The 42,976-nt window shown below is 73.4% G+C and carries 36 protein-coding genes; 19 read left to right on the top strand and 17 right to left on the bottom strand.

The genetic code is table 11. The features are described 5' to 3' along the window. Positions 1-17 precede the first annotated feature (17 nt). Positions 18-407 (top strand): RNA-binding S4 domain-containing protein, encoded by a 390-nt coding sequence (locus MOPEL_RS06665; protein ID WP_040633326.1) that lies wholly within the window; start codon positions 18-20, stop codon positions 405-407. Between the two features lie 74 nt (positions 408-481). On the opposite strand, the gene MOPEL_RS06670 is transcribed toward MOPEL_RS06665, so the two are convergent. Continuing rightward, positions 482-2,104 (bottom strand): MFS transporter, encoded by a 1,623-nt coding sequence (locus tag MOPEL_RS06670; protein ID WP_009482107.1) that lies wholly within the window; start codon positions 2,102-2,104, stop codon positions 482-484. Between the two features lie 238 nt (positions 2,105-2,342). Between MOPEL_RS06670 and MOPEL_RS15865 the strand changes: the two genes are divergently transcribed. Continuing rightward, the gene (locus MOPEL_RS15865) at positions 2,343-3,083 is read left to right on the top strand and encodes a TetR/AcrR family transcriptional regulator (RefSeq protein WP_009482108.1); all 741 of its coding nucleotides are present in this window, start codon (positions 2,343-2,345) and stop codon (positions 3,081-3,083) included. Positions 3,084-3,194: 111 nt separating this feature from the next. On the opposite strand, the gene MOPEL_RS06680 is transcribed toward MOPEL_RS15865, so the two are convergent. The 3 genes from MOPEL_RS06680 to MOPEL_RS06695 form a co-directional block, all read right to left on the bottom strand. After that, the gene (locus MOPEL_RS06680) at positions 3,195-3,857 is read right to left on the bottom strand and encodes an HAD family hydrolase (protein WP_009482109.1); all 663 of its coding nucleotides are present in this window, start codon (positions 3,855-3,857) and stop codon (positions 3,195-3,197) included. Positions 3,858-3,934: 77 nt separating this feature from the next. Then, entirely contained in the window at positions 3,935-4,942 is a 1,008-nt protein-coding gene (locus MOPEL_RS06690; RefSeq protein WP_009482110.1) for a lactonase family protein, read from the bottom strand. 127 nt (positions 4,943-5,069) lie between these two features. After that, positions 5,070-5,597: a CGNR zinc finger domain-containing protein gene (locus MOPEL_RS06695; protein WP_009482111.1), complete on the bottom strand. Its 528-nt coding sequence runs from the start codon at positions 5,595-5,597 to the stop codon at positions 5,070-5,072. A gap of 104 nt (positions 5,598-5,701) precedes the next feature. Here MOPEL_RS06695 and MOPEL_RS06700 point away from each other — a divergent pair, with 104 nt between their 5' ends. Continuing rightward, on the top strand, positions 5,702-6,502 hold the full coding sequence (locus tag MOPEL_RS06700; RefSeq protein WP_009482112.1) for a phytanoyl-CoA dioxygenase family protein: 801 nt from the start codon (positions 5,702-5,704) through the stop codon (positions 6,500-6,502). 54 nt (positions 6,503-6,556) lie between these two features. Then, positions 6,557-7,708 carry a methyltransferase domain-containing protein gene (locus tag MOPEL_RS06705; protein ID WP_009482113.1) on the top strand — a complete coding sequence of 384 codons (1,152 nt, stop codon included), beginning with the start codon at positions 6,557-6,559 and terminating at the stop codon, positions 7,706-7,708. On the opposite strand, the gene MOPEL_RS18935 is transcribed toward MOPEL_RS06705, so the two are convergent. After that, the gene (locus tag MOPEL_RS18935; RefSeq protein ID WP_373279732.1) at positions 7,686-8,201 is read right to left on the bottom strand and encodes an oxidoreductase dimerization domain-containing protein; all 516 of its coding nucleotides are present in this window, start codon (positions 8,199-8,201) and stop codon (positions 7,686-7,688) included. The genes MOPEL_RS06705 and MOPEL_RS18935 overlap by 23 nt on opposite strands. Before the next feature lie 430 nt (positions 8,202-8,631). Here MOPEL_RS18935 and MOPEL_RS06715 point away from each other — a divergent pair, with 430 nt between their 5' ends. From MOPEL_RS06715 to MOPEL_RS06735, 6 genes are all read left to right on the top strand, one after another. After that, positions 8,632-9,429: an alpha/beta fold hydrolase gene (locus MOPEL_RS06715; protein WP_009482116.1), complete on the top strand. Its 798-nt coding sequence runs from the start codon at positions 8,632-8,634 to the stop codon at positions 9,427-9,429. Between the two features lie 82 nt (positions 9,430-9,511). Further along, positions 9,512-9,646: a DUF8730 family Cys-rich protein gene (locus tag MOPEL_RS18725; RefSeq protein WP_009482117.1), complete on the top strand. Its 135-nt coding sequence runs from the start codon at positions 9,512-9,514 to the stop codon at positions 9,644-9,646. Between the two features lie 90 nt (positions 9,647-9,736). Then, positions 9,737-9,997 (top strand): metal-sensitive transcriptional regulator, encoded by a 261-nt coding sequence (locus tag MOPEL_RS06720; RefSeq protein ID WP_009482118.1) that lies wholly within the window; start codon positions 9,737-9,739, stop codon positions 9,995-9,997. A gap of 271 nt (positions 9,998-10,268) precedes the next feature. Further along, positions 10,269-11,177, top strand: coding sequence for a peptidyl-tRNA hydrolase (locus tag MOPEL_RS06725; protein ID WP_141631226.1), 909 nt, complete (start codon positions 10,269-10,271; stop codon positions 11,175-11,177). Positions 11,178-11,540: 363 nt separating this feature from the next. Beyond that, the gene (locus tag MOPEL_RS06730) at positions 11,541-12,479 is read left to right on the top strand and encodes an endonuclease domain-containing protein (protein WP_009482121.1); all 939 of its coding nucleotides are present in this window, start codon (positions 11,541-11,543) and stop codon (positions 12,477-12,479) included. A 298-nt stretch (positions 12,480-12,777) separates the two neighbouring features. Beyond that, on the top strand, positions 12,778-14,268 hold the full coding sequence (locus MOPEL_RS06735) for a DUF1846 domain-containing protein (RefSeq protein WP_009482122.1): 1,491 nt from the start codon (positions 12,778-12,780) through the stop codon (positions 14,266-14,268). Here MOPEL_RS06735 and MOPEL_RS06740 read toward each other — a convergent pair. From MOPEL_RS06740 to MOPEL_RS06755, 4 genes are all read right to left on the bottom strand, one after another. Then, positions 14,253-15,848 (bottom strand): D-glucuronyl C5-epimerase family protein, encoded by a 1,596-nt coding sequence (locus MOPEL_RS06740; RefSeq protein ID WP_009482123.1) that lies wholly within the window; start codon positions 15,846-15,848, stop codon positions 14,253-14,255. The two genes, MOPEL_RS06735 and MOPEL_RS06740, sit on opposite strands and share 16 nt — an antisense overlap. 276 nt (positions 15,849-16,124) lie before the next feature. Further along, a complete protein-coding gene (locus MOPEL_RS18730; RefSeq protein WP_009482124.1) occupies positions 16,125-17,711 on the bottom strand; it encodes a methyl-accepting chemotaxis protein in 1,587 nt (528 codons plus the stop codon). A gap of 203 nt (positions 17,712-17,914) precedes the next feature. Next, positions 17,915-18,892 (bottom strand): isoaspartyl peptidase/L-asparaginase family protein, encoded by a 978-nt coding sequence (locus MOPEL_RS06750; RefSeq protein ID WP_009482125.1) that lies wholly within the window; start codon positions 18,890-18,892, stop codon positions 17,915-17,917. Then, complete coding sequence (locus MOPEL_RS06755) at positions 18,889-19,815, bottom strand: alpha/beta fold hydrolase (protein WP_009482126.1); 927 nt, start codon at positions 19,813-19,815, stop codon at positions 18,889-18,891. The genes MOPEL_RS06750 and MOPEL_RS06755 overlap by 4 nt, the downstream gene beginning before the upstream one ends. 272 nt (positions 19,816-20,087) lie before the next feature. On the opposite strand from MOPEL_RS06755, the gene MOPEL_RS17620 reads away from it, so the two are divergent. The 3 genes from MOPEL_RS17620 (at position 20,088) to MOPEL_RS06765 (ending at position 21,746) form a co-directional block, all read left to right on the top strand. Then, positions 20,088-20,237 carry a hypothetical protein gene (locus MOPEL_RS17620; protein ID WP_169316291.1) on the top strand — a complete coding sequence of 50 codons (150 nt, stop codon included), beginning with the start codon at positions 20,088-20,090 and terminating at the stop codon, positions 20,235-20,237. Positions 20,238-20,321: 84 nt separating this feature from the next. Further along, the gene (locus MOPEL_RS06760; RefSeq protein ID WP_009482127.1) at positions 20,322-20,786 is read left to right on the top strand and encodes an NUDIX domain-containing protein; all 465 of its coding nucleotides are present in this window, start codon (positions 20,322-20,324) and stop codon (positions 20,784-20,786) included. 84 nt (positions 20,787-20,870) lie between these two features. Next, positions 20,871-21,746 (top strand): alpha/beta fold hydrolase, encoded by an 876-nt coding sequence (locus MOPEL_RS06765; protein WP_009482128.1) that lies wholly within the window; start codon positions 20,871-20,873, stop codon positions 21,744-21,746. Between the two features lie 19 nt (positions 21,747-21,765). On the opposite strand, the gene MOPEL_RS06770 is transcribed toward MOPEL_RS06765, so the two are convergent. After that, complete coding sequence (locus MOPEL_RS06770; protein ID WP_040633265.1) at positions 21,766-22,326, bottom strand: NUDIX hydrolase; 561 nt, start codon at positions 22,324-22,326, stop codon at positions 21,766-21,768. Between the two features lie 329 nt (positions 22,327-22,655). Here MOPEL_RS06770 and MOPEL_RS06775 point away from each other — a divergent pair, with 329 nt between their 5' ends. The 3 genes from MOPEL_RS06775 to MOPEL_RS06785 all read left to right on the top strand — a co-directional run bounded on the left by MOPEL_RS06775 (position 22,656) and on the right by MOPEL_RS06785 (position 28,111). Continuing rightward, positions 22,656-25,160 (top strand): glycogen/starch/alpha-glucan phosphorylase, encoded by a 2,505-nt coding sequence (locus MOPEL_RS06775; protein WP_051992244.1) that lies wholly within the window; start codon positions 22,656-22,658, stop codon positions 25,158-25,160. Positions 25,161-25,422: 262 nt separating this feature from the next. Next, positions 25,423-26,847, top strand: coding sequence for an NAD(P)-binding protein (locus tag MOPEL_RS06780; protein WP_051992239.1), 1,425 nt, complete (start codon positions 25,423-25,425; stop codon positions 26,845-26,847). A gap of 211 nt (positions 26,848-27,058) precedes the next feature. Continuing rightward, entirely contained in the window at positions 27,059-28,111 is a 1,053-nt protein-coding gene (locus tag MOPEL_RS06785) for a DUF2332 domain-containing protein (protein ID WP_009482132.1), read from the top strand. Positions 28,112-28,193: 82 nt separating this feature from the next. Here MOPEL_RS06785 and MOPEL_RS06790 read toward each other — a convergent pair whose 3' ends face one another. Then, positions 28,194-28,913, bottom strand: coding sequence for a peptidylprolyl isomerase (locus tag MOPEL_RS06790; protein WP_009482133.1), 720 nt, complete (start codon positions 28,911-28,913; stop codon positions 28,194-28,196). Positions 28,914-29,096: 183 nt separating this feature from the next. Here MOPEL_RS06790 and MOPEL_RS06795 point away from each other — a divergent pair, with 183 nt between their 5' ends. Further along, positions 29,097-29,642, top strand: a complete 546-nt coding sequence (locus MOPEL_RS06795; RefSeq protein WP_009482134.1) for a YceI family protein — start codon at positions 29,097-29,099, stop codon at positions 29,640-29,642. A gap of 158 nt (positions 29,643-29,800) precedes the next feature. Here the strand turns inward: MOPEL_RS06795 and MOPEL_RS06800 are convergent, their stop codons facing one another. Further along, positions 29,801-30,781 (bottom strand): alpha/beta hydrolase, encoded by a 981-nt coding sequence (locus MOPEL_RS06800; protein ID WP_009482135.1) that lies wholly within the window; start codon positions 30,779-30,781, stop codon positions 29,801-29,803. 259 nt (positions 30,782-31,040) lie between these two features. Between MOPEL_RS06800 and MOPEL_RS06805 the strand changes: the two genes are divergently transcribed. Together MOPEL_RS06805 and MOPEL_RS06810 are read left to right on the top strand one after the other, a co-directional pair. Beyond that, entirely contained in the window at positions 31,041-33,593 is a 2,553-nt protein-coding gene (locus MOPEL_RS06805) for an AMP-binding protein (protein ID WP_040633266.1), read from the top strand. Next, positions 33,586-35,445 (top strand): sugar phosphate isomerase/epimerase and 4-hydroxyphenylpyruvate domain-containing protein, encoded by a 1,860-nt coding sequence (locus tag MOPEL_RS06810; RefSeq protein ID WP_009482137.1) that lies wholly within the window; start codon positions 33,586-33,588, stop codon positions 35,443-35,445. The genes MOPEL_RS06805 and MOPEL_RS06810 overlap by 8 nt, the downstream gene beginning before the upstream one ends. A 65-nt stretch (positions 35,446-35,510) precedes the next feature. Here the strand turns inward: MOPEL_RS06810 and MOPEL_RS06815 are convergent, their stop codons facing one another. The 5 genes from MOPEL_RS06815 to MOPEL_RS06830 all read right to left on the bottom strand — a co-directional run. Continuing rightward, positions 35,511-36,476: an alpha/beta hydrolase gene (locus MOPEL_RS06815; RefSeq protein WP_009482138.1), complete on the bottom strand. Its 966-nt coding sequence runs from the start codon at positions 36,474-36,476 to the stop codon at positions 35,511-35,513. A 31-nt stretch (positions 36,477-36,507) separates the two neighbouring features. Beyond that, positions 36,508-39,198: an AMP-binding protein gene (locus tag MOPEL_RS06820; RefSeq protein ID WP_009482139.1), complete on the bottom strand. Its 2,691-nt coding sequence runs from the start codon at positions 39,196-39,198 to the stop codon at positions 36,508-36,510. A 101-nt stretch (positions 39,199-39,299) separates the two neighbouring features. After that, positions 39,300-41,822, bottom strand: a complete 2,523-nt coding sequence (gene hrpB, locus MOPEL_RS06825; RefSeq protein ID WP_009482140.1) for an ATP-dependent helicase HrpB — start codon at positions 41,820-41,822, stop codon at positions 39,300-39,302. Positions 41,823-41,998: 176 nt separating this feature from the next. Continuing rightward, the gene (locus MOPEL_RS17625) at positions 41,999-42,175 is read right to left on the bottom strand and encodes a hypothetical protein (protein WP_009482141.1); all 177 of its coding nucleotides are present in this window, start codon (positions 42,173-42,175) and stop codon (positions 41,999-42,001) included. A gap of 162 nt (positions 42,176-42,337) precedes the next feature. Further along, positions 42,338-42,976 (bottom strand): DNA-3-methyladenine glycosylase I (locus MOPEL_RS06830; RefSeq protein ID WP_009482142.1); only part of this gene is annotated, 639 nt, incomplete at its 5' end.

A 42,976-nucleotide genomic window follows, 5' to 3' on the forward strand; every position in this document is an offset into this window, starting at 1 on the left:
ACGCCTACCCTGAGGGGATGAGCGAGACGGGCAGCGTGCGGGTGGACGTCTGGCTGTGGTCGGTGCGGATGTTCAAGAGCCGTTCCCTCGCCACGGCCGCGGTCAAGGCCGGGCACGTGCGCGTCGACGGGGCGCCGGTCAAGCCGTCGACGCCGGTGCGGGTCGGCAGTCGCGTCACCGTGACGGGCGGCCTGCGCCCGCGCCTCCTCGTCGTGCAGCAACTCCTCACCAAGCGGGTGGGCGCGCCCCTCGCCGTCCAGGCCTACCTCGACGAGTCGCCCCCGCTGCCCCCGAAGGAGGAACGCCCCGCCCCCGTCGCCGTCCGCGAACGCGGCGCCGGTCGTCCGACGAAGCGCGACCGCCGCCGCCTCGACGAACTCCGCGGCGAGCACGTCCCCGGTTTCTGATCCGCTTCCGTCCACCCCCACACACGACGACGGCCGCCCCCGGCGAGGGGAGCGACCGTCGTCGCGTGCCGAGGTCAGTGGGTGGAGGCGGCCTGCCGGTCGACGGTGCTCGCGACCGCGGCGACCCGCATCGCCGCGAGGAACCCGAGGACGAGGAACGCCGTCGACAGGGCGATGGCCCACGACGCGGCCGTCGAGAACGTCGCCGGGTCGGCGCCGAAGCCACGTTCGCCGAGACCGGCCGCAAGAGCCGTTCCCGCGAGGGCCGTACCGAGGGCCGAACCCACCTGACGCACCGTGCTCTGGACGGCCGAACCGGTGCCGGAGCGGCCCGTCGGCACGTCGAGGAGGACGGTCGAGGTGAGCTGCGCGGAGGCGAGACCGAGGCCGATGCCGTAGACGACGAGGCATGCGGCGACGAGCCACGGCGACGTCGTCGGGCTCAGCACGAACGCCGTCGCCGCGGCGCCGAGGACCTCGAGGCCGAGACCGAGGAGCACGACGCGCGGCGCCCCGAGGCGGGCGGCGATGTGACGGGCCTGCGCACCGGCGACGAACGCGCCGAGCGCCATCGCGGCGAGGACGACGCCCGAGGTCAGGGTCGTCTCGTGGAGCACCATGACGAGGTACATCGGGAGGACGAAGACGAGCGCGAACTCACCGACCGCAACGGCCGCCGCCGCGACGTTGCCCCACCGGAAGCTGCCGATGCCGAAGAGAGAGAAGTCCATGATCCCCGTGCGGCCCCGACGGGCACGGCACTGCTCGACGGCGTAGAACACGACGAGGAGGAGCGCACCGAGGGCGATCGCGACGGGCGCCGCGGAGACCGCCGCGTGCGCGGGCCACGTGAACCCCCCGAGGTGGAGCGCCTGCTTCGGCGTCCACCAGCCGAGGTCCTGCGCCTCGATGAGGCCGAACACGACGAGGCCGAACCCGGCCGCGCTCGTGAGCGCGCCCAGGACGTCGAGGCCGCCCGTGCCCCGCTCGCCGCGCGTCTCCGGGACGAACTTCAGGCCCGTCGCGACGATCGCGAGCCCGAAGGGGATGTTGACGAAGAAGATCCACCGCCACGAGGCGTACTGGGTGAGGACGCCGCCGAGGAGGGGTCCGACGGCCGCCATGCCCGACATCACCGCGCCCCACACGCCGAACGCCGCCGCACGCTCCTTGCCGCGGAAGATCGCGTTGACCGTGGAGAGGGTCGTCGGGAGGATCATCGCGCCGCCGATGCCCTGGAGGGCACGCGAGGCGATGAGGGCCCCGGCCGAGCCGGCGAACCCGGCGACGATGCTGCTCATCGTGAACACGGCGATGCCGCCGAGGAAGAGACGCCGACGCCCGAACCGGTCGCCGAGCCGCCCGAACGACAGCAGGGAGGCGGCGAACACGACGGCGTAGAGGCTGTTGACCCACTGCGCCTCGGTGAGGTCGAGACGCAGGTTCCCGATGATCTGCGGGAGGGCGACACCGACGATCGTGCCGTCGAGGACGATCATCGACAGGCCCGCGGCGAGGACCCCGAGTGCGGCCCACCGGTGATCCGGGGCGCCGCCTCCCGAGGCCGCCGCGCGGGCGCCGTGGACGTCGCCGCCGAGAGGGGCGGTCGCGGGCGTGGTCGTCGAGGCGACGTGATGCGCCGCGTCGGTGGGCGCGTCGCCGGGGGTCCCCCCGGCGCGGGAAGTGCGGTCTGACATCCCTGGATCTCCTGTGGGCACGGTGATGAGCACGACCCCGGTGCGCGGCGTGTCGGGTCGGCCCGCCGGTGTGCGGCCCGGGAACGTCACCTATTTTAGGGACAGGGTGTCGCTAACTCCACTCGGAGGCCTCCATCGAACGACCGATCGGCCGATGAGGAGGACGCGTCACCGCGAGGAACGACGCACGTCACGCCCCACGCCGACCCGGGCCGCGGCCGGAGAGGAGACCACAGCCATGCCACGGATCGCTGCCGCCACCGTGCGCGAGCACCGCGAGAACGTGCGCACCGCCCTCGTCGACGCCGCCGAGTCGATCGCCCGCTCCGAGGGCGTCGAGGGACTCACGGCGGGCGCCGTGACGAAGGCCGCGGGGATCGCCCGCAACAGCATCTACCGCTACGTCGATTCGGTCGACGACCTGCGAGGACTCGTCCTCGAACGTCACCTGCCGGGATGGACGAGCGCCGTCACCGAGGCCGTCGAGGACGCCGGCGACGACCCCGCCGCCCGGATCCTCGCCTGGGCGGACGCCAACCTCGTCCAGGCCGCCGACACCGGTCACGGCTGGCTCATGGATCTCGCCCGCGGCATCACGCTCGGCACCGGCACCCGCGACGCCGTCGACCACGCCCACCGCGACGCCGAGGACGTCATCCTCGTCGAATGGCGCCGTCTGCTCCGGCGGGCGCCCGCCCCGATGGCGGGTGCGCCGACGAACACCGCGACCGATACCGCGTCGCAAGCCCTTCCGGACGACGACACGGGCGCGGGCACAGGTGGCGAGGAGGACGTGGCGCTCGAACGACGTGCACGCATCGGGGCCGAGCTCACGCGCAGCCTCGTCAACGGCGGGTTCCGCCTTCTCGACCATGGCGACCGTCTCGCCGCCGTGGCCCCGGCCGTGCTCGGGGCGGTCGAGGCGATGCTCCCCACGACCTCCTCCGACCGGGCGCGGAGAAACACGTCCCGGGGCTGAACACCCCGCCGGGGGCGCTGCGTGGCACCCGACCCCGCCGCCTGACCCCACGCTCCCGGTCACCTCCGACACCGCCTCGTGAACGAGGGGCGGAGCGCGCGAAGCGGCCCGTCAGCCGCCGATGCGGCCGAGGAGGGAGTCGTCGAGGTGCTCGAGGAGGTCGGCGGGGTTCTTCCACACCTCCGCGGCACCGGCATCGCGGAGTGCGGCCTCGCCGACGCCACCGCCGAGGACCGCGACGCACGGGATGCCTGCCTTGGTCGCCGCCTGCACGTCCCACACGGTGTCGCCGAGGGCGACGGTGCGCTCGGGGTCGAGGTCGCCCGCCTTCATCGCGACCTCCATGAGGTCGGGGGCGGGCTTGGCCTCCTCGACGTCGCCGGAGGTGGCGGCCGCGGCGAGGACGGACTCGTCGACGCCGATGGCGGGGAGCATCCAGTCGAGGTCGCTCTTGCGACCGCTCGTCGCGATGACGACGGCGAGCCCTCGCCCGTCGCACTCCCGGAGGAGGTCGGCGGCGCGCGGGAAGGCGCGCACGTCGTCCTGGAACGTCTCGTACTCGTTGCCGTGGGTCTCACCGACGGCGTCGTCGGTGCCGCCGGTGACGTACTCGACGAGCCCGTCGCTCGCGATGCCGATGGCGGCGTGGATCGTCGTCATCTCGACGCCGTCGTAGCCGTGCTTGCGCAGGGCGCGGGCCCAGGCGACGACGTGGAGGTAGTTCGTGTCGAGCATCGTGCCGTCGAGGTCGACGATCACTCCGGGGCGGCTCATGAGGGGTCCTCTCGTCGGGGGCGCTGGCGTCGGGGTGGTGGGCGCGTCGGGGTGGTGACGCCGGGAATGTCGGGGTGTCAGACGAACGAGACCCAGCGGGCGGTCTCGCCGACGTCCGTGCGGTCGAGGAGCTCGGGGGTGCCGTCGGCGGTGAGGCGGTAGAGCGCGGCATGCGGGGACTTCTCCCCGACGACGACGACGTGCCGCCCGTCGGGGGCGATGCCGAACGCGCGCGGCTGGGTCTCGGTGTCGATCGTCGAGACGACCTCGCCGAGTCGGCCGTCCTCGCCGAGCGTGACGGTGGCGAGGGTGGAGGCGGTGCGTTCGGAGGCGAGGAGCACACCCCCGGTGCGGTGGACGTCGGCACCCCATCGCAGGTGCTCCTCCGCGGGATCGGCACCCATGACGCTGTGGCCGAGGCCCGCCTCCGGGTCGTCGATGCGCACGGACTCGTCGCGGACGAGCGTGCCGTGTTCGCCGACGACGAACCGGAACACCTCGGCCGAGTACTCGGTGACGAGGTAGGCGACGTCACCGTCGATCTCGAGGTGGCGCGGTCCGCACCCGTCGGGCAGGGCGACGGTGGGCGGGTCGAGCGGGGTGAGCGTGCCGGACTCGTCGACGCCGAACTGGGCGACGAGGTCGTCGCCGAGCGCGACGACGTAGGCGTGCTCACCGCTCGCGTCGGTGACGACGCAGTGACAGTTGGCGTACTCGGTGCGGGAGACCTCCGCGCCGACCTCCCCCTGATCGACGTGCCACGACGCGGCGAACCCTCCGTCGTAGGACGCCCCGAGGAGGGTGGCGCCGCCGGGAGCGAGGAAGACATAGGCGAGCGGGGCCTCGACCTCGCGGCGCGCGACCGGGGTGAGCTCGCCGGACTCCGCATCCAGGCGCAGCGTGACGATCGCGGGTTCCTTCGTCGCCGCGTACACGAGGCCCTGCACGTGGTCGACGGCGAGCGTGCCGCACCCTTCTCCGACCAGCGACGTCGAGAGGGTCGTGAGCGACCCCTTCTCGGGATCGAGACGGAGGGAGGTGATCGTGCCGTCTCCGGCGTTCGCGACGAGGACGAGAGTGGTCATGGGACGACCGTAGCGCCGTGCCCCGACGACCCTTCCCGCAACCCCACGTGTCCGCGCCGCGCACCTGCCTCACCACCGCGCGACGCCCCGCGCCCGAACCTCCTCGTCGAGGGCACCCTCGCGCGCCTCAGCGTCGGGCGCGCATGTCGCGGACGTTGACGAGGTTGCCGCACTGCGTCGAGCAGTAGCGGCGGGAGCGGTTGCGCGAGAGGTCGACGAGGACCCCGTCGCAGTCATCCCGTGCGCACGTGTGGAGGCGGTCGAGCTCCCCGGCGCGGACGACGTCGACCATCGCCATCGCGAACTCGATGGCCATGCGGGTGGCGAGCGGCTGTTCGGGGGAGGTGGCGTGGAGGTGGTAGTCCCACCAGCCCTCGTGACGGACGAGGCGCGGGAGGGCGCGACCCTGCTCGAGGAGGTCGTTGATCTCCTCGACGACGCCGTCCTCGTCCCGGCCCCACAGGCCCCGCAGCCGGACGGCGAGCCGCCGGACCTCGTGGAGCTCGGCGTCGTCGTGGGTGCGGGAACCGGTGAACTCCCACTTCGCGCAGAAGGAGTCGAGATCCTCGGGGGTCGTGAGCCGATCCGCGGCGACCCCATTGACGAGATCGACGGTCGTCTCGAGCGACACCCGAGTGTCATGGGCGAAATTCACCTTGACTCCTGACTCCGATGGTCCTTACCGTCATGATCGTAAGTCTGCTTCACCACTGACATCCGCACGGGCCGACCGGCCACCCGACTCGACGAGGAGTCCCCATGCACATCGACGGCGACCTGGCCCGCGACGGCGCCTGCTGCGTCCGCGGCGTCACCACACCCGAGTACGTCGAGCTGGCCCGCGCTGCCGTCGACGCCGTTCTCGCCGACCTCTCCCCCGGCGCCAAGCGGGCGAGCACCGGCGACGACGGCGCGTTCGTCGAGGACTTCTGTCGCTGGCAGGACGTCCCCGAGATCGAGCGGTTCGCCCGCGAATCCGGGGTCGCCCAGGTCGCCGGCCAGCTCATGGGCGCCCGCCAGGTGCGGCTCTACCACGACCACGTGCTCGTCAAGGAGCCCGGGACACGGCAGCGCACCCCCTGGCACCAGGACCAGCCCTACTACAACGTCGCGGGCGCCCAGAACGTCTCGATGTGGTTCCCGGTCGACCCGGTGGCCCGCGAGTCGACGCTCGAGTTCGTCGCGGGATCCCACCTCGGACCGTGGTTCATGCCGCGCACGTTCCTCGACGACCAGGCCAAGTGGTTCCCCGAGGGCAGCCTCGCCGAGCTGCCGCAGATCGACGGCAACCCCGAGTTCACGATCCTCGGCTGGGAGCTCGAACCGGGCGACGCGGTGTTCTTCAACATGGCGACCCTCCATGCCGCGGGCGGGGTGTCGGGCACGCACCGCCGCCGCGTGCTCTCCCTGCGCTTCCTCGGCGAGGAGATGCGCCACGCTCCGCGGGCGTGGACGACGTCCCCGCCGTTCCCCGGCCTCGTCGACGAGCTGCCCGACGGCGCCCCGCTCGACCACCCGCTCTTCCCCGTGCTCTGGGAGCGTGACACCGCGGCGGCGTGAGCGCCCCGCCCGCCGCCTCGCGTCACCGTGGGGGCGGCGGGCAGAATCGGGCGGGTGCAGTGCGACTACTTCGACGCCGGGATGTGCCGGTCGTGCACCCGCATGGGTGAGCCCTACCCCCGCCAGGTCGCGGAGAAGGACGCACGGGTGCGCGAGATCGTCGGCCCCCGAGCCGGACTCGCCTGGGAGGAGCCGTTCGCCTCACCGGAGTCCCATTTCCGCGCCAAGGCGAAGATGATCGTCGGCGGCACCCCGGAGGCGCCGACGTTCGGCATCCTCGACGGCGACGGGCACGGGATCGACCTCCGCGCCTGCGGACTCCTCGGCCCGGCGACGACGGCTGCGATGCCCGTCCTCGCCGAGTTCGTCACCGCCCAGGGGTTGCGCCCCTACGACGTGCCGCGACGCACCGGCGAGCTCAAGAACGTCCACGTGCTGGAGTCCGAATCCGGCGAGCTCATGCTGCGATTCGTCCTCCGCTCGGAGGGACAGGTCGGACGCATCCGCCGCGGCCTGCCCGCCCTGCAGGCGGCGCTGCCCGGGTTGCGGGTCGTCTCGGCCAACCTCCTCCCTCAGCACGCCGCCCTCCCCGAGGGCGACGAGGAGATCCTCCTCACCGAGGAGTCGACCCTCGCGACGGCGGTCGGTGACGTCGTCCTCCACCCGATGCCCGGCGCGTTCGTCCAGACGAACACCGCGGTCGCGGCGGGGCTGTACCGCCAGGCGGCGACGTGGATCGACGAGACCCTCCCCGACCTCACCCACCGCGGCGACGGCACCCCACCTCGGATCCTCGACCTCTACTGCGGCATCGGCGGATTCGCGCTCCACGCCGCGGCGCCCGGGCGGGACGTCCTCGGCGTCGAGGTGAGCGCGCCCGCCGTCGCGAGCGCCCGTCGCAGCGCGGAGGAGGCCGGCCTCTCCGCGCGATTCGAGGTGGGAGACGCGACGGCGTACGCCGAATCCCTCGACGAGGCGCCCGATCTCGTCGTCGTCAACCCGCCGAGGCGCGGCATCGGGACCCGTCTGTCGACGTGGCTCGAGAACTCCGGCCTGCGCGCCGTCGTCTACTCGAGCTGCAACCCCACGACCCTCGCACGCGACCTCGACGCCATGCCGTCCCTGCGGCCGGTGCGCGCCCGCCTCTTCGACATGTTCCCGCAGTCCGACCACGCCGAGGTCCTCATGCTCCTGCGCCGCGCCTGAGCACCGGCCACCCGACGGGCCCGGGGACGAGGACGTCCCCCGGTCCAGGGGATCGGGCGGGGGACGTCGGACGTGTGGGGGCAGGACCTGCATCGGCAGGGTGACGTGTCAGGGGCGCACGCTCGTGCCCGCCACCCACGTGCGGCAGCCGTCGAGGAATGGGGGACACGATCCAGTGGCGCGAACTCTTGGCCTGGTCGAACTGCGCCGCGTAGGCGAGTTCGAGCTCGGCGAGGTCACTCGCCGTGAGGCCGCCGCGCATCGTCGTCGCGATGACGTCGATGCGCCTGTCCGCCCCGTGGCGGCCGACCGCCTGCGCACCGCGGATCGCGTCGGTCTCGGTGTCGACCAGGAGTTCGAGGGTTTGCCCCTCGGCACCCGGGCAGTACCCGGCGCGTGAGAGGGGTGGGTGTGGATCGCCCGGTAGGGACGCCGCGCGGCGGCGGACGGACGCCGCTCGTTCCAGCCGACGGTGACGACCTGGAGGCCGCACACCCCGACGACCGCCGCGCCGAGGACGGGCCGGGCGGCGACGTCACGGCCCGCGATCGTGTCGGTGATGCGATGCCCCTGGAGGTTGGTGGTGTTCGCGAGGGGGACGAGCACCTCCTCACCGTCGATCGCGTCGCACTTGGCGACGGCCGACGTGGCACGGCAGAGGCCGCAGTTCGCGAACGACACGTGGCCGCCGCGCTCGACGACCGTGATGCTCGCGTGCTCGTCGAGACGACGCAGTCGGGTGGCCGCGGACATTCCGGCGGCGACGCCGCCGACCATGACGATGTTCATGGCCGATTGATACCGGGGGGGGTATCCGTACGTCAGGCCCGCCGCGCGCGCAGCGCCCACCCCGAGGCGCCGATCCCCGACACGCCTCCCCCGTCCGACACCCGCCCGCGAGGGCACCCTGGCAGGCTGGCGTCATGACCGACCCGAGGGACGACACGACGACCGTCCACACCCCTGACGGCGCCCTGCTCGCGGTGCGCGAGGGCGGCCCCGCGGGCGGCCCGCCCCTGCTGCTCCTCCAGGGGCAGGCGACCTCCATGCGATGGTGGCGCCGACTGCGCACGCGGTTCGAGGACACCTATCGCACGGTGACGATCGACTACCGCGGCACAGGCGACTCCGAGGCCCCGGTGGACGACTGGACCACCGAGACCTTCGCCGCCGACGCCGCCCACGTGATGACGGAACTCGGCCACCCGACGTTCCGCGTCTACGGCACGTCGATGGGTGGGCGCGTGGCCCAGCACCTCGCCGCCGAGCATCCCGACCGCGTGGAACGTCTCGCCCTCGCTTGCACGTCCCCCGGAGGCCCTCTCGCCACCGAACGCGACGACGAGGTGCGCCGCCTCCTCGCCTCACCCCCCGGCGACGAGCGCACCGAGCGGGTCCTCCGCCTCTTCTACACCCACGCCTGGGACGGATCCGCGGACGACACCGACCTCCTCGGTGACGGGGCGACGAGCCCGGCGGCGAGCCTCGCCCACCTGCGGGCGAGCTACGGGCACGACGCCTGGTCGCGCCTTCCGGACATCACGGCACCCACCCTCGTCCTCCACGGCACGGCCGACCCGATGGTGCCGTCCCAGAACGCGGAACTCCTCGAGGCGTCGATCCTCGACTCACGGCTCGTCCTTCGCGACGGGGGCCGCCACGGGTTCTTCGACGAGTTCGCGGACGAGCTCGACCTCGTCCTCGCCCCGTTCCTCCGCTGACCCCTCCTCCTTCATACCCCCAGGGGTATTGGCCTACCGTGATGACGAACGAGCCACGACGACCCGATCCCAGGAGACCCCCATGTGCCGTCCCGTTCCCTGCTTTGTCTGCGGCAAGACCACGTGGGAGGGCTGCGGCCAGCACGTCGACCAGGTCAAGGCCCAGGTGCCCGCCGACCAGTGGTGCCCCGGCCACGGCGACGCCCGCACGCACTGACCTCCCGCGCCGCCGCGCGCATCCCTCGCCGTCGGGCCCGGGTGCGGGTCGCCCGACCCACCACGGGCCCCCACCGCCCCAGGAGTCCTCATGCAGCTCGATCCCGCCGACATCGGCCAGGCCCTCACCCGGTTGCGACGCGCCCACGGCCAGCTCGGCGCGGTCATCCGCATGATCGAGGAGGGCCGCGACTGCCGGGACGTCATCACCCAGCTCTCCGCGTGCAGCTCCGCCCTCGACCGGTCCGGGTTCTCCCTCATCACGACCGGCCTCCAGCAGTGCATGACCGACGACCCCGACCGCGAGGCCGACCTCGACGCGATGGAGAAACTCTTCCTCTCCCTCGCCTGAGCACCTCGGCCGCCACACCCCGCGCGGTCCTCCCACCCTCACCTGCGTCACGAACGGCCGCCGGCGGCGCGGCCGGAGCGCGTCCCGACCGGCGGACGAACCCCACGGTGGGCGAGAGGCTCCTCCTCCCCGGCCGGGCCTCCCCCGCCGCCGACGACCCCCACCACTCGCGCACGCCACGTCCGCACGGTCCCGCCGCCCACCGCCGGCGTCGGGCGCGTGCCCAGGGCGGGACGATCGACGCGGAGGGCGGCGTGACACCGTGGTCGTCATGACGGACGAGGAGACCATCGACGCCGGCGTGAGGGGCCACGACACCGCGGACGGGGCCGACCCGGCCGCCCCCAGGGAGATCACGGCGCCGCCCGGAGAGGTCCTCGCCCCCGTCCGTGAGCGGTACGCGCACTGGCTGCGTCTCGACGACGCGGGCGTCGACCAAGATCGCCACGAGGACCCCGAGCAGGTGCGGGCCATCCAGATCGTCCTCCATCTCGAGAAGCAGGCGCCGCCGAGCCGTCGGCGCGCGCTCGAACTCGCCGCCCGCGGGTGCGCCCTCCTCTGCCTCCACCCGCGCAGCGCCCCCGGCGGTCCCTGGCACGACGATGTCGCCGCCTACGGCCACGGGCACATCCGCAAGGTCACCCGCCGCGCCCGCGGTGCCGCGTGGGAGACGACCGCCGACCTGCCGGGCCTCACGCTCACCGACGACGCGACCGGCACGGAGATCCGCGTCCTCACCCCCGGCCTCGTCGCCCGGCTCGACAAGCGGGTCGCGAAGCTCCAGGTCTCCGGCACGGACCTGCCCACCGAGGATCCCGCCGACCCCACCGACGTCCCGACCGCGGGCGGGGTCACCGGCGAGGACGCCCCCGTGCTCACGTGCGTCGTCCCGGCGGACCTCGAGATGACCGCGGGGAAGCTCATGGCCCAGACCGGCCACGCCGGCATGATCGCCGCGGCCGTCGCCGCCGGGGAGGACGGCGACCTCCTCGCCCGCTGGCACGCGGCGGACTGCCCCGTCCGCGTCGAGAGCGCCCCGGAGTCGCGATGGGCCGAGCTCCTCACCTCCGTGCACGACCCCGAGCGGGCCTGGCGCACCCACCACCGCATCGCCGTCCGCGACGCCGGCTTCACCGAGATCGCCCCCGGCACCGTCACCGTCGTCGCCGACCTCCGCTGACGCGTGGGCCGCCCCCCATGCACGGCCTCATCACCACCCGACCCACCGGTCGGCTCCGCCACGGCCTCGTCTCCTCACGCCGCAGCGGCGGCCGACATCGTCACCGGGCGCGGCCGGCCACCAGGGGCCGTCCACGACCCCACCTGATGCGGTAGCCGCCCCGTCTGCCTCGAAGGACGACCAGAAGTCCGGGCCCATCTCGATGATGCCCACGTCGCCGCAGGTCACGTGGGTCGCGGTGAGACGGCGTTGACGTTTCGGTCGTCGTTCGAGACGGTCCACACCCTCCTCGTCGGGTAGCGGCCGTCCCCAACCCCGCGAACGGTGCGACGAGCCGGGGCAGAGCCCGCCCGACGATGATGCATGCCGTCCCACCCCGACCCCCTCCCTCCCCCACCGGCCCGCCGTTCCCGCGACGCCGACGCCCTCGTCGCCTACGTCGAGACCGTCGGGGGCATCGCCGACCGCCGACGCGTGCGTCGGCGCTTCACCGCCGGCGCGCTCCGGGGCGCCCTCGAGGACGGCAGGATCCGACCCGTCGGCCGGAGCGGACTGGCGTCGGCGTCGGCGGCGGCCGACCTCGTCGCGGCCCGCCGCGTCGGCGGGGTCCTCTCCCACCGGTCCGCCGCCGCCTGGTGGGGCTGGCCCCTCCTCGACCCGCCCGCCGTCCCCGACGTCGCGGTGCGGCGTGGGACGAACGTGCGGGCTCTCCGCCGCGGCTGCGCCGTCCATTGGCTGTCCCTCCGCGACGGCGAGGTCCGCGACGGGGCGACGCCACCGCTGCGCACCGTGCTCGACTGCGCGGCGTCGCTCCCGTTCGACCAGGCGCTCGCGGTCGCCGACGGCGCTCTCCGCTCGGGGCTCGTGGAGAAGGGCGAGCTCGTCGAGGCCGCCGACACGGCCCGGGGGTGTGGCGCGGGTCGGCGCCGCCGGGTCGCGGCGGCAGCGGACGGGCGCGCGGCCAACCCGTTCGAGTCCGCGCTGCGGGCCACGCTCCTCGACGTTCCGGGGCTCCACCTGCAGCCGCAGTTCGCCATCCGGGGTCCGAGACTGCCGGGCGGCGTCGACTTCGCGGCGCGGGTCGACCTCGCCGACCCGGTGCGGCGGATCGTCGTCGAGGCGGACAGCTTCGAGTACCACGGCGGACGTGACGGGCTCCGCCGTGACGCGGTCCGGTACGACGAGCTCGTGGCCCGGGGATGGCGCGTCGTCCGCGTCACCTACGACGACCTCCGCGGCAACCCCGAGTGGGTTCGAGCCGTCGTGCAGGCGGTCGTCGACGGCCTGTCGGCGGGCGACTGACTCGAACGACGACCAGAACTCTCACCCCGCGCCAGATCCGATCTTCCGACCTGCGGGGTCACGACTCCCTCTGGGGTTGTGGTCGTCGTTCGAGGCAGGTGATCGTCGGCGGCGCGTCACGCAGCCCACTCGGAGCCGCACCGGTGCGGGCCGCCTGGCGCCGAATGTTCGCGACTGCCCTCGTCTCGATCAGGGGATCCGGCACATGCGCGGGACGGGGACCGCGACGTGACGTCGACGTGCCGTGGTGGCGCCGTCATGTGGGGCCGGTAGCATCCGACGGTCGAAAGGGGCGGTCATGAACAAGGTCGGGTTCGATCGCGAGAAGTACCTGCGGATGCAGTCCGAGCACATCGAGGCGAGGCGTCGGCAGTTCGGCGGCAAGCTCTACCTCGAGTTCGGCGGAAAGCTGTTCGACGACCTGCACGCCTCGCGCGTCCTGCCGGGGTTCACCCCCGACAACAAGCTCGTCATGCTGCAGGAGATCGCGGACGAGGTCGAGATGGTCGTCGTCGTGAGTGCACGGGACCTCGCGGGCAACAAGCAGCGGGCCGACCTCGGCATCCCCTACGACGCCGACGTGCTGCGCCTCATCGACGAGTTCCGCAGCCGCGGACTGTTCGTCGGGAGCGTCGTCATCTCGTACATGACCGATGACAACAAGGCCGCCAAGGCGTTCAAGCGGCGCCTGGAGCGGCAGGGCATCAAGGTCTACCGGCACTACCCGATCAAGGGGTACCCGAACGACGTCGCCCACGTCGTGAGCGACGAGGGGTACGGCCGCAACGAGTACATCGAGACCGAGCGGGACCTCGTCGTCGTCACGGCACCCGGCCCGGGCAGCGGCAAGATGGCGACCTGCCTGTCGCAGATGTACCACGACCACAAGCGTGGGCTCTCCTCCGGTTACGCGAAGTTCGAGACGTTCCCGATCTGGAACCTGCCGCTCGACCACCCGGTGAACATCGCCTACGAGGCGGCGACGGTCGACCTCGACGACGTCAACATGATCGACCCGTTCCACCTCAAGGCCTACGGCGAGAGCTGCGTCAACTACAACCGCGACGTCGAGGTCTTCCCCGTCCTCAACCTGCTGTTCGAGCAGATCATGGACGCCTCCCCGTACGCCTCCCCCACCGACATGGGCGTGAACATGGCGGGGCACTGCATCAGCGACGACGAGGTGTGCCGCGAGGCGAGCAAGCAGGAGATCATCCGCCGATACTTCAAGTCCCTCGCGACGGAGCGCAGGGATGACCTCGAGCCGGACGACTCGGAGAAGATCGCGCTCATCATGAGCCGCCTCGGCATCACGCGCACCGACCGGCCGGTCGTCGAACCGGCCCTCGCGGTGGCGAAGCGGACGAAGGGACCGGCGGCGGCGATCGAGCTGCCGGACGGGCAGATCATCACGGGCAAGACGACGTCGCTGCTCGGATGCTGCTCGGCGATCCTCCTCGACGCGCTCAAGGCGCTCGCGGGGATCGACGACAAGGTCAAGCTCCTCGCCCGCGAGACGGTCGAGCCGATCCAGGCGCTCAAGACGGAGCACCTCGGCAGTCACAACCCGCGCCTGCACACCGACGAAGTACTCATCGCGCTCGCCGTCGGGGCGCGGGAGGACGAGAACGCCCGCCGGGCCCTCGACCAGCTCCAGCACCTGCGTGGCTGCGACGTGCACTCGACGGTGATCCTCGGCCCCGTCGACGAGGGCATCTTCCGCAGCCTCGGCGTCAACGTGACGACCGAGCCCGTCTATCAGACGAAGAAGCTCTACCGGAAACGCTGATCCTCGCCGGTCGAGCCGGACGAGTCGGTCGAGCCGGTCGAGCCGGTCGGCCCGGTGACCACGGCGGCCAGGGGAAGGTACGACCCGGCGTGGGGGCCTTCCGCGAGGCGGACGAGCGGCAGGCCGTCGTGCACGGCGCGCCCGCCCACGAGCACGGTCTGGTCCCGCGGGTCGAGGGAGCCGACGCGTCGTCGACCCGCGACGTCGATGCGGTACACGTCGCGTGTGGTGCCGGTGAGCGGAAGGCGCCGAGCGGGAGTGAACGGGTAGGTCTCGTCGAACCCGGTGACGAACGCCGACGCCGGGTCCTCCCGCACCCACCGGCCGCGGTGGGCAGCGCTCGCGAGCCGCAGCCACACGCCGTCCTCGCCGGCGACGCGGGCGCGGGCGTCGAACGTCACCGCACGGGGGCGGTCGAGTTCCACCCGCGTCACCCCGGTGACGGAGCCGTCGTCGTCGAGGGTGAGGAGGCGGTGCCCGGTCGCGGCAAGGCGGCCGGGACCACCGGTGTGGGCGGCGGGTGCGTCGGCGAGGAACACGTCGGCCCACCGCGCGAACCGGGGATCCCCCGACAGGCCGGCGAGAACGTACAACTGCCGGACGTGGATGCCGTGGTACTTGGCGCTGCGGACGTCGTGGGTGAGGCAGTAGCGCGACAGCTCACCGGGGCGACGGAACTCGGGGGCGGACCGAAGGCTCGCGGTGAGCGCGCCGCGGACGAGGTCGGCCGCCTCGGGTCGCCCCGTCGCCCGCCAGTACTCATACACCCCGAAGAGGGCGAAATGGTGGCCGTTGTAGGCGCTGTCCGGGGTCTCCGGGTGGGGGTACTCCTCCAGCCACAGCGACCCGTCGGGGTGGACGTCACTCACCCACGGTTGCCCCTCCTGCCGGGGCACCGTGAAACTCGCGAACGTCTCGTCGGCGGCCCGCCGCCAGCGCGCATCGCCGGTCGCCTCGTGCAGACGCAGGAACGCCGCGAGCACCTGCCCTTGCGCCATGGCGGAGTACCAGGGGCGGGGCATCACGTGGCGGCGGTCGCCGTGCAGCGGGAACGCCATGTCGTAGGGGAAGAACCGTGCGCCACGAGAACGCACCGACCGTGCAACGAGCCGGTCGCCGTGACGAACCGCCGACCGGAGGTATCGCGGATCGTCGGACGTCTTCGCCGCGGCGAGCCACCCCAGGATCTGGCCCGCCTGCACGACGGGGTGGTCGTGGAGCGTCCCGTCGGGTTCGCGGTACTGCACGATTCCCGCCTCGTCCACGGGTCGACCGGTGGGCGCGAGGGGCAGGGGCGTGACGTCGTAGGGCAACGGCACGCCCTCGCTCGTCAGGTCGAACGGGATCGCACGGAAGGGAGGGAGTCCATCGACCGTGCGACGCTCCTCGCCACCGGCGGCGTCGGCGGCGGGCGGTGAGGTCGTCGCGCGGGAGGCCGGCGGCCGTGCGCTCTCCTGGGAGGCGGCGATGCGCCACCCGGTGGGTCCGGTCACGGCGACGGTCACCGCCGCGAGCGCGGCGGTGCTCCCGCCGACGACCCCGGCACGCCACCTGCGACGCGTCGCGCCCGTCGTCAGCATCGTCCCCTCGTCCTCCCCGCCGTCCGTCGCCACCCGTCGCCCGCCCGTCGCCCGCCCGTCGCCGAGGCGACGTCCGCGGGTGCGACATCCCTGGGCGCGACGTCCCTCGCGCGTCTCGCGCCGGGCGTCTCGTGATCCCCCGGGGGGACGCTATCGAGGGGTTCCTCTCCCTCGGGTGCGCTGCGGATATGGATCCGGTCTGGATCTCGCCACGCGTCGTCGCTGGTGAACGCCCGGGCAAGACACCCGGGGGGGGCGACGGCCGAGGTGCCGGGGTCAGGCCCCGAGGACGGTGCGGGTGACGGCGGCCTGGTCGTGGAGGACGCCGGCGATGATCTGCTGCGCGTCGTTGATGCGGGCCACGGTGTCGGACACCTCGTCGAGCGCGGTGCGGACGGCGGCGGCGTCGGCCTGGATCGTCGCGACCTTGGCGCCGACCTCCTCGGTGGCGGTCGCGGTCTCGCGGGCGAGTTCCTTGACCTCGCCGGCGACGACGGCGAACCCCTTGCCGGACTCCCCGGCGCGGGCGGCCTCGATGGTCGCGTTGAGGGCGAGGAGGTTCGTCTGCTCGGCGATGCTCGTGATCGTCTTGACGACGGCGCCGATCTCCTGGGAGGAGCGGTCGAGCTGAGCGACGATCTGCGTCGCCGAGCCGGTGATGCGGTTCGCCTCCGCGGCGACCTCCTTCGCCGAGGTCACGTGACCCTCGACCTCGGAGATGGAGGAGAGCAGGTCACGTCCGGCCGAGGCGATCTTCTCGGTGCCGCGGCTGCGTTCGAGGGCGTGGGAGACGAGGAACGCCGTGTTGCGGAGCGCCTCGCGGCGGGCGTCGGTGAGGGTGATCTCGGTGGTGGCGAAGAAGTCCATCGTGCCGACGACGTCCGTCCCGATCATGATGGGGACGCAGACCCCGCTCTTGACGCCGGCGCGGCGGGCGGCGGGGGCGCGGACGCAGTCGGTGACGGTGCCGAGGTCGGGTTCGAAGACGAGGTCGCGGCTCCGCCATGCGCGGCCGGCGACGCCGACGCCCTGGGCGAACGTCGCCTCGTGGGTGACCTCGCGGAACTCCGGCCCCGCGTCGCCGGACTCGATGGCGAACCGCAGCACCCGCTCCTCGGGGTCGACGGCCCAGAACGAGCCGTACTGCCAGCCGAACTCGCGGCGGATCGTGTCGAGGGCGGTGCGGACGGCAGTCCCCTCGTCGGGGGCGTCGGTCACCTCTCGGAGGACGACGTTGATCGCCGTCGCGTCGCGGGCGCGTTCCTTCTCGCGCTCGAAGATGCGGACCCGTTCGAGGGCCTGGGAGACGAGGCCGCCGATGCACTCCATGAGGTCGACGGACCGCTCCGTACGAGCCCACGGCTCGAACGAGACGAACGTGAGGACCCCCTGGACCGCGCCACCCGCCGTCACGGGCAGGACGAGGAACGTCGAGACGAGCGGCGCGTCCGGCCCGGCGAGCTGCCGGAGGAGGTCGAGGTCGCCCTCCTCGAGGACGCTCCGGCCCGTGCTCCAGGCCTTCCCCATCGCGCCGACGCCGCGGGGGACGACGGTGCGCTGTTCGGTGGCGCGGGCGGTGAGTTCGGGGCGGCGACCGCAGGAGACGTCGAGGACGAGCCCGCCCGCCGTCTCGTCGACCCGCCATACGCTCGACACGTCCCATCCGAGGGCGTCGCACACGGCGTTGACCGCGACGAGGGCCGCCTGGTGGTACCCGTCGGCGCCGTCGAGGGCCGTCATCACGGCGCGGATGACGGCGATCTCATCGACGGTCGACGCGGTCTGGCCTCCGTGGCCGACCGGGCCGGCGTGGCCGAAGGCCGCGCGCGCGAGGGTGTTCTCCTTGCGGAATGGGTGGCGCACGTCGTCTCCGATGCTCGACTTCAGGGCTGCCCTGCCCCATCGGCCCCGCGCACCGTGACCTGAGACGGGCGTGCCCTCGCTCCGTCCGGGAGTCACGAGGCATCGTCGGCGACGCCTCGGAGGGTGGCCGGGGCGGCCGGCTGCCTCTCCTCCGTGCGCGAGGCCCGTCCGGGCACCCCGGCCGGACGTGGCCGACGCCCCGGTCAGGCGTGGGCGACGGGCCCGTCGGCGGTGAGCCAGCCGCGGTACATCGCACCGGAGTCCCAGGCGAGGACGACGTCGCCGTCGGGGGTGACGGCGACGAGACCGCCGTCGGCGCCGCGGCGGCCGAGATGGTCGTCGAGGACGCCGCGGGCGGCGGTGGCGAGGTCGGCCCCGGCGTACCGCATCCGGGCGTAGAGGTCGTGGGCGAGGACGCCGCGGACGAAGAACTCGCCGGTGCCGGTGCCGGAGATCGCGACGTGGGCGTCGTCGGCGAAGGTGCCGGCGCCGACGAGCGGGGTGTCGCCGACGCGGCCGGGGAGCTGCCCGGTGATGCCACCGGTCGACGTCGCCGCGGCGACGTGGCCGTGGACGTCGCGGGCGACGGCGCCGACGGTGCCGTGGCGGCGTTCCTCGAGGAGGCGCGCGAGGGCGCGTTCCTGGCGGGGGACACGGAACCAGTCCTGGTCGGCGAGCTCGCATCCCCACGTCTCGAGCCGGTCGGGCGAGGGGTCGACGAGGAGGACGTGGGGGGTGTGGTCCATGACGGCCCGCGCCGCACGGACGGGGTTGCGGGCGTGGCCCGCGGCGGTGATCGCGCCGGCGGCGCGGTCGCCGCGCATGACGCACGCGTCGAGCTCGGCGACGCCGTCGGTGGTGAGCGCGGCGCCGCGGCCGGCGTTGAAGAACGCGCAGTCCTCGAGGACGACGACGGCGGCGGCGACGGCGTCGATCGCCTCGCCGTCGGCGGCGAGGACGTCGGCACCGGCCCGGAGCGCCCGGCGGAGGGCCCCCTCGCGTTCCTCGGTCTCCTCTGCGGTGAGCGGCGTGGCGCGGGGCCCGGCCCCGCCGTGGATCGCGAGCGCGTACGGCCCCCAGGCGGGGACCTCGACGAGGTCGACCGGCGGGCAGGGGCGTTCGCCGTCGTGCGTGGCGCGGGGTGCGCCCGGGGCGCCGGGGGGCGGGGTCGCGTCGGTCATCGGAGTGCCTCCTGCCGGCTCGGGACGACGGCCTCGACGAGTTGCCGGACGAGGTCGGCGAGGGACCCGGGCTCGAAGGAGTCGGGCGGGACGTGGCCGGGGAGGAACGCGGCCCGCCGGTCGGGGGTGGAGGCAGCCCAGGCGGCGAGGTCGTCGACCTCGGCGTGCTCGAGACCGTGGCCGCCGACGGCGAGCCACACGGGCACGTCGACGTGGTCGTAGAGGTCGAGACCGAAGGGCCCGCGGCCGATGCGGGCGAGGGCCTGCTCGACGAGGGGGCGGCGCGGGAGGCGCTCCCAGCCGTCCTCGGTGTCGCACAGCTGCCGGGCGATGTAGGCGCGGAGCTGGTCGAGCGGGATGTCCTCGTTGACCCAGTCGGTGGCGGCGCGCGCCGCGCGACGTTCGACGAACTCCTCACGGTCCGCCTCGGTGCCGGTCGCGAAGATCTCGTTGCGGGCGTCCCACTCGTCGATCGTGTCGGCGCCGAGGACCTCGTCGTACTCGGCGGCGGCGGCCTGCCCGCGCTTCCACGTGAACGGTCCGACGACCAGGACGCCCGACGCACCGAGGGCCCCGGCCAGGTCGTCGAACAGCGGGAGGAGCTCCTCGCTCTCGAGGACGAGGATGGGGTCGTGCACGTCGAGGGCGTCGAGCACGGCGGGCAGGTCGGCGGTGAGGTGGTCGAGGGTCTCCTCGACGGCACGGGTGCGACCGTGACCGCAGAGGTCGACGGCGAGGGGTCGGGAGAACGCCGCGAGGGCGGGGCCGAGGGTGCCCCACACCTCGGCGGTCGAGGCGATCTGGTGGAGGAGGACGACATCGGGTCGCCGATCGGCGCCGTGGGGGGCGACGCTCTCGTCCTCCTCCTGGAAGTGGATGACCGCGTACCGGCCGTTCGGGGTGTCGACGTGGACGTCTCGCATGTCGACATCCTCCCCCATCGGGGCCGGAACCGGGCTTTCCGCCCCGGGCCTCGCGCACGGCCCGGATGGGTGGGGCACCCCTGGGGGCATGGTCGCCCTCGCTCCGTTCCTCGAGGCCCGTGACGCGCTCGCCGGGATGGTGGGTCGTCGTTTCCCCGTCACCCTCGTCGGCCGGGCCCCCGCCGATCGCGCCGCACGCCGGGGGCGTCAGCTCGTCTCACACCTCGGCCGGAAGGCGACCGAGGAGTGGCGAGCCCACGGGTCAGGGATCCGTGCCGTTCGGCGCCGGGGAGCGGGTCGTCCTCACTGCGACGGACACCGAACTCGTCGCCACCCTCACGTGCCCCGCGGCCCGGGCCGACGAGTTGCGCAACGTCGTCGAGCGGCACTGCTGCGGTTCGGCGCGAAGGACGGACTCGTGACGACCTGGCAGGACGGCGCTGAGACGGCGGTCACGGGGCCTCACCGCCCGCGCGGGCGCAGGTGGCGTCCACTAGCCTGCCGCCATGTTCGCGCTTCCCGAGATCCCCGTGTCGGCGGGGGCGATCCTCTTCGACGAGAGGGGTCGCCTGCTCGTGCTCAAACCGACGTACAAGTCGGGGTGGACGCTGCCCGGCGGGGTGATGGAGGCCGACGGGGAGACGCCGTGGGAGGCGTGTCGACGCGAAGTCGCCGAGGAGACCGGCATCGAGGTGAGCACCGGGCGGCTCGCCTGCGTCGACACCCGACCGGCGAAGAAGGGCGCGAAGCTGGGACTGCGGTTCCTCTTCGACTGTGGCACCCTCTCGGCCGAGCAGGTCGCGGGGATCCGCCTGCAGGAGTACGAGATCAGCGAACACCGGTTCGTGAGCGTACCCGGCGCCCTGGAGCTGCTGCGCCCACCGGTCCGACGCCGGGTGAAAAAGGCGTTGAAGTCCGATTCGTGCGTCTATCTCGAGAACGGGCGGCGTGTCTCGGGCGTCACACGCTGACGGAGTCCTCACGTCGGCCCCGTGGCGCCCGATGACGACGAGGACGAGACTTTCGTCGCACCCCGCCCCGAGAGGACGTTCGAGATGACATGTGACATCGCGGTGGAGGTGGACGGAGACCGGTACGCCACGATCGATTACGGCGGCACCGGCCCCGACATCCTCCTCATCCACCAGCTCGCCTCCAACGCTCAGGTGTGGGCGCCGGTCGCGGCCGACCTGGCCGGTATCGGCCACGTCGTCGCCGTCGACCTGCGGGCTCACGGCCTCTCGCGCCTGCCCGTCGACCGCCCGGAACGTCTCGTCGGGGACGTCGTGGGGGTCGCGCGTGAACTCGGGCTGCACCGCCCCTACGTCCTCGTCGAGCAGGACGAGATGCTCGCCCTCGATCCGGACCGCATGGCGGGTCTCGACGCGCCGACGCTCGGGATGCTCGCTTTGGCGAGCGTCCGCCGTGGTGAAGAGGCCCGCACGGAGTGGGCCGAGCAGGTGGGCCCGGAGACCTTCGACGTGTGGGACGAACGGTTCGGCCTGTTCGCCACCGGCGCCGCCGACGAGTTCGAGCCCCACCTCGAGAAGATCGTCGCGCGGGCGCACGGCGACTGGGTCGCGCACCGCATCGGCGTGGACCAGTACCGCGACTTCTACCGGCGTCAGATCGAGACGACGCCGGAGGGATGGCGTCGGCTCCCCGGTCGGCAGGCGATGGACGACATCGTGCGTTACATCGAGACGCAACCCCAGGGACTCGATCTCCTCGACACCTACGACGGGCCCGTATGGATCCTCGCCTCCGACGAGGCGACGACGGACGTCGAGATCGAGACGCTCCGCGAGTACACCGCGGGCCGTGACGACCGGGAGATCCGTGTCGTGCCCGGCGGCCCCAAGGTCGAGGCGCTCGACGGCGAGGCGCTCGCGGCCGCCGTCGCGGAGATGATCCGCCGGCACCCCGCCTGACCCGCAGCGCGTCGCCTCCTCAGCGACCCGTCACGTCCGACGCCCTCTCCACCGCCCGGCGCACGAGGTTTTCCACCTCGGCCGGGAGGTCGGGGAGGGCGTCGACGTCGAACCAGCGCAGGTCGGTCGACTCCTCCGACCTCGCCTCCAGGGCCCCCTCGGGGGCGAGCGCGACGTAGCGCACGTCGAGGTGGCGGGTCGGCTCCGTGTAGCCCTTGCAGACGATCGGGTGGCAGTGGAGGTCGACGGGTATCGGGTCGAGGTCGACGTCGAACCCGCCCTCTTCGCGTGCCTCTCGCCTCGCCGCGTCGGCGAGGGAGGCGTCGCCCTCCTCGACGTGTCCGCCGAGCTGCAGCCATCGCCCGACACGGGGGTGGAGGGTGAGGAGCGTGCGGGTGCGGTCGGCCGAGAGCACGACGACCGAGGCCGTGACGTGCCCGGGAGCGCACGTGCGGCTCGGGGCGTCCGGCCGGGCGGCGAGGAAGGCGAGGTAGGCGTGTCGCAGCGCGTCCTGGTCGGCGTCGGGCGCGGACCAGCTCGTGAGGGTGGCCGTGATGTCGGCGCGTAGGGGGCTCGTCACCGGGCCCACGATGCCAGACGGTCCGGTGCGCGACGACGGACCGCGGGCACCCACCCCTCGCGCATGGACCCATCGGCGCAGGTCAGCGGCGGTCCGGGCGCCGGGGCCACCTCCATCCCCGGAGGGCCCCACCCCGTCGATCGGCTAACCTCGGAAGGGAGTTCGTCACGAGGCCGCCGCCACCCCGGGCCACCTCCTGCCGCATGACGACCCCCGCACGACGACCCCCGCACGATGACCACCGCACGACCCGCCGACCCATCGGAGACGACGTGACCCACGAGACCGACTTCCACGACGACTCACGCACCGTGGGCGAGACCCCGGAGATGGCCACGTCCGTCACCGGACCCCAGTTCGAGCCGACGCACGAGCGCGCCCTCACCCCCGCCGTGGGTCCGGCCCGCGACGTCGACGGGTTCGTCCGCCAGTTCCTGCGTGAGCTCAACTACACGCAGGGCGTGCCGCTCTCGCGCTCGACGCTCAACGACCAGTACCTCGCGCTCGCCCGCACGGTCCGTCATTACCTCATGCAGGGGTGGATCCGGACGGGCAAGCGGCGCCGCGACGCGGGCGACAAGGTCATCGGTTACCTGTCGGCGGAGTACCTCCTCGGGCGTCAGCTCGACAACGCCCTGCTCGCGGCCGGCCTCGAGGACATCGCCCGCGAGGCGATGAAGGAGTGCGGCCTCGACGTCGACCTCCTCCGCTCCCAGGAGATCGAGCCGGGCCTCGGCAACGGTGGCCTCGGTCGTCTCGCGGCCTGCTTCGTCGACTCCCTCGCGACGATGGACGTCTCCTGCATCGGGTACGGCATCCGCTACGAGTACGGCATCTTCAAGCAGACGTTCGAGGACGGCCGCCAGGTCGAGGTGCCGGACAGCTGGCTCGCGCTCGGCTCCCCGTGGGAGTTCCCGCAGCCCGACCGCGCCGTGCAGATCGACTTCGGTGGCCACACCGAGCGGTACACGGGCGACGACGGCCGCGAGCGCACCCGCTGGGTGCCTGCGTGGGACGTGCAGGCGGTGCCTTACCACCTCCTCGTGCCGGGCTATCGCAACGGCGTCGTCAACACCCTGCGCCTGTGGAGCGCGAAGGCGACGAACGCGTTCGACCTCCAGCTCTTCAACCAGGGCGACTACGCCGAGGCCGTGCGCGCGCAGACGTTCGCGGAGAACATCACGAAGGTCCTCTACCCCGAGGACTCCACGCCGCAGGGGCGCGAGCTGCGCCTCCAGCAGCAGTACTTCTTCGTCGCCGCCTCGATCAAGGACTTCATCCGCCACACCCTCCCGGCGGACTTCGACCTGCACCGGCTGCCCGAGCGGATCGCCTTCCAGCTCAACGACACCCACCCCGTCATCGCGATCCCCGAGCTCATGCGGATCCTCGTCGACGAGCACGACTTCGAGTGGGACGAGGCGTGGGACGTCACGAAGCAGTGCTTCGACTACACATGCCACACGCTGCTTCCGGAGGCCCTGGAGGTGTGGCCGGTCGACCTCCTCGGCCGCCTGCTCCCACGGCACCTCGAGATCGTCTACCGCCTCAACGAGGACTTCCTCGCCCGGGTCCGCGAGCAGTTCGACGGCGACGAGGTGCGGGCCCGCCGCATGTCGATGGTCCAGGAGAACCCGGTCCGGGCGATCCGCATGGCGCACCTCGCCACGGTCGCCGCGACGAAGGTCAACGGCGTCGCCGAGCTGCACAGCCAGCTCCTGCGCGACAAGGTCCTCCCCGACTTCTCGGAGATGTGGCCCGACAAGTTCACGAACGTCACGAACGGGGTGACGCCGCGCCGCTTCGTCCGCATCGCCAACCCCGGCATGTCGGAGCTCGTCACGGAGGCGATCGGCGAGGGGTGGCTCACCGACCTCGAGCGTCTGCGCGAGCTCGAGCCGTTCGCCGACGACGCCGCGTTCCGTGAGCGGTTCCGCGCGGTCAAGGCGGGCAACAAGGAGCGTCTGCGTCAACTCCTCCACCACCGCGACGGCATCGACCTCCCCGAGGGGCACCTCCTCGACGTCATGGTCAAGCGGCTCCACGAGTACAAGCGGCAGAGCCTCAAACTCCTCCACGTCGTCTCGCTGTACCAGCGGCTCCTCTCCGATGAGGTCGACCCGGAGTCGACCACACCGCGCACGGTCGTGTTCGGCGCGAAGGCCGCGCCGGGCTACTTCATGGCGAAGGAGACGATCGCGCTCATCAACGCGGTCGCCGCGACGATCGACGCCGACGAGCGGGTCGCCGGGCGTCTCGCCATCGCGTTCCCGGCGAACTACAACGTCACCCTCGCCGAGACGCTCATCCCCGCGGCCGACCTCTCCGAGCAGATCAGCCTCGCCGGCAAGGAGGCCTCGGGCACGGGCAACATGAAGTTCGCCCTCAACGGCGCGCTGACGATCGGCACCGACGACGGCGCGAACGTCGAGATCCGTCAGCTCGTCGGCGACGACAACTTCTTCCTCTTCGGCATGACCGAGCCGCGTGTCGCCGAGCTCCAGGCGAAGGGCTATGTACCCGGCGACGTGTACGCCTCCAGCCCGCGGCTCAAGAGCGCGATCGACTTCCTCGCGAGCGGCGAAGCCACCGGCGGCGATCCGAGCCGCGCCGCGGCGGTCGTCGACGACCTCCTCTCGAGCGACCGGTTCATGGCCCTCGCCGACTTCGACGCCTACGTCGAGGCACAGGAGAAGGTCGAGGCGACGTACGCCGACACCGAGGCGTGGACCCGTTCGGCGATCCTCAACGTCGCCCGCTCCGGGTTCTTCTCCTCCGACCGGTCCATGCGCGACTACCTCGACCGCATCTGGAACGTCTCGGCCCGCAGCTGAGACTCCGGCACGGCCACGCCGAGGGGCGCGTGGGCTCCGCGACGAGAGTCGGCGGGGACGCGGAGCGAGCGACGTGGTCGGGGCCGGGCGAGGGGGGTCGTGGATGCGGACCCACCGGGGGTGATCGTGCGCGCGGCGCCGGACGCCCGCCGTCTCGCCGGGACGAGCCGCCGAGACGGCTCCGGCCGGAACCGCCCGGCGACCCCCGAACGGGTCTGCGCACGAACCCCGTCCGTTCAACCGACCCGCATAGGGTGCGTTCATGGCAGACGACCTCGCCCCACGCCCGGCCCGAGATGCCACCGCCCCTACGCGACGTCGACGCGTCGCCGTCGTCGGGGCAGGACCCTCGGGGCTGTTCGCCGCCCAGGCACTCCTCGGGCAGGAGGACGTGCCGGTGGAGGTCGACGTGTTCGACCGGCTGCCGACACCGTTCGGGCTCGTGCGGTACGGGGTGGCGCCCGACCACCAGTCGATCAAGTCGGTCGCCCAGGCCCTCGCGCGGGTCTTCGACTCGCCGCGACTGCGGTTCCGCGGGCTCGTGCAGTTCGGCGAGGACGTCACGCGCGAGGAATTCCTCGCCGCCTACGACGCGGTGATCTATGCGGCCGGGGCGAGCGAGGACACCCGCATGAACGTGCCCGGGGAGTCGCTGCCCGGGAGCAGGTCGGCGCGGGAGTTCGTCGCCTGGTACAGCGGCCACCCCGACGCGACACCCCAGGACCTGCGCGGCGTGACCTCGGCCGTCGCGGTGGGCGTCGGCAACGTCGCGGCGGACGTCGCCCGCATCCTCACCCGCGACCCCGCGGAGCTGGAACGCACCGACATGCCGCAATCCGTGCTCGACGTCCTCGCCGCACACACCGTCGGTGACGTGTGGGTCGTGGGGCGGCGGGGACCGCACCACGCGAGCTTCACGACGAAGGAACTCCGAGAGCTGTGCTCGCTCGACGGGGTGCAGATCACCGTCGACGCCGGGGCGTTCGAGGGCATCGACGACGCGGACCTCGACCGCCGCACCCGCGCCAACGTCGACGTGCTGGCCGAGGCCGCCGCGCGGGTCGTGCCCGAGTCGCGGTGCCGGCTGCACTTCCTGTTCTGGCGGCGCCCCGTCGCGATCGAGGGCGAGGACCGGGTGCACGGGGTCGTCCTCGAACGCACCGCTCTCGACGACGCGGGCCGGGTCGTGGGGACGGGTGAGACCTCGACGCTCGACGCGCAGCTCGTGCTCCGGGCGATCGGGTACCGCGGAGTGCCGCTTCCCGGGGTGCCGTTCGACCTCGAACGCGGCGTCATCCCCAACCGTGAGGGACGCGTGACGACCGAGGACGGTGACGTCCTGCCGCGCGAGTACGTCGTCGGGTGGATCAAGCGCGGGCCGCTCGGGGTCATCGGCACGAACAAGTCCGACGCCGCCGAGACCGTGCGTCTCCTCCTCGACGACCTCGCCGCCGGGGGCGGCACGTCGGAGGACCGGACGCTCCTCGACCTCGACACCCACCTCGCCGACCGGGGCCTGCACCCGACGACGTACGACGACTGGCGCCGCATCGAGGCCGCCGAGGCCGACCGCGGCTCCGGCCGTGGACGGGACCGCACGAAGATCGAGGCGTGGTCCGAACTCCTCGACCTCGTCGCCCTCGGCCGCCCCGGTGGCCCACCCACCCCGGCCGACCGGGAGGCATGAGGGCGGCGGCCCTCCGTCATACAACGATGAGCGGAACGTCGTGGCGACAGAGGCCATCGTCCCTGTGACCGGCAACGTCACGACACCTCCGGGTCCGACCCGACTGCTCGCCCCATCGCTGTATGCCGGAAGGGGCGGCCGACCGATGCGGCCCCGAGGACGCAGGAGTCGGAGCGGCGTTCACCTGTCGTCGCGCCGATAGCCTGCGCCCATGAAGCTGTTCGACGACGTCGTGGCGCAGTACGAGGACTTCGCGGCCCATGCCCGGCGGGACTCCCCGTGCTTCACCGCCTGGGCGACGCGGGTGGCGGGCGACGACGAGGTCCTCGCCTGGGTCGGGCGCCTCCCGCCGATCAAGCAGCAACCGAACATCGTGTTCGCCGCCGCACGCTGGCACGGCGTGCCCGCCCCCGGCCCCTACGAGGCGCTCCGGGAGACACTCCTCGCCGACGACCCCGAGGACCCGCAGGGCATCACCGCGACGATCCTCGCCCGCTCCACACAGACCAACGAGGTCGGCCGACTCGCCACCCTGTCAACGGTGTTCGCGCGCATCGTCGCCGAGTCGGGGCGCCCCCTCGCCCTCGTCGAGGCGGGTGCCAGCGCCGGGGCGTGCCTCTACCCCGACCGGTACGCCTACCGCTACCTCGTCGGCCCCGAGAAGACGCCCGTGACGTGGAGACCTGCCGGCGCCGCCGACTCCCCCGCGACGGAACTCACGTGCCGCGCCAAGGGGTCGTTCGTCCCGCCCACGTCGGGGGTCCCCGTCGCGTGGCGCGGCGGGCTCGACCTCGCCCCGGTCGACGCCGCCGACGACGATGCGACCTCGTGGCTCGAGACCCTCGTGTGGCCCGAGCAGGAGGCGCGGCGCGAACGCCTTCGCACCGCCCTCGACGTCGTGCGGGAGGACCCGCCCGTGTTGCGGCGGGGCGACATCCTCACCTCTGACCTCGACGACCTCATCGACGAGGCGGCCGAGCACGGGGAGGTCGTCGTCTTCCACACCGCCGTCGTCGCCTACCTGGAGCCCGACGACCGCGAACGGTTCGTCGACGCGATGACGGATCGCGTCGCCCACGACCGATGCCGGTGGGTGAGCAACGAGGGCAAGAACGTCGTCCCCAGCATCACCGCCACGGGGCCGACGATCCCGGAGGATCACCCGACGTTCGTCCTCGGCCTCGACGGCACGGCCCTCGCGTGGACGCACGGCCACGGCCGCTCGCTCACCTGGCTCGACCGAGCCGCGCACCCCGCCGGGTAGGGACGGGACACGACGACGCCGCCGGACCCGACCGCCTCGCGGCGGCAGGTCACGGCGGCGTCGACACCCGTGAGGGCGTCCGTCACTTCTCGGTGATCGTCACCTTCTCGATGCGGTGCTGGGTCGTGGGCTCTCCCGACGGGGTGCCGTCGGCCTCGATCTTTCGGAGCACGTCCATCCCGTCGGTGACCTTGCCGAACAGGCTGTACTGGGGCGGCAGGTCGACGCCGGACTGGCCGGTCACGGTGAAGAACTGGCTGCCGTTCGTGTTCGGGCCGGCGTTGGCCATCGCGACCGAGCCCACCTCGTAGGCGCCCTTCTTCGGGAGTTCGTCCTCGAACTCGTAACCGGGCCCGCCCATGCCGGTGCCTTGCGGGTCGCCGGTCTGGTTCATGAACCCGGGGATGACGCGGTGGAAGACGACGCCGTCGTAGAACTTGTGGCGGGCGAGGAAGACGAAGTTGTTCACCGTCTTCGGCGCCTGGTCCTCGAGGAGGTCGATCGTGAACGGGCCGAGATCGGTCGTCACGGTGGCCGTGTAGTCGCGCTTCGGGTCGAGGCACATCGCGGGCGGGGCCGCGAACGACGTCGTGCGCTGTGCCGCGCCCTCGGTGGGCGGGCAGTCCGCGGCGACACTGCGGGAGGGCTGCTCCGCACTGGACGGGGCTGCCTCGGACGTCGCGGTGGCGCCGGCTTTCGATGCCGCCTCGTCGGCGGGCGTCGACGCGCCGCACGCGCCGAGGAGGAGGCATCCGGCGAGCGTCGTCGCGAACAGGGTTGTGCGTGCAGGAGTTCCGGACATGCGTCGACTCTACGAGACCCCGAGACGCACGCCCGGGCGACAGGCGGAGCCTGCGCCACCGTCCGGGAGGGGAAGGGGGGCCGCGCCGCCCGATCCCACCCCGTCGCGGGGGTGGTTGACGCATCACTGATAGACGACTAGGCTTATAGGTGACGCATCACCAAAACGCGGAAGGACACCCCCATGACGACCCTCACCGACCTCCAGGGCACGTACACGATCGACCCCGCCCACTCCCGCCTCGGCTTCGTCGCCCGGCACGCGATGATCACGAAGGTCCGCGGCAGCATCGACGAGTTCACCGGCACCGCCCGCACCGGCGCCGGCCTCCAGGACGCCGCCGTCGAGCTCACCGCGCAGATGGCGAGCATCGACACCCGCAACGCGGACCGTGACGCCCACCTCCGCTCCGCGGACTTCTTCGACGCCGAGAAGTTCTCCACCCTCACGTTCCGCTCGACGGAGGTCGTCGCGGCCGACGACGAGACCCTCCGCGTCACCGGCGACCTCACGATCAAGGACGTGACGAAGCCCGTGACGATCGACTTCGAGTTCGGTGGTCGGGCGCAGGACCCCTTCGGCAACGAGCGCATCGGCTTCGAGGGGTCGACCACCATCGACCGCAAGGACTTCGGCCTCACCTTCAACGCCGCCCTCGAGACCGGCGGTGTCCTCGTCGGCGAGAAGATCCGCCTCGAGTTCGAGATCTCCGCGGTGAAGGACGCCTGAGCCCTCCCACCCACACGACGCCGCCGCCGGATCACCCGATCCCGGCGGCGTCGTCGTATGCGCGACGTGCCGGTGAGGCGGGAGCCGCCGACGCGGTGTCGGAGACGCGCCCCGGCGGGGCCGGTGGCCGCGTGTGCCGCCGTGCCGTGTCGTGCTCGTCAGTCGTCGGTGTCGTCGCGCTCCCGGCGCAGCGGGATGACGGGGGCGATCGGCGAGGAGGGCGTCGGCGGCACGTGGGTGTCGAGCCAGGCGAGGAGCTCGGCGACGAGTTCCTCGTGCTCGGCGCCCGCGAGGAGGTCGTGCCGCGCGCCCGGGTAGAGCCGGATCGTGACGTCGCGGAGCCCGACCCGTCGGTACGCCGCCGCGGTGTCGCTCACGCCCGCGCCACGGTCGCCCACGGGGTCCTGGTCACCGGAGGCGAGGAGGACGGGCAGGCCGGGGCGGATCCCCGCGACGCGGCGCCGGTCGTTCACCTCGCCGGTACCGGTGAGCAGGTCGACGAAGAACCTGTTGCTGCAAACGAATCCGCACAGAGGATCGGCGACGTAGTCGTCGACGGCGTCGGGGTCGGCGGAGATCCAGTCGAACCGGGTGCGCCCCTCGAAGGGGGCGTTGAACGAGCCGAACGTGAGCCTGTCCATGATCCGGCTGGGCCGGCGCGGACCCTGCACGCGCGTGAGTAGGCGGGCGAGCCCGAGACCGCCGAGGCGGGTGAGCGCCCCCGGGTCGGCGGCGGTGCCGAGGAGCACGAGGCCATCGACGTCCTCGGAGTGGTCGAGCACGAGGGTGCGGGCGACGAGCGAGCCCATGCTGTGCCCGAGGAGGACGTACGGGATGCCGGGGTGCTCCGCGCGGGCCGCGGCGCCGAGGCCGCGCGCGTCCTCGACGAGCAGCGACCAGCCGCCCGAGTCGGCGAGGTGCCCGAGGGATTCCGGCGAGGTGTGCCCGTGGCCCCGGTGGTCGTGCGCGACGACGACGTACCCTGCCGCGGCGAGTTCGCCTGCGAGCCGGTCGTATCGGCGGGCATGTTCGGCCATCCCGTGGAGGACGTGGACGATGCCCCGAGGATCCCCCTGCGGGAGGGCCGTACGGACGGCCACGTCGACACCGTCGGGGGTGGTGAACCGGGACTCGATCATCACGTTCCTCTCGCCGCGCCACGGCGCATGCCTGGCCCTTCCTCCCCGATTGTCCCATCGACGCGGGACGCCCGCCGGGTGGCCAGACCCCCCTGTCCCGATCCGTCCGGACGACCCACACGGATCGCGCCCGTCGGTCATGCTTCGTCGGTCACGTCACATGGACACGTGGTCACCTGACGCCCGCCTACGGGCATGTCACGATGACCGCCGAGGGGATTGGGGGATCCACGTGAACGGAACGACCATACGGCCGGCCGTGGGGACGACGAGGGCGGACGGGTTGCGCCCGCTGGGGGAGGACGACGTCGCCGCCGGTGTGCTGCCGCGACTCGAGCACGTCGTCTCGGCCCGGCCGGAGCACGTCGCCGTCGACGACGGCCGTACGACGCTGACGTTCGCCGAGCTCGTCGCGCGGGCCGCACAGGTCCGCGTCGACCTCGAACGCCACCTCGGGTCTGCGACGGCGGCGACGGACACCACGACCACGCGACCGCCGGTGGCCGTCCTCGGCGCCCACGACGCGGCGAGCGTCGTCGCCATCGTCGCGACGCTCTCGACCGGGCATCCCGTCGTCGTCCTCGACGACCGCACCCCGGTGCCGTGGCAGCGTCGTCTCCTCGCACGCCTCGGGGCAAGCGCCGTCGTCACGGACGCGGCCCGGCCGGGCTCGCTCGAGACGGCGACCGCGATCGTCGGCCCCGACGGCGTCGTCGCGACCGGCACGGACGAGGCCGATCCGGCCCTTCTGTGGCGCGACCCGCCGCCCGCCGAGGCGCCCGCCGTCGTCGCGTTCACGTCCGGCACGACCGGGGCGTCCAAGCCCGTCGTCGGGAGCCACCGCCTCCTCGTGCGCGACGCGTGGAACTCGGCCGTCGCGTCGTGCTGCTACGACGAGACCGACATCGTCCTCCACACCCTCCCGCTGCCGTTCCACGCCGGACTGACGACGGCGGTCCACACGCTGCTCGTGGGCTGCGGCATGCGCCTCTTCGACGTCCGCTCGCTGGGGGTGGCGACGCTGCCCCGTGCGGTCGCCGACTCCGGCGGGACGCTGCTCGTCACGAGCCCGGCGATCCTCCGCGGCCTCGCCGCGAGCGACCCGGACCGCGACCTCCTCACGAGCCTGTCGGGCCTCACCGTCGCCGGCGAGTCCGTCTACGGCCGCGACGTCGAGGCGGCCCGCGAGCTCGTCGGGTCGCACTGCGTCGTCCGCAACCGGTACGGCGCGTCCGAGGTCGGTCTCATCGCCGAGCACGTCGTCACCGACTTCCCGAGCGGGCGGTTGCCCGTCGGGCGGGCGGTGGGCTGGAACCGTGTCGACGTCGTCCGCGAGGACGGCCGCTCCGCCGACGTCGACGAGAAGGGCACCATCGTCGTCACCGCGCCCGACGTCGCCCTCGGTTATCTCGGCCGCGACGACGACCCGGCCTTCGTCGACAACCGCGACGGCACCCGCACGTTCCGCACGAGCGACCTCGGCCGACGCCTGCGCGACGGCACGATCGACCTCACCGGCCGCAGCGACCACGCGGTCTCCGTGCGGGGATACCTCGTCGACCCGGGCGAGGTCGAGGCCGTCGCCCTCGCCCTGCCGGGTGTGCGCGAATGCGTCGTCACCGGTCACGAGTCCCCTTCCGGCACGAGGCTCCTCGCGTACGTCGTCGGCGAGGCGGCGAGCGACCCCGCCGCCGTCCGCGCCCGCCTGCGGGAGCACCTGCCCGGCCACATGGTCCCCGCGGAGGTCGTCGCGCTCTCCGCCCTGCCGCGCACCGACCGCGGCAAGATCGACCGCCGCGCGTTGCCGCTGCCCGCCTCCGGCGACCGCGGCCATGAACCCCTCACCCACTGGGAGCAACTCGTCGCCGACGCGTGGACCCTCGTCCTCGACGTCGTCGACCTCCGCCCCGACGACGACTTCTTCGCCCTCGGCGGCGACTCCCTCGCCGCCGAGGAACTCATGACCCGCCTCCGCGACGACCTCGGCGTCCCCGGCGAGCAGGCGTCGAGCAGCACGATCGCCCAGGCCCCGACACTGCGGGAGTTCGCCGCCGCCGTCGAGCCCCGCCACCGGGGCGGGGGCGGCCGGGTGCCGCTCCACGCCGCGGGCACCCGCCCGCCGCTCTTCGTCACCGCCGGCGCGGGTGGCCTCGGCCGCACGCTCGGTTCCCTCGCCCGGCGCCTCGGCGCCGACCAGCCCGTCCACGCGTTGCAGTCGCCGTCGCTCGAAGGGCGCGCCCTGCCGGACGTCTCGATCACGGCGACGGCGCGGCGTCACCTCGCCGCCGCCCGTGAGGTGACGACCGGCCCACTGTTCCTTGCCGGACACGGGTTCGGCGGCCTCGTCGCCCTCGAGATGGCGCGCCTCGCCGAGGAGGCCGGGCAGACCGTCCCGTTCGTCGCCCTCCTCGACACGACCCCGCCGAGCCACGTGCGGCCCGACTCCCGCCCCCGCTGGCGACGCGTCAAGGCCGACCTCGGACTCCTCCAGGCGTCTCTGCGCGACACGACCGGCGGCACGGAGGCGTGGCGGTGGCAGCTCAAGGCCGACGCCCTCGCCGCGGCGTACGTCCCGGCACCCCGCCGCGGACGCACGCTCGTCCTCACCGCCTCCGACGGCCCCGGCGCCGCCGGGCAGGAGGCGTGGGCGCAGATCCTCACCGGCGCGACCCACCGCCACGTGCCGGGTGGGCCGCTCACGATGCTCCGGCCGCCGAACGTCGACGCCGTCGCCTCGCACCTGCGCACGGCGATCGACGACGCCCTCGCCGCCGTCGACACCCACCCCACCGGGGGCGAGTCGCGTGCGTAAGTCGATCGCGACGGTCTCCCTGTCGGGGTCCCTCGAGGAGAAGCTCGCCGCGGTTGCCGCGGCCCGCTTCGACGGCGTCGAGATCTTCGACAACGACCTCGTCGCGAGCGATCTCGACCCCGCGGAGATCGCGCGCCGCTGCGCCGACCTCGGGCTCACGATCGACCTCTTCCAGCCGCTCCGCGACATCGAGGGCCTCCCGCCGGAACACATGGGCGGCGTGCTCCGGCGCCTCCACCACAAGTTCGCGATCATGGAGCGCCTGGGTGTCGACCTCGCCCTCGCCTGCTCCAGCGTCCGCCCCGATGCCGTCGACGACCTCGACCTCGTCGCCGAACAGCTCCATGCCGTCGGCGAACTCGCCGCCGAGCACGGCGTGCGCGTCGCCTACGAGGCCCTCGCGTGGGGACGCCACGTCGACCGCGTCGGCGACTCCTGGGAGGCCGTGCGCCGCGCCGACCACCCGAACGTCCTCCTTGCCGTCGACAGCTTCCACGTCCTCTCCCGCGGCGACGACGCGGGCGCGATCGCCGACGTGCCGGGCTCCCGCATCGGGTTCCTCCAGATCGCCGACGCCCCGCGCCTCGACATGAACGTCCTCTCGTGGTCGCGCCACCACCGGTGCTTCCCCGGGCAGGGCGACCTCGACGTCGCCGGCCTCGTCGGTGCCGTCGTCGACGCGGGTTACCGCGGGCCCCTGTCGCTCGAGGTGTTCTCCGACGTCGTCCGCGTCGCCGACCCGCGGATGAACGCCCTCGACGGGATGCGTTCCCTCCTCCACCTCGAGGAGGCGCTCCGTGCCCGCCGCGACGCCCAGCGCGCCGCGGGCGAGCCGGTCCGCGCCGTCGTCGACCTCTTCGACCCGCCGCCCGTGCCCGACCGCGTCGATGCCGAGTTCGTCGAGTTCGCCGTCTCCCCGGACGACCACGCGGACGACGACCCGGCGACGAGCGTCACCGCGCTCCTGTCGGCCCTCGGCTTCGCCCACGTCGCGACGCACGCGACCCGCGCCGTCCAGTGGTGGCGCAACGGCGACGCCCACGTCTGCGTGACGACCCAGCCCGTGCCCGGCCCGTCGCGGCCCCGGCCGTTCGTCAGCGCCCTCGCGCTCCGCGTCGCCGAGGTCCGTGACGTCGCGACCCGCGCCGAGGCGCTCGTGTGGCCGAGCGTCGCCTACCGTCGCGGCCGCTTCACCGCCGCCCTCCCCGGGGTCGACACCCCGAGCGGGCTCCACGTCTTCCTCAGCGGCCCCGAGGGCGCCGACGACGACTGGCGGCAGGGCTACCCCGGCACCCCGGAGGAGCACACGCACGGCGACTGGCTCGGCATCGACCACGTAGGGGCGACGGTCCCCGCCGCGATGTACCCGGCCGAGCAGTCGTTCTACCGCTCGGTGTTCGGACTCCGTGGTGGTGTCGAGAGCGAGTTCATGCAGCCGAGCGGCCGCCTGCAGAGCCGGCCGTTCCGTCCGGAGTCGGGCGGGCTGCGGGTCGTCCTCGCCGTCTCCGACGCCCCCGAGCCGCCCCGCGTCGGCCAGATCGCGTTCGCCTGCCCCGACGTCGCCGCCGCCGTCGCCCACGCCCGCGCGGCCGGAGTGTCGTTCCTGCCGATCCCGGCGAACTACTACGACGACCTCCTCGCACGGTTCGACCTCGACCAGGAGCTGCTCGCGCACCTGCGCGCCCACGACCTCATGTACGACGAGGACGAGAACGGCCGCATGCTCCACGCCTACACACCCGTGATGAACGGGCAGTTCTACCTCGAACTGCTCCAGCGCGACGACGGCTACGCGGGCTTCGGCGCCCCGGGCACCCACGTGCGTCTCGCCGCCCAGGCACGCCGCGCCTGACCCCGCCCGCAGGGGGCTGCATGCGGCAGCGTGGTGCCGGACGTCACCGTCTCGGATCGGTGGGATCAGCGCTCGACGCGCAGGTGACGGTCGAGGAAGGCGAGGACGCGGGCCGTGACGCGCGGTGTCGTGTGGAAGGACGGACCGCCGTGGGGCGCGTCGAGGGTGATGTATTCCGCCGGGACGCCGAAGCTGCACAGCAGCCGGTACAGGCGGGTGGACTGCGCGGCGGGCACGAGGCAGTCGCGCGTGCCGTGGAGGAGCATCGTCGGCGGTGAGGTGACCCCGACGTAGGTGACGGGGTTCGCCCGGCGTACGACGTCGGCGCGACGCGCGGTCTGGGGGTCGACCCCGACGAGACGCCCCTCGGGGGAGGTCGCGCCGGTCTGGCCTCGCGCACACCCCTTCTCGACCCTGTCGGGCACGACCCTCGAGAGGTCCGCGACGCCGTAGTAGCTCACGACGGCCGATACCGCGCTGCTCTCGCCGGTGACACCGAGATCGCCCTCGAGCGTGCGATCGGCCGTGAGTCCCGTGTACCCGACGAGGTCGGCGAGGTGCCCGCCCGCGGACTCTCCTGCGACGGCGAACCGGGTGGGGTCGAGCTGGAGGTCCGCCGACCGGGCACGCAGATAGCGCACCGCGGCCTTGACGTCGTGGAGCTGCGCGGGGAAGCGCGCGACGTGGCTGAACCGGTACTCGACCGATGCGACGGCGTACCCGTGCCCGAGGAGCACGTCGCGGAAGGCCTGGGCACGCTGTCCGGCACCGCCGCGGATCTCCGCCTTCGACCCGTGCGTCCACGACCCGCCGTGGACGAACACGACGAGCGGCCGCGACGAGGTGCCGGCGGGCACGAACACGTCGAGCCGGTGCGCCGGGTCACCGTCGGAGACGTAGGGCAGGTCGAGGCTCACGAGCGGCGGGAGCTGCGGCGGCGGCACCTCGGCGGCGCTCACCACGGGCGGGGAGGAGAGGGGCGCGAGCGCGCCACCGGCGGCGACGAGCGTCGCGAGCGCGGCGGCAGACACGACACGCGTCCGTGGCGGGAGGGCCATCCGGTCAGGCTACCGTCCGTGCCGCCGACACCTCGGCCTCGCGGCGGAGGGGCGTGAGATCGTCCGCGGGTGCCTCTCCGACCTCGGAGACCCGCGACGCTCCCGAGGAGGTCGTGCCGCCGGTGTCGGGCCCGGCCCCCGGCGCGGGGGGCGGGCCCGCTCCGGCATCGAGCGCGGCGAGGCACCGGGTGAGGTGATCGGCGAGGGTCTCCGCGTACGGGTCGCGCATCATCGTGATGTGGTCGCCCGGCGTCTCGAGCCGCACCCACTCACCGCTGAGGTGGGCGTCCCAGGACGCGCGGGCCTCCTTGTCCTCGCTCTCGGCGACGAGGACGACGGTGCGGCCCGGGTACGGCGGCGTGCGGTACCGCTTCGAGAGGACCCGCGACTGCTCGTGGAAGCGCCAGTACTGGCCGAGCCCGGGCGTGGGCACGAGACCGGTGACGAGGAGCCCGGCGACGTCACGGGCCCGGCGGGCGAGCGAACGCCCGGTCGGCGCGTCGGGGATGAGCGCCGGGTCCGGCGGGAACGAGTCGAGGACGAAGAGGATCTCGACCTCCTCCCCCGCCGCGCGGAGCTGCTGACACATCTCGAGCGCGACGAGACCACCGAAGGAGTGGCCGGCGACGCGGTACGGCCCGTGGGCCTGGATGCGGCGCAGCTCGCGGAGGTTGCGGCGGGCGGCGGCCTCCACCGACCAGTCGGGCACGGCCTTGCGCTCGAGCCCGTAGGAGTGGAACGCGTAGACGGGCTGGTCGTCGGGCAGGTGCCGCACGACGGGCACGAACCCGAGACCGAGTCCACCACCGCCCGCGACGAGGAACAGCGGCGTGCGCCGCGCCTGCGTGGTGCCCTCGTTCGGGCCGGGGCGCAGGACGGTGAGGATCTGCTGGCGCCGGTCCGGCCTGCGCTTGAGACGCCGCGCGTACTCCGCGACGGTGGGGGCCTGGACGAGGAACGCCGAGGTGACGTCGCCCGGGTCGATGCCGAGGTCGGAGACGACCATGGCCGTGACCTCCTCCGCGGCGAGGGAGTCGCCGCCGAGGGCGAAGAAGTCGGCGTCGCGGCCCACCTCGTCGAGACCGAGGGCACGCGCCCACACCTGGGCGACGAGCCGCTCCCACTCCGACCGGACCCGCTCGCCGACGTCGGGCGGCGGCGGTGCGGGCAGCGCGGCGCGGTCGAGCTTGCCGCGCTCGGTGCGGGGCAGGGCGTCGAGGAAGACGACCGCCTCGGGCACGAGGTGTCCGGGCAGATGCTCGCGGAGGACGGAGCGGACGGCCGCGGCCGAGGGCCGGTCGGCGCTCGAGACGACGTAGGAGACGAGCCGGTACCGCTCACCCGTGTCGGACTTGACGCCGACGGTGAGCGCCTCGGTGACGTCCGGCAGCGCGAAGAGCGCGGCGTCGACCTCGCCCGGCTCGACCATGTAACCGCGGATCTTCACCGAGTGGTCGCGACGGCCGAGGAGGCGGAGCCCCTCGTCGTCGACCTCGCCGACATCGCTCGTGCGGTACGTGCGACGGCCGTCGGGTTCGTCGAAGAACGCGAGCGCGGTGGCCTCCGGGTTGCCGAGGTATCCGTTCGCGACGACGTCGCGGGTGACCGCGACGATGCCGGACTCACCGGCGGCCAGTGGCGTGCCGTCCTCGGCGAGGCAACGGATCTCCGTGTTCCCCACGGGGCGCCCGACGGGCAGCGGACCCGACAGGGGTGGGTGGTCGGCGTCGACGACGTACTCGGCGATGAGGCCTGTCTCGGAGCTGCCGTACCGGTTGCGCAGGAGGCACGTCGGCGGGAGGAGCGGGCGGATCTGCTCGACGTCGCGGCCGTGGGCCGGCTCACCGGCGATCGTCACGGTGCGCAGCGTCGTGAGCTGCTGCGGGGTGGGCCCGGAGCTCACGAACGCGCGGAGGATCGCCGGGCTCGTGTGCATGATCGTCGCGCCCACCTGGTCGATCCACGGGGCGAGGCCGGCGATGCCGCGGGCGCGGGTGTCGAAGAGGCGCATCGTCGACCCGACGACGAGCCCGGCGACGGTGACCATGAGCCCGGCGTGGAACGCCATGGGCAGGGTGTGTGCGATGACGTCGTCGGCGTCGTAGCAGTCGGTCGCCGCGGAGTTGCGCCATGCGTCGGAGACGAGCATGCGGCCGCTGTTGAGGACCACCTTGGGCACGCCTGTGGAGCCGGACGTGAACGCGAGGACCGCGGTGCCGTTCGGATCGACGGGGCCCTCGAACAGGGTCGCGGTGTCGGTCGCGGTGAGCGCGTCGGGCCCGATGACCGGCCTGCCGAGCTCGGCCGCGAGGTCGAGCAGGTCGCCGGCGGCGACGACGGCGCGGGCGTCGACCCGCTCGCACATCTGCTGCAACCGCGGGGCGGGCGTGCGGTAGTCGAGGACGAGGAGCGGGTGCCCCGAGGCGATGACCCCGAGGATGGCCGCGACCGCCGTGCACCGGTGCGGATGGAGCACGGCGACCGGCTCCCCCGGCGAGGTTCCGGCGAGGATGGACGCGCGGACGGAGGCGGCCTCCGCAGCGAGTCTCGTGTACGTGTACGTGCCGTCGGCGTCGATCACCGCCGGCTCGTCCGCCAGCGCCTCGAGCACCGTGGCGAAGCGGTCGACGACCCCCGATGTTGCGTCCGTCGCCGTGAGCGGCGCCAGACGCACGGACCTGCTGATGTGCGTCATGTTGTGTACCCCCGGCCACGAACATAGCCCGCAGGTAATCCCCAGGTCCACCACCCACAGACACGTCCGGACGCCCGTCCAACTGGACCCGGCGATGCAGGTCACGAAGGGCGTTGGGGCCAAGGGTGTTTCGGATATCTGCCTCGCATCTCTGCGCGTACCTGGGCGTACGGTCCGGCCCAGAACGAGGCGAGGTCGTCGGTCACCGCGAGGGGTCTGCGGGCCGGGGAGAGCAGGTGGAAGAGGACGGGGACGCGGCCGTCCGCGAGGCGGGGCGTCTCGGTCATCCCGAAGCACGACTGGAGCCGCACGGCGACGACGGGGCGACCCTCCGGGTCGTTGACCTCGGGGTACTCGACGCGGGCGCGGGTGCCGTCGGCGACGACGAGGCGCTCGGGGGCGAGCTCGTCGAACCCGGCGGCCTCGGGCCAGGGCAGGCGCGCCTGGAGCGCGGAGTGGAGGTCGACGTCGGCGACCCGCGTCGCGGTGAGGTCGAACCAGTCGGCGAGCCGGCCGAGGAGCGCGTCGTCGGTGACGTCGGGCCACGGGTCGCCGAGGTGGCGACGGCAGAACGCGAGTCGACGCCGCAGCGCCGTCGCGGCGGGCGTCCAGGGGAGGACCCCGAGGCCCGCCCGGGCGAGCCCGTCGCGCCAGGCGTCGGCGGTGGCCACGGGGGTGGGGGTCGTCGGGGTGGCGGTGAGTTCGATCGCGCCGAGACGGCGGACGCGGCGCGCGAGGATCCGGCCGTCGTCGAGGACGCACCGTTCCTCCTCGCGGAGCAGGGGTGCGGCAGCGGCGATCGCGGCCTCCTCGGTGAGCGGTGCGGCCGCGCGGACGACGGCGCCGGTCGCGTCGGCGACGCGGCCCGCGACGCGCGAGACGTCGGCGATCGCGAGCCATTCCTGCCCGGCGAGCGGGCTGCGCGGCGGGAGGGACGCGCGGGTCCCGGCGGCGAGGAGGTAGGAGTCGCCGCGGCGGCGTGCGACCCACTCCGGTCGAGCGAGGGCGACGACGACGCCCGGGGCGGCCGGTCCCGCGACCGTCCTCTCCGGCGGCGGGCCGTCCGACTTCCCGCCCCGCCTCGCCGTGGCGACGCGATGCAGCCGGGCGGACTCCTGCCGCCACCGCCCGGAGCCGCGATGGCGCCCGGAGCGGAGCTCGGTGAGGAGCCGGGTGAGGTCGGCGCCCTCGGGGCGGTGGTCGTCGGCGAGCATCGCGACGACGTCGGCGGCGGCCCCGACCCCGACCCGGCGGGCACCGTCGAGGAGCGCCCGCGCCCAACGGGGGTCGGCGGGGACGAGGGCAAGACGCCGCCCCACGTCGGTGGCGCGGCCGTCGCCGTCGACCGCGCCGAGGTCGGCGAGGGTCGCGACGGCGTCGGCGAGCGCCGCCTCCGGCAACGGGTCGGGCAGGGCGAGTCCGTCGCCGCCCGGAGCGCCCCACACGGCGAGCGTCAACGCGGCACCGGTGAGGTCCGAGCTCGCGACCTCCGGGGTGACGTGCGTGGGCATCGCGGCCCACGTGCGTTCGTCGTAGCACCGCACGACGCGCCCCGGCCCCTCACGGGCCGCGCGACCGGCACGCTGGGTCGCCGCGTCCTGGGAGCACCGCACGGTGACGAGGCCGGTCATGCCACGCGCGGCGTCGCGGCGGGGTTCGCGAGAGAGACCTGCATCGACGACGAGACCGACACCCGGCACGGTGAGGCTCGACTCCGCGAGCGCCGTCGTCACGACGACGCGGGGTGGATCGGCGGGGCCGCGCCCACCGGTGACGCGGTGCTGCTCGGCGAGGGGCAGTCCGCCGTGGAGGGTGAGGACCTCGGCGCCGCCCACCCGACCGGCGAGCATCCCCGCGACGCGATCGACCTCGCGCACTCCGGGGAGGAACACGAGGGCGTCGCGGCCGGGCGCCCTCATGCTGTCCGCCGCCCCCGCCGCACCCGTCGACGAGGTCGGGCCGACGGCCTCGGCGGTGACGGCCGCGACGTGGCCGAGGAACTCGGGGGTGACGCCGCGCGCGTCGGCAAACGGGCCGGGCGGCGGCACCCAGGCGACCTCGAGCGGGTGGAGGACGCCGTCGGCGTGGACCACCTCGGCGTCGAGGAGCGTCGCGAACCGGCGTGCGTCGAGCGTCGCCGACATCGCGACGAGGACGAGGTCCTCCCGCAGGGCACGGACCTCGGCGAGCATCCCGAGGAGGAGGTCGGTGTCGAGACCCCGCTCGTGGATCTCGTCGAGGACGACGGCGTCGACGCCCGGCAGGTCGGGGTCGGCGAGGAGGCGTCGCAGGAGCACGCCCGGTGTGACGACCTCGATGCGCGTCCGAGGCCCCACGTCGTGCCGCCCCCGCACCGTCACGCCGACGAGGTCGCCGACGGCGGTTCCGGTGAGGGTGGCGAGTCGGCGGGCCGCGGCGTCCGCGGCGATGCGGCGGGGCTGGGTGAGCACGACGCGGCCCGGGACCTCGTTCGCGGCGGCGGGCGGCACGAGCGTCGTCTTGCCAGTGCCCGCAGGGGCCTCGACGACGACGGCGCCCCGCCCGAGCGCCGTGCGCAGCGCGGGCAGCGCCTCGGCGAACGGCAGACCGGCGCCGATGCGGGCGAGATCGAACGGCCGGGTCACGGCGCCAGCGTATCGGCGGACACGAGAGGGGCCCACGACCGCGGTCTCCCGACGTCGTGGGCCCCTCTCCCCCTGAGTCCTGTCGTTCCTGCGTTCCTGGCGCTCACCGCGGCGCACTGACGTTCGCCCCCGGGGACCGCGTCACCCCCTGCGGTGAGGCGCACGAGAGACGCCGGTCAGCGCGTGCGCGGCCCCCACGCGAGTCCACGGCGGACCGCGAGACGCTCCCGGGCCGGCGCGGCCGGCCGGCCCGTGCACTCCGGCGCGTCCGTCGGGCAGATCGTGAGGGTCGTGCCGTCGCCGCGCGCGATCGTCGCGGTGGTGTGAATCGTGTTGCGCGTCGTGGTGTCCATGATCGTCCTGTCCCCACCGACACCTCGTCGGCGGCGGTGGCCTCTGGCGGTGATCCCCGTGATCGCCGTCCCCCGTCCTATCGACGTGACGGACGCCTGTCCGAGTCGTCCGTTCAACTTTTCTCGCAGGACGATGCGCGACGTGACAGCCCCCCTCGCGGGTCAGGTCCAGACGCCGGAGGTGCCACGGCGGTGGGAGCCGAGCAGGTGGGTGTCGACGATGCCGACGGCCTCCATGAGGGCGTACATCGTCGTCGGGCCGACGTGGGCGAACCCGCGGGCCTTGAGTGCGGCGGCGAGCGCGGTCGACTCCGGCGACCGGGTGGGCACGTCCGCCATCGACCGGGGCGCCGGCGTCCGCGCGGGCCCGAAGGACCACACGAACTCCACCAACCCGCCCTCCGCACGAAGCGCGAGCGTGGCGCGGGCGTTGCGGATCGTCGCCTCGATCTTGCGCCGGTTGCGGACGATGCCGGGGTCGGTGAGGAGACGCGCGACGTCCTCCTCCCCGAACGCGGCGACGGCCTCGGGGCCGAACCCGGCGAACGCGGCACGGAACGCCTCCCGCTTGCGGAGGATCGTCAGCCACGACAGGCCGGACTGGAACGCCTCGAGGCTGATCCGCTCGAACATGCCCTGCTCGTCGCGCACGGGCATGCCCCACTCGGTGTCGTAGTACTCGCGCAGGAGTAGGTCGGTCGTCGCCCACCGCGGCCGGGCGAGACCGTCGTCGCCGACGACGAGATCTCCACCCGTGTCGTGACTCGTGTCGCGACTCGTGTCGTGACTCGTGTCGCCGCT

It is taken from the genome of Mobilicoccus pelagius NBRC 104925, from assembly GCF_000247995.1.
GTDB classification, from domain to species: domain Bacteria; phylum Actinomycetota; class Actinomycetes; order Actinomycetales; family Dermatophilaceae; genus Mobilicoccus; species Mobilicoccus pelagius.

Excerpts from the sequence above, each read along its gene's own strand:
- MOPEL_RS06665 (WP_040633326.1), top strand. The coding sequence starts at position 18 with ATGAGCGAGACGGGCAGCGTGCGGGTGGACGTCTGGCTGTGGTCGGTG.
- MOPEL_RS06670 (WP_009482107.1), bottom strand. The coding sequence starts at position 2,104 with ATGTCAGACCGCACTTCCCGCGCCGGGGGGACCCCCGGCGACGCGCCC.
- MOPEL_RS15865 (WP_009482108.1), top strand. The coding sequence starts at position 2,343 with ATGCCACGGATCGCTGCCGCCACCGTGCGCGAGCACCGCGAGAACGTG.
- MOPEL_RS06680 (WP_009482109.1), bottom strand. The coding sequence starts at position 3,857 with ATGAGCCGCCCCGGAGTGATCGTCGACCTCGACGGCACGATGCTCGAC.
- MOPEL_RS06690 (WP_009482110.1), bottom strand. The coding sequence starts at position 4,942 with ATGACCACTCTCGTCCTCGTCGCGAACGCCGGAGACGGCACGATCACC.
- MOPEL_RS06700 (WP_009482112.1), top strand. The coding sequence starts at position 5,702 with ATGCACATCGACGGCGACCTGGCCCGCGACGGCGCCTGCTGCGTCCGC.
- MOPEL_RS06715 (WP_009482116.1), top strand. The coding sequence starts at position 8,632 with ATGACCGACCCGAGGGACGACACGACGACCGTCCACACCCCTGACGGC.
- MOPEL_RS18725 (WP_009482117.1), top strand. The coding sequence starts at position 9,512 with ATGTGCCGTCCCGTTCCCTGCTTTGTCTGCGGCAAGACCACGTGGGAG.
- MOPEL_RS06720 (WP_009482118.1), top strand. The coding sequence starts at position 9,737 with ATGCAGCTCGATCCCGCCGACATCGGCCAGGCCCTCACCCGGTTGCGA.
- MOPEL_RS06725 (WP_141631226.1), top strand. The coding sequence starts at position 10,269 with ATGACGGACGAGGAGACCATCGACGCCGGCGTGAGGGGCCACGACACC.
- MOPEL_RS06730 (WP_009482121.1), top strand. The coding sequence starts at position 11,541 with ATGCCGTCCCACCCCGACCCCCTCCCTCCCCCACCGGCCCGCCGTTCC.
- MOPEL_RS06735 (WP_009482122.1), top strand. The coding sequence starts at position 12,778 with ATGAACAAGGTCGGGTTCGATCGCGAGAAGTACCTGCGGATGCAGTCC.
- MOPEL_RS06740 (WP_009482123.1), bottom strand. The coding sequence starts at position 15,848 with ATGCTGACGACGGGCGCGACGCGTCGCAGGTGGCGTGCCGGGGTCGTC.
- MOPEL_RS06750 (WP_009482125.1), bottom strand. The coding sequence starts at position 18,892 with ATGACCGACGCGACCCCGCCCCCCGGCGCCCCGGGCGCACCCCGCGCC.
- MOPEL_RS06755 (WP_009482126.1), bottom strand. The coding sequence starts at position 19,815 with ATGCGAGACGTCCACGTCGACACCCCGAACGGCCGGTACGCGGTCATC.
- MOPEL_RS06760 (WP_009482127.1), top strand. The coding sequence starts at position 20,322 with ATGTTCGCGCTTCCCGAGATCCCCGTGTCGGCGGGGGCGATCCTCTTC.
- MOPEL_RS06765 (WP_009482128.1), top strand. The coding sequence starts at position 20,871 with ATGACATGTGACATCGCGGTGGAGGTGGACGGAGACCGGTACGCCACG.
- MOPEL_RS06775 (WP_051992244.1), top strand. The coding sequence starts at position 22,656 with ATGGCCACGTCCGTCACCGGACCCCAGTTCGAGCCGACGCACGAGCGC.
- MOPEL_RS06780 (WP_051992239.1), top strand. The coding sequence starts at position 25,423 with ATGGCAGACGACCTCGCCCCACGCCCGGCCCGAGATGCCACCGCCCCT.
- MOPEL_RS06785 (WP_009482132.1), top strand. The coding sequence starts at position 27,059 with ATGAAGCTGTTCGACGACGTCGTGGCGCAGTACGAGGACTTCGCGGCC.
- MOPEL_RS06790 (WP_009482133.1), bottom strand. The coding sequence starts at position 28,913 with ATGTCCGGAACTCCTGCACGCACAACCCTGTTCGCGACGACGCTCGCC.
- MOPEL_RS06795 (WP_009482134.1), top strand. The coding sequence starts at position 29,097 with ATGACGACCCTCACCGACCTCCAGGGCACGTACACGATCGACCCCGCC.
- MOPEL_RS06800 (WP_009482135.1), bottom strand. The coding sequence starts at position 30,781 with ATGATCGAGTCCCGGTTCACCACCCCCGACGGTGTCGACGTGGCCGTC.
- MOPEL_RS06820 (WP_009482139.1), bottom strand. The coding sequence starts at position 39,198 with ATGACGCACATCAGCAGGTCCGTGCGTCTGGCGCCGCTCACGGCGACG.
- MOPEL_RS17625 (WP_009482141.1), bottom strand. The coding sequence starts at position 42,175 with ATGGACACCACGACGCGCAACACGATTCACACCACCGCGACGATCGCG.